Raw genomic sequence first — 56946 nt, 5'->3', positions numbered from 1 at the left:
GACGGTCGAAGCCGGGCTCAACGCGACCAGGCTGACGGTCAGTTGGCTGCCCTCGGGGCGGGCCGGGACGCCCCTCGGCGAGCTGACCCCGAAGTACACGGCGGCGCCGAAGGCGAGCAGGATGAGCAGCAGCAGGGCGAGTGCCTGGCGCGGGACGGAGCCCAGCGGGCCGAGCCGCACCCGCTGCCGGGTGGCCTTGCCGAAGGAGCCGGCCAGCCGCTCCCGGGCGGACAGCTCCTGGATCCGGGCAGCCCGGACGAACGATTCGTCGAAGACGACGGACCGGAATTCGTCCTCGTTGCCGGAACCGCCCTCGGGCGTACCCTCAGGAGGTTCTCGCGGGTCACCCATACCACCAAGGGTAGGCGGACACCCGCGCCGCCACGAGGGGCCCGGCGCAGATTCCCGGGGACGCTCGGTGAGCACCACCCGGGGCGTACGCCCGCGCGGCCTCCACACCGACATCCGTGCGGAAGCCCGGACGCAGGCCGTGGCCCGGAGGCGGGCCTCAGCCCGCCGGTGCGGCGGTGACCACCGGCAAGGGCTCGGCGGGCGCCGGGCGCGGGTCCACCCCGGCGCTACTGCTGCCGGACTCCGGCCTGCGGGGCGCGCTCGGGGAGCCGCCCACGCCCTGGTAGACCGCCGCGACCGCGACCGCCACCAGGCTCACGCCCATGATCACGGCGAGCACCCAGGCCACCGGCCGGTGCCAGCGCTGCTGGGCCACGTACCGGCCGCGGCCGCCCACCGGGTCGAAGCCGCGCCGCCACCGGCGCCGGCCCTGGCGCCCGGCCGAGCGGCCCGTTCCCGACCAGGGGTCGGGGTAGAGGTGGTCCGCGTCCAGTCCGCTCGGGTACGGGCGCAGCTCCAGCGGCAGCCCGTCCCCGGCCGGGACCTCATGGCCCCAGCCCGCGCCCGCAGCGTCCGACTCGAACCGGGCCTCGGCAGCGGCGAGTTGCCGCTCCTTGGCGGTCGGCTCGTGCACGGCGGCGGACCGGACGAAGGCCTCATCGAAGACCACGGTGGCGAACTCGTCGTCCGCACCACCGTGGTCGGCGCCGTCGGGGTACGGCAAGCCCCCCACATCCTCAGCCACGGATTCAGCGTATTACCGGCCGGGCGATTTGTCTGTGGCTCCCGGCAGTTGGTCCGTCACCCGTGTGACGGCCGGTTCCCGTCCCCCGGCTCAGCGGGCGTCCGAGCTCCCGCCGACGGTCTGCGTCGCCTCGCCCCGCACGTGCCCGTCACCGGTGACGATGTACTTGGTGCTGGTCAGCTCGGGCAGGCCCATCGGGCCGCGGGCGTGCAGCTTCTGGGTGGAGATGCCGATCTCCGCGCCGAAGCCGAACTCACCGCCGTCGGTGAAACGGGTGGAGGCGTTGACGGCGACCGTGGTCGAGTCGACCAACTGGGTGAAGCGGCGGGCGGCGGCCTGCGAGGTGGTGACGATCGCCTCGGTGTGGCCGGAGGACCAGCGGCGGATGTGGTCGACGGCGGCCTCCAGCGAGGGCACCACGGCCGCGGCCAGGTCCAGCGACAGGTACTCGGCGCCCCAGTCCTCGTCGGTCGCGGGCACCACGGTGGCCTGGCCGCCCTCGGCGGCCTTGAGCACCGCCTCGTCGCCGTGCACGGTCACCCCGGCCTCGGCGAGGGCGGCCAGGGCGAGCGGCAGGAAGGCGTCCGCGACGTCCTGGTGGACCAGCAGGGTCTCGGCCGCGTTGCAGACGCTGACCCGCTGCGCCTTGGAGTTCAGCAGGATGCCGACGGCCATCGCCAGGTCGGTGTCGGCGTCCACGTAGACGTGGCAGTTGCCGGTGCCGGTCTCGATCACCGGGACGGTCGAGCCCTCGACGACGGTCCGGATGAGCGAGGCGCCGCCGCGCGGGATCAGTACGTCGACGTAGCCGCGGGCGCGCATCAGCTCCTGCACCGAGTCGCGGCTCTCCCCGGGCACCAGCTGGATCGCGTCGGCGGGCAGCCCGGCCGCGGCGACGGCGTCCCGCAGGACGGCGACCAGCGCGGTGTTCGAGCGGTAGGCCGAGGCCGAGCCGCGCAGCAGCACCGCGTTGCCGGACTTGAGGCAGAGCGCGGCGGCGTCCGCGGTGACGTTCGGCCGGGCCTCGTAGATGATGCCGACCACGCCGAGCGGCACCCGGACCTGCCGCACGTCCAGGCCGTTCGGCAGCGTGTAGCCGCGCACCACCTCGCCGACCGGGTCGGGCAGGCCGGCCACGTCGCGCACGTCGGAGGCGATCGCGGCGATCCGCTCGTCGGTGAGCGTCAGCCGGTCGACCACCGACTCGGCCGTGCCGGCCTCCCGGGCCCGGGCCACGTCCTCGGCGTTGGCCGCGACGATCTCGGCGCTGCGGGCGACCAGCGCGTCCGCGATCGCCAGCAGCGCGGCGTCCTTCGCCCTGCGCGGCAGCGGGGCGAGCGCGGCGGCGGCCTCCCGGGCTCGGCGCGCTACGGCGAGGACGGGGCTGTCGGCGGTGGCGAGGTCGCTGGTCATGCCGCCAAGGGTAGCGACTGCGCGCGCCGCCCCGGCCGGTATTTCGCCCGGTGAGACACCCGGCGGGACGCCGCTGGGACGCCGACCGGGACCACCGGGCGAACCGGCCCGCCGACCCCGCCGCGACGGGCCCGGTACGGCTCAGTACGGGTGCACCCCGCCCAGGTGCGGCGGCGGATCGCCGAAGCCCTCGGCCACCCGCTTGTGGTAGGTCGTCCGGTCGACGACCTCAAGACCGACGATCTCCCACGGCGGCAGCTTCGCGGTGACCTTGTGCTCGCCCCACAGCCGCAGCGCCATCGCCGCCGCGTCGTGCAGGTCCCGGGCCTGTTCCCAGTAGCGGATCTCGGCGTGATCGGCCGCGTAGCGGGCGGTCAGGAAGAACGAGTGGTCGTGCGCCAGTTGCTCAAGCGAGGCGCGCAGCGAGGACAGTGGGGTGACCTGACCGGCCACGCTCAGCACCACGTGCCACAGCCGTGCCTGCTCGGGCACGGTGGGCGGTTGTGCCGCGTCCGTGCGCTGCGGCCTGCGCGCTCCCCCGGGCCTCTGGTGTGGCGGACCGGCCGGCTCGGCGGGGCCGTCCCCGCGTCCGCCGTCGATGCTGGTCAGCCGCCGGCCCGCCGTCCCTCCGGTCAGCGCTGCCTCGCGCCTGCGTTCCACCGGCGGCCTCCTGTTCGGCGATGTCCTGTCGTCCCCACCGTCCCCCACCCGTCCCCGTCGGCTCCGGGCCGACGGGTGCGGCTGCGCCCCTCCTCGCCCGTGGCCGGACCGCTCCCGTTCGCAGCGGCCCGCCGTCCACACTGTGCCGATCGGCCGGTGCCGGCCCCCGGGGCCGGTCAGCCGCGCAGAACGACCAGGTCGTCGCGGTGGACGACCTCGCGCTCGTAGGCGGCGCCCAACTCCTGGGCCAGGTCGCGGGTGGACCGGCCGAGCAGGCGGGGCAACTCCCTCGCATCAAAGTTGACCAGTCCGCGGGCGACGATGTGGCCGTTTTCGGCAAGAAGGTCCACCGGATCACCCGCGGCGAACTCCCCGTCGACCTTGGTGACCCCGGCCGGGAGCAGCGAGGCACCGCCGGAGACGACCGCCTCGACGGCCCCCGCGTCCAGGTGCAGGGCGCCGCGCGGGCTGCTCGCGTGGGCCAGCCAGAGCATCCGGTCGGAGGTGCGGGCGCCGGTGCGCAGGAAGAGGGTGCCGGTGGAGCGGCCGGCGAGGGCGTCGGCGGCCTGGCTGGCGGCGGTGAGCACGACGGGGATGCCCGCGCCGGTGGCGATCCGGGCCGCCTCGACCTTGGTGACCATGCCGCCGGTGCCGACGCCGGCCTTGCCCGCGCTGCCGATCTCGATGCCGTCGAGGTCGTGCGGGCCGCTGACCCGGGCGATCCGGCTGGTGCCGGGGCGGGACGGGTCGCCGTCGTAGAGGCCGTCCACGTCGGAGAGCAGGACCAGCAGGTCGGCCCGGACGAGGTGGGCGACGAGCGCGGCGAGCCGGTCGTTGTCGCCGAACTTGATTTCGGCGGTGGCGACGGTGTCGTTCTCGTTGACGATCGGCATCGCGCCCATGGCCAGCAGCTGGTCCAGGGTGCGGTAGGCGTTGCGGTAGTGGGCACGCCGGCTGGCGTCCTCGGCGGTGAGCAGCACCTGGCCGACCCGGATGCCGTACCGGGCGAAGGAGGCGGTGTAGCGGGCGACGAGCAGTCCCTGGCCGACGCTGGCGGCGGCCTGCTGGCGGGCCAGGTCCTTGGGGCGCTTCTCCAGGCCGAGCGGGGCGAGTCCGGCGGCGATGGCGCCGGAGGAGACGAGCACGACCTCGGGTGCGTCGGGGCGGCTGCGCACTTTGGCGAGCGCGTCCACCAGGGCGTCGACGCGGTCGGCGTCCAGGCCGCCGGCCGCCGTGGTGAGTGAGGAGGAGCCGACCTTGACGACGATCCGTCGTGCGGTCAGCACCTCCTCCCGCAGAAAGTCCTCGCTCATCTGGCTGTACGCCCTTCCGGTGTGGTGCGGGTACGGCGGGCCCGGCCTGCCGTCACCCCCGAAATCTACGCGATTCGCGCAGGTCTCCCGAAGGCCGTTTCACCGGCTGGACCCGGCCTGGTCACGGGCTTGCCACAGACCGGTCGACAATCCGGATGGCTGGTATGGTCCCTGACCGAAAGCCAGATCGGGGGACGGCTTCTTGCCCGCTGGACCCATTTCGTCTTCGACCCTTCCTGTCACGAGAGGGCGGCGCCGCACTGGGCATGCCGGCAACGGTTCGCGGCTGCGCGCCCGGGAGAAAAGCGCATCATGCGTTCGTACACCACCAAGCTGACCGTCGCCGCCCTGGCGGCGGCCACCGCGCTGTCGCTCGCGGCCTGCGGTCCGGACAACTCGGACCCGTCGACCGGTACCGGCGGTGCGACCGGTGCCGCTCCGGCGCCGACCGGCGGGGCCACCACCGGCGGGGCCTCCGGGGGTGCCGCCACCGGCGGTGCGGCCGGCGGTTCGACCGCCGCCCCCTCGGGCGCGGCCACGGGCGGGGCCACCGGTGCGGCCACGGGCGGCGCGGCCACCGGCGGCGCCGGGACGGCCGGGGCCGCGGGCGGCGGGGCCGGCGGCGGCAAGCTGCCGCAGGCCGGCACCGCGGTGAAGTTCGGCCAGCCGGCCACCGTGGACTTCACCGACAAGACCTCGAACATCAACGCCAAGCTGGAGTTCACCGTCACCGGCGTGGCCCCGGGCTCGCTCAAGGACTTCCAGGACGCCAAGGCCAACACGGCCGGTCTGGACGGCCGCGCGCTCTACTACGTCAGCTGGACGATGAAGAACCTCGGGGACACCAAGCTGACCTTCAGCGCCCCCGATTCCAAGCTCAAGGTCTACGACGCCTCGGGCAACACCGCGAGCTTCGCCAACCCGGTCGGCTCGACCCCGATCGCCAAGTGCACCACCCCGAGCTTCTCGGGCGCCACCAAGGGCGTGGAGTTCAAGGGCTGCGACATCGTGAGCTTCCCGGCCGGCGGTTCGCCGGTGATGATCGGCTACGGCGACTCGACCGACATCACCAAGGTCCAGGCCGCCTGGACGAAGTGACGATCCGTCACCACTGCCACCGGGCAGGCGAACGGCCCCCGTCGACCGGAAGGTCGGCGGGGGCCGTTCGGCGTCAGCGGCTGCGCGCGGGATCAGTCCTCGTCTTCGTCGTCGCCCTCGATGGCGGCCTGGCGGCCGCTGGAGAGCGCCTCGAAGGCGAGGAACTCGGCCTCGGCCGCGTCCCGGCCCCGCTGCTTCTCCCGGCGGCGGTCGACCGCCGGGCGCTGGGTCTCCATGCGGTGGTCCTCACCGCGGCGGCCGAGCATCTCCGCGCCGGCGGCCATGGTCGGCTCCCAGTCGAAGACGACGGCGTTCTCGTCCGGGCCGATGATGACGGTGTCGCCCTCCTGCGCCCCGACCTTCCACAGCTTCTCCTCGACGCCGAGGCGGGCCAGCCGGTCGGCGAGGTAGCCGACGGCCTCGTCGTTGCTGAAGTCGGTCTGGCGGACCCAGCGCTCCGGCTTGACGCCGCGGATGCGGTAGGCGCCGTCCTCCTCGGTGATGGTGAAGCCCGCGTCGTCGACGGCGGCGGGCCGCAGCACGATCCGGGTGGACTCCTCGACCGGCTTGGCGGCGCGCGCCTCGGCGACGATCTTGGCCACCGCGAAGCTCAGCTCGCGCAGGCCCTTGCGGGAGGCGGCGGAGACCTCGAACACCTGGTAGCCGCGCTCCTCCAGGGAGGCGCGGGTCAGGTCGGCGATGTCCTGGCCGTCCGGCACGTCCACCTTGTTGAGCGCGACCAGGCGCGGGCGGTCCTCCAGACCGCCGTACTCGGCGAGCTCGGCCTCGATGGTCTCCAGGTCGCTCAGCGGGTCGCGGCCGGGCTCCAGGGTGGCGCAGTCCAGCACGTGCACCAGCACCGAGCAGCGCTCGACGTGGCGCAGGAACTCCAGGCCCAGGCCGCGTCCCTGGCTGGCGCCCGGGATCAGGCCGGGCACGTCGGCGATGGTGTAGACGGTGTCGCCGGCGGTGACCACGCCGAGGTTGGGGATCAGGGTGGTGAACGGGTAGTCCGCGATCTTCGGCTTGGCGGCGGAGAGCACCGAGATCAGCGAGGACTTGCCGGCGCTCGGGTAGCCCACCAGGGCCACGTCGGCGACGGACTTGAGCTCCATGACGATGTCACGGGCCTCGCCGGGCTCGCCGAGCAGCGCGAAGCCGGGCGCCTTGCGGCGGGCCGAGGCCAGCGCGGCGTTGCCGAGGCCGCCGCGGCCGCCCTGGGCGGCGACGAAGCTGGTGCCGTGGCCGACGAGGTCGGCCAGCACGTTGCCCTTGCGGTCGAGCACCACGGTGCCGTCCGGCACCAGCAGGACGAGGTCCTCGCCGTCGGCGCCGGTGCGGTTGCCGCCCGCGCCCGGCTTGCCGTTGGTGGCCTTGCGCTTGGGCGAGTGGTGGTACTCCAGCAGGGTGGTGACCTGCGAGTCCACGGTGAGGATGACGCTGCCGCCCTCCCCGCCGTTGCCGCCGTCCGGGCCGCCGAGCGGCTTGAACTTCTCGCGGTGCACGGAGGCGCAGCCGTGGCCCCCGTTACCCGCGGCGACGTGAAGTTCGACGCGGTCCACGAAGGTGGTCATGGGTGTGCCTCCAGTGCGCGAGAGTCTGCTTCTACCTGCGTAAAGCGCGAAGGGTGGACCGGAGAATTCCGGCCCACCCTTCACTGTGAGTCGTTATGTGACTCGGGAGTCCGCGGGGACTCAGGCCTCGACGGCCACGATGTTGACGACCTTGCGGCCGCGGCGGTTGCCGAACTGCACGGCACCGGCGGTCAGCGCGAACAGGGTGTCGTCGCCACCGCGACCGACGCCCGCACCCGGGTGGAAGTGGGTGCCGCGCTGGCGGACGAGGATCTCGCCGGCCGAGACGACCTGGCCGCCGAAGCGCTTCACGCCGAGGCGCTGGGCGTTCGAGTCACGGCCGTTACGGGTAGAGCTTGCGCCCTTCTTGTGTGCCATATCTCGCTAACCCCTTACTTGCTGACCGAGTCGATGCTGGTGATGCGCACCGCGGTGTGCTGCTGACGGTGACCCTGACGGCGGCGGTAGCCGGTCTTGTTCTTGTAGCGCAGGATGACGATCTTGTCACCCTTGGTCTGGTCGACCACCTCGGCGTGAGCCTTCACGCCGGCCAGGACCCACGGGTCGGAGGTGACAGCGTCACCGTCGACGACGAGGATGGTCGAGAGCTCGACCGAGTCACCCGGCTTGGCCTCGATACGGTCGATCTCCAGCACGTCGCCCACGGCGACCTTGTGCTGGCGGCCGCCTGCGCGAACGATCGCGTACATGCGGTACCTGCTTTCCTTGCTCGGTCTGAACCCCCGACGCCAGCCACCTGGGTACGGACACAGGAGCCTCTTCCCTCCGTACCGCGCGGACGCGGTGCTTCGGGAAGGTGATGTGCTCGGGAGCATGGCGTAGACACGCCGATGGTCAAGAATACGGACCGGCCGCCCAGGGGGCAAACCGGCCCGTACGGCCCGGGGCGGGAACGACTCCCGCCCCGGGCGTGGGCACTACTCGGCCGCCGTATCACCCTCGGCGGCCGCGGCCTTCTTGGCCGCCGCGCTCGTCCGCTTGGTGGCGGTCTTGCGGGCGGTGGTCTTCTTGGCCGCCGTGGTCGTCTTCTTGGCGGCCGTCTTCTTCGCGGCGGTCTTGCGGGCAGCCCGCTTCTTCGGCGCCGGCGCCTCCTCGGCCGCGGCCTCCTCGGTCGCCGCCTCGGCGGCGGGGGCCTCGGCGGGCTCCTCGGCCGGGGTCTCGGCGACCGCGGCCTCCGCGACGACGACCGGCTCGCCCGGCGCCTCGACGGCGGCCTCGGCAGCGGTCTCGGCGACGGCCGGGGTCGCGGCCTCCAGGGCCGCCTCCAGCGCCGCCTCGGCCTTCGCCTGCAGCACCACGATCTCGGCGGTGCCCGGCGAACCGGCCGAAGCGGTCGCCTTGCGCACCGCACGGCGACGCGGGCGGCCCGCCGGAGCGGCCGGGGCCTGCTCGGCGACCGGCGCCTCGACGACCACGGCCTCGGCGGCCTCCACGACGGGGGCCTCGGCAGCGGCCTCGACGCCCGGGACCTCCAGGGCCAGCTGGCCCTCGATCTCCTCGCGCACCGGCTCGGCCGACGCCTCGACGGCCTCGACGGCCTCCGCGCCGACCCGCGCCACGGCCTCGGCCGCGGCGGCCTCGACGGTCTGCAGCTCCTCGTGGGCCGCGCCGCCCTTGCCCCGGCGACGGCGCTTGCCACCCGAGGCGGCCTCGCCCGCCGCGGCGGCCGGGGCGTGGACGTGGACGCTCGGCTGCTCCATGTGGACGATCACACCGCGGCCGTTGCAGTGCACGCAGGCCTCGGAGAAGGACTCCAGCAGGCCCTGGCCGACCCGCTTGCGGGTCATCTGGACCAGGCCCAGCGAGGTGACCTCGGCCACCTGGTGCTTGGTCCGGTCCCGGCCCAGGCACTCCAGCAGGCGGCGCAGCACCAGGTCGCGGTTGGACTCCAGGACCATGTCGATGAAGTCGATCACGATGATGCCGCCGAGGTCGCGCAGCCGCAGCTGGCGCACGATCTCCTCGGCCGCCTCGATGTTGTTGCGGGTGACCGTCTCCTCCAGGTTGCCGCCCTGGCCGACGAACTTCCCGGTGTTGACGTCGATGACGACCATCGCCTCGGTGCGGTCGATCACCAGCGAACCGCCGCTGGGCAGCCAGACCTTGCGGTCCAGCGCCTTCATCAGCTGCTCGTCGATCCGGTAGGTGGCGAACACGTCCACCTCGGAGGTCCACCGCTGGAGCCGCTCGGCGAGGTCCGGGGCCACGTTGGAGACGTACTCGTGGATGGTCTTCCACGCCTCGTCACCGGAGACGATGACCTTGGTGAAGTCCTCGTTGAAGATGTCGCGGACGACCCGGACGGTCATGTCCGGCTCGCCGTACAGCAGCGCCGGGGCGTTGCCGGTCGTGGCCTTCTTCTGGATGTCCTCCCACTGCTGCTGCAGCCGCTGGACGTCGCGGGTCAGCTCCTCCTCGGAGGCGCCCTCGGCGGCGGTGCGCACGATCACGCCCGCGTCGTCCGGGACGATCTTCTTGAGGATCTGCTTCAGGCGGGCGCGCTCGTTCTCGGGCAGCTTGCGCGAGATGCCGGTCATCGAGCCCTCGGGCACGTAGACCAGGTAGCGGCCGGGCAGCGAGATCTGGCTGGTCAGGCGGGCGCCCTTGTGGCCGATCGGGTCCTTGGAGACCTGCACCAGCACGGACTGGCCGGACTTCAGCACCGACTCGATCCGGCGCGGGCCGCCGTGGCCGCCCAGCGCACCGAAGTTGACCTCGCCGGCGTACAGCACCGCGTTGCGGCCCTTGCCGATGTCGACGAAGGCGGCCTCCATCGACGGCAGCACGTTCTGGACCTTGCCCAGGTACACGTTGCCGACGTACGAGGTGGCCTGCTCCTTGTTGACGTAGTGCTCGACCAGCACGCCGTCCTCAAGGACGCCGATCTGGGTGCGCTGACCGTTCTGGCGCACCACCATGACGCGCTCGACCGACTCCCGGCGGGCCAGGAACTCGGCCTCGGTGATGATCGGCACCCGGCGGCGGCCCAGCTCGCGGCCCTCGCGGCGGCGCTGCTTCTTCGCCTCCAGACGGGTCGAGCCCTTGATGGACTGCACCTCGTCCGGGTCGAAGGACGGCTCGGTGGAACGGCGGCGCGGCTCGCGCACCTTCACCACCGTGCGGACGCCATCCTCGGTGGTCTCGGCGGTCTCGACGGCGCCGGCCTCACCGCTGCGGCGGCGACGGCGGCGACGACGACGGGACGAGGACAGGCCGGCGGCCAGGTCGTCGTCCTCCTCCTCGTCCTCCTCCTCGGCGACGGCCCGGGCCGGCTCCTCGGCGGCGGGCTGCTCGGTCTCGACGGCCTCGGCGGCCTCGAACTCCTCGGCCTCGCCACGACGGCGGCGGCGACCGCCCCGGCGGCGACGGCGCGACGGACGGCCGTCCTCCTCCCAGTCGCCCTCGGCCTCCGGACCGGCGGCGGCCCGTGCCTCCACGGCGGGTGCCTCGGCGGCCGGAGCCTCGACGGCGGGGGCCTGGACGACCGGGGCCTTGGCCGCCGGGGCCTCGGCACGCGCCGCGGCGGCCGGCTTGCGACGGCCCGACTCGACCCGGGCACGGACCCGGCGGCGGCGGCCGACGCCGCTGTACTCGTACTCCTCGTCCTCGGCGCCCTCGACGGCGGCCGGGGCCTCGACCGGCGCCGGGGCGGCGGCGGGCTGCTGCGCCGCGGCCGGCCCGGAGGGCGCGGCAGGCGCGGCCGGCGCGACGTAGGGGGCGGGCTCCTGGAACACCGGGGCCTGGAAGACCGCGGTGGCCGGGCGGACGGCGCGGCGGCGCACCCGGTGGTGCGGCTCGGCCTCGACGGCCGGGGCGGGGGCGGCAGCCGGGGCGGTCTCGGCCACCGGCTCGACGGCCTCCTCCTCGGCCTCCTCCGAGACGACCGGCTCCTCGGCGGCGGGCTCCTCGGCGGCGGGCTCCTCGACCGGCGCCTCGACCACCGGCGCGGCCTCGACCACCCGGCGACGGCGCGGACGGCGGGCCGGAGCGGCCGGAGCCTCCTCGGCCACCGGCTCGGCGGCGGGGGCGGGCGTCTCGACGACCGGCGCCTCGACGGCGGCGGGGGCCTCGGCTGCGGGCGCACCGGCGGGCGCCTCGGCACGCTTGCGGGTACGACGGGCCCGGACCGGCTTCTCCGCCGTCTCGGCCTTCTCGGCCTTGCCGGCCTTCGCCGCCGGCTGCTCCTCGACCGGCGTCACGGCGGCATCCGCCGCGGTGACCACGATCGCGGAGGCCTCCGGCGCCCCGGCCGGGGCCTCGGCACGCTTGCGGGTCCGGCGGGCCCGGACCGGCTTCTCGGCCACCGGCTCGGCGGCCGCAGCCGCGGCGGTCTCGACCGCCGGTGCCTCGGCCGGCAGGACCGTCTCGGCCGCCTCGGCGGCCGCCCCCTGCGGGGTGCCCGCCGGGCGGGACACCGCGCGGCGACGGCGACGCGGGGGCGCGGCGGACGCGCCCTCGCCGCCGGCCGCGGCGGCTTCGTTCTGTTCCGTGGCCGCAGTCTGCTGCGGATCGGTGTTATCGAGCATGCGGGTGGATCTCCCGTCAGGCCCCCGGGCTCCGCATCCGGGCACGGCACGGCACCGGTGGGCGGCCGGCATCGCGACGATGCTCGGGCCGGACCCTTCCTTGGTGCCGCCGCGCGGACGCGAGGCCGCACAGGGGCTCGTAGTCTCGCTCGGCGCCCCGCGCTCGGCGGGGTGTCGAAAGTCTTCTGGTCTGACCAGTCTTCTGAGGTTTTCCCAAGCTGCGCCCTCCCCCAACCCCGGGTGGCTCCCGGACGGGGCCCCGGGCCCACCGGCCTTCCTGGCCGGCAGGCCCCGGGTGGCAGGCCTGTGCTGCGACGACGCTCGCTCCCCTGGGGAGCCGCGGGAACCCTGGAGGACCGTCGGGCCCAGTGAGTCACTGGACCCGGCCTCCGCCCGCTAGGCGGACGCGGTAGCGCGCGGCCCGGCAGCCGTTTCTCAGCCGGCCGGGGCCGCGGCGCGGTCGAGCGCCAGCGGGTCGGTCACCGTGCCGGTCCCCTCGTCGAGCGGCCCCTGCGCCAGCCTGGTCACCTCTGCGGGGACCGGCGGCGCCAGGTCGGCCGTCGCACGGAGACCGGACAATACGTCGTCGGGTCGTACGGCGGGTGTGGCGTGTCGTACTACCAGGCGCAGTATCGCACAGGGACGGGCCGTCCGAACATCGTGGTCGGTTCCCGTCTCCGTGTCCGCACCGGCGTCGACCTGGGCCGGGACGACGTCGAGCGCCGCCACCGCGCCGCGCGCGTCGAAGACCCGCACGCCGTTCTTGGTGAGGCGTTCGACCTCGACCCGCTCCTCGGCGAGGAAACGCGCCGCCGCACGGGCCGCCTCGTCCGGCTCGACACCGTCCAGCCGGACCAGCCACTCGGAGGCCTCCAGGCGCTCCACGAAGTTCGGCGTGCGCACCTCGACGGCGTCGATCACGTCCAGGCCCGTCGGCAGCGACTCGTCCAGCTGCGCCCGCAGTTGCTCGGGGTCGCGCAGGGCGGCCAGGCCGATCTCCAGGTACTCCGCCTCGCTCGCCACCCCGGTCGGGGCCGCGTTGGCGTAGGAGACCTTCGGGTGCGGGGTGAAGCCGGCCGAGTAGGCCATCGGAACGGCGGACCGGCGCAGGGCGCGCTCGAAGGCGCGCTGGAAGTCGCGGTGGCTGGTGAAGCGGAGCCGGCCGCGCTTGGTGTAGCGGAGACGAATCCGCTGCACCGTCGGCGCGGGCGGCGGACCGTCGGGCGTACGGCGTGCCAGGGTCGCTCAGTCCTTAGTCAGTTGTCCCAGTCCGGCACGGCGTCTTCCCGCCACTGCCCGGACTCTGTCACCCCAAAGGGTACGCGCCCCGCCACCCCCCTCGCTCCGCCCCTGGTCAGCCACGCACGGGCGACCCCCGGCCGGAACGTTCCGACCGGGGGTCCGGGATGTGGCGACCGTCACTCGCCGACGGCTACTTGTTGACGACCGTCAGCGGGAGCAGCTTCTTGCCGGTGGGGCCGATTTGTATGGCCGTGTCCATCTGCGGGCAGACGCCGCAGTCGAAGCACGGGGTCCAGCGGCAGTCGTCGACCTCGACCTCTTCGAGGGCGTCCTGCCAGTCCTCCCAGAGCCAGTCCTTGTCGAGGCCGCTGTCCAGGTGGTCCCAGGGCAGCACCTCCTCGTAGGTGCGCTCGCGGGTGGTGTACCAGTCGACGTCGACGCCGGTGCCGGCCAGGCCCTTCTCGGCGCAGGCCATCCAGCGGTCGTACGAGAAGTACTCGCGCCAGCCGTCGAAGCGGCCGCCGTCCTCGTAGACGGCGCGGATGATCGCGCCGACCCGGCGGTCGCCGCGGGAGAGCAGGCCCTCGACGATGCCCGGCTTGCCGTCGTGGTAGCGGTAGCCGATGTTCTTGCCGTACTTGCGGTCGCCGCGGATGGAGTCGCGCAGCTTGGCCAGGCGGGCGTCGGTGGCCTCGGCGGACAGCTGCGGGGCCCACTGGAACGGGGTGTGCGGCTTGGGCACGAACCCGCCGATGGAGACGGTGCAGCGGATGTCGTTCTGGCCGGTGACCTCGCGGCCCTTCTGGATGACGTTCTTCGCCATCTCGCCGATCTGGAGCACGTCCTCGTCGGTCTCGGTCGGCAGGCCGCACATGAAGTACAGCTTCACCTGGCGCCAGCCGTTGCCGTAGGCGGTGGCGACGGTGCGGATCAGGTCCTCCTCCGACACCATCTTGTTGATCACCTTGCGCATGCGCTCGCTGCCGCCCTCGGGGGCGAAGGTGAGACCGGAGCGGCGCCCGTTGCGGGACAGCTCGTTGGCGAGGTCGATGTTGAAGGCGTCGACCCGGGTGGACGGCAGCGACAGGCCGATCTTGTCCTCGCTGTAGCGGTCCGCGAGGCCCTTGGCGATGTCGCCGATCTCGGTGTGGTCGGCGCTGGACAGCGACAGCAGGCCGACCTCCTCGAAGCCGGTCGCCTTCAGCCCGCGCTCGACCATCTCGCCGATACCGGTGATGCTTCGCTCCCGCACGGGGCGCGTGATCATGCCGGCCTGGCAGAAGCGGCAGCCGCGGGTGCAGCCGCGGAAGATCTCCACGGACATCCGCTCGTGCACCGTCTCCGCGAGCGGGACCAGCGGCTGCTTCGGGTACGGCCACTCGTCCAGGTCCATCACGGTGTGCTTGGACACCCGCCACGGCACGCCGGGGGCGTTCGGCACGACGCGGGCGATCCGGCCGTCGGCCAGGTACTCCACGTCGTAGAACTTCGGCACGTAGAACCCGCCGGTGCGGGCCAGGCGCAGCAGCACCTCGTCGCGCCCGCCGGGGCGGCCCTCGGCCTTCCAGGCGCGGATGATCTCGGTCATGTCGAGAACGGCCTGCTCACCGTCGCCGACGACCGCCGCGTCCAGGAAGTCCGCGATCGGCTCCGGGTTGAACGCCGCGTGGCCGCCCGCGAGGACGATCGGGTCCTCGTCGGTGCGGTCCTTGGCCTCCAGCGGGATGCCGGCCAGGTCGAGCGCGGTCAGCATGTTGGTGTAGCCGAGCTCGGTGGAGAACGACAGGCCGAACACGTCGAAGGCCTTCACCGGGCGGTGGGCGTCGACGGTGAACTGCGGGACGCCGTGCTCGCGCATCAGCGCTTCGAGGTCCGGCCAGACGCTGTAGGTGCGCTCGGCGAGCACGCCCTCGCGCTCGTTCAGCACCTCGTAGAGGATCATGACGCCCTGGTTGGGCAGCCCGACCTCGTAGGCGTCGGGGTACATCAGCGCCCAACGGACGTCGCAGGCGTCCCAGTCCTTGACGGTCGAGTTGAGCTCGCCGCCGACGTACTGGATCGGCTTCTGGACGTGCGGGAGGAGGGCCTCCAGGCGTGGGAAGACCGATTCGACAGTCATGTACTAGGAACCCTTACGACGTGATTCGGTGCCGCGAGCAGCACGGGAGGGGTGACCCTCAAGGGTAGCCCAATCCGGGGAACGGGCCGTCTGCCGCGGATCACGGCCTCCGCGGTCGGGCGCGCCCCGGGCGTCCGGCACGCGCGGTGCGCCCGTGTTCGCCCGGCGCCGTCCGCCGTTGACACGCCCGGAGGGCCCGTGCGGTACTGACAGGGCTCCGCCAAGAATCGTGCACACATTCTGCACCCCTTCCGGACAAGGAAGTTGGGTCGTACGCTCGGCCCTCATCGGAGTTCCCCCGGCGCTGCCCCCTCCCGCCGCGCCCCGGCGGCCGCACGACCGGCGCAAGGAGAACCATGACCGACACCGGCCGGCGGATCCGCCCCCTCCGGACCCTCGACGCCCGGCCGGCCCGCTACCCCACGCAGGCGCAGGCCGAGGCCGCCGCCCGACGGCTCGCCCTGCGCCACCCGGACCGCTGCCGGCTGCGCGAGGTGGGCCGCTCCCGGGCCGGGCGCCCGCTGCTGCTGCTCTCCGTCGACCGCGGCCCGCGCGCCGTGCTGGTGGTCGGCGGCCCGCACCCCAACGAGCCGATCGGCACCGCCGGAGCCGTCCGACTGGCCGAGGTGCTGCTGGAACGCCCCGCCCGCCCCGGCCTCTCCTGGCACCTGCTGCTCTGCCTCGACCCGGACGGCGCCGCGCTCAACGCCGGCTGGCTCGACGGCCCGCTCACGATGCGCCGCCACTACGAGCACTTCTTCCGCCCCGCCTTCGAGGAGCAGCCCGAACTGCTGCCCGCTCCCGACTCCGGCCGCGCGCCGATGCCGGAGAGCCGGGCGCTGACAGGTCTGATCGACGAGCTGCGCCCGTTCCTGCAGTGCTCGCTGCACGGGGTGGACTTCGGCGGGGCCTTCGTCCAGCTCACCGGCCCCGTCCCCGGCCTCGCCGAGCGCTTCGCCCGCTCCGCCGAACGGGCCGGGCTGCCGCTCGACGTGGACTCCTACGACGCGATCGGCTGGGCCAGCCCCTCCCCCGGCACCTACCTGATGCCGGCTCCCGGCAGCACCGAGGTCTCCCGGGCACTGCCGGACGAGCCCGGGCTCTCCACCTGGGCCCACGCCGCCCGGTACGGCGCGGTCACCGCCGTCCTGGAGGTCCCGATGTGGGCCGTCGACGCGGTCGGCGACGCCCGCCCCCACCCCGCCGCGGCACGGGCCCTCGGCGCCGCCGCGCGGGACCTCACCGCCCGCGCCGAGGAGCTGACCGCGCTGCTCGCCCACGTGCCGGCGCACGGGGGCGGCGCGGGCGGGGCGTACGGGCCGCTGCTGCGCACCGCCGAGTTCAGCCTGGCGGTGGCCCCGCGGGTGGCCGAGGAGTGGCTGGAGCGCTGGTCCGACCAGCCGCTCACCGCCTCCCGGGTGACCACCCTCGGCCTGGTCGCCGCCCGCGTGCCGCTGCGGGTCGCCTCGATCCTGCTGCGGCTGCTCGCCGACGCCCGCGGCCCGGCCGCCGACACCGCCCGCGACCGGGCCCGCGCCGTCGTCTCCGACAGCCTCGACCGCCTGCGCCACCGCTTCGGCGCCCGCTGGGTGCCCGTCCAGGAACAGCTCGCCCACCAGACCCGTGCGGTCCTCACCACCGCCGACTGCCTCCTCTGACCCGGGCCGCGGGTGTCGCCGGGCCTGCCGGAATCACCGTGCGGGGCAAGGGTGTTGGGGCGGGGGACGGGCGCGGGCCGGGCGGCGGAGGGTGGGGCGATGGCGGGGAACTCGGGTGAGGCCGGGGGGCGGTCGGTGGCCGGGCGGGTGTTCGCGGTGCTGGAGGCCTTCGACGGGGAGCGGGAGTCGCTGCGGCTGGCCGAGATCGCCCGGCACGCGGACCTGCCGGCGCCCACCGCGCTGCGGATGGTGCGCGAGCTGGTCGCCTGGGGTGCGCTGGAGCGGCAGCGGGACGGCGGGTACCGGCTGGGGCGGCGGCTGTGGTCGCTGGGGGCGCTGGCGCCGTGCCTGCGGCGGATCCGTGAGCTGGCGCAGCCGGCCCTGCAGGAGCTGCACGAGCGGACCGGGCAGACGGCGCTGGTGGCGGCACTGGACGGCCGTTCGGCGCTGCTGCTGGACCGGCTGCCGGGCGCGGCGGTGCAGTCCTCGCCGTTCCAGGTGCGGGTGGGCGGGCGGATGGACCTGCACGCCACCGCGGTGGGCCGGGTGCTGCTGGCCTTCGCGCCGGAGGCGCTGGTGCGGGAGGTGACGGCGGGTCTGGCCGCGGCGGGGGCGCGGCACACCCGGTACACCGTGGTGGCGCCGGGCCGGCTGGCCCGGGAGCTGGCGGCGGTGCGGCGCGGGGGTGTCGGGTACGCGCGGCGGGAGATGCAGCCGGCGTACGGGGCGGCGGCCGTGCCGGTGTTCCACCCGGACGGTTCGCTGCTGGCCGCGTTGGGGCTGGTGGTGCCGGCCCCGGTGGACCCGGCCCGGTACGAGGGGCGGCTGCGCGAGGCCGGGCGGCTGATGGCGGCCGAGGTGGCGCGCTCGGTGGTGGCGGAGCAGGCGGCGGGGAACGCGGTGGGAAACGCGGCGGGGAACACGGCTTCCACTGGGTGAAACGCCGCGGTGGCCAGGAACCGCCACCGACGGGCACCCTGGTGCGCGAAACGGGCGGACGGCTCAGGCATCGGAGAACGCAGTGCACAGCAGCGGTGGCAGGACCCTGGCCGCGCGGGGCGTCGCCTCGCCGGCGGTCCGGTGCCCCGCCCGCGGCCGATGTCGCGTCCTCGACCGCGCCGGGGTCTGAACCGGCGCCCACGCCGGGCCTGACACCGGCCCGGCACCCGCACCGGCACCGCGCCCGACCCCAGGCCCCCGGCCCAATGCCCCCGCCCCCAAGGCCCCAGGCCCCAGGCCCCAGGCCCCAGGCCCCAGGCCCGACCTTCGTCGACGGTCCGAGCCGAACCGCTTCCCCTCCCCACCCCGCCGTGCGCCGCCCCCGCGCGCCCGGCGGCGGTCCCGTACGCCCTCCACCGGCACCACCAAGGAGCCCCGCATGCCCAGCAGACCCGTGCCCGCCGCCCAGCGCTCCCCCCGACGCTCCCCCCGCCCGTTCGCCGTCCCCCCGGCCGTGCCCGCCGCCGGCCTGGCGGCCGTGCTGCTCGCGGGCTGCTCCTCCGGCGGCCCGACCGGGACGGGCGCGGGCCCGGCCGCGGCACCGGTGCGCGGCGGCACCCTGAAGTACGCGGTGGCGGTGGGCACGTCCTGCCTGGACCCGCACGTCAGCCCCGGCGACGTGACGGCCGTGATCCAGCGCAACGTCTTCGACTCGCTGGTGTACCTGGACGACAAGGGCGGCTTCCACCCGTGGCTGGCGAAGTCCTGGCAGGTCTCGCCGGACGCGCGGACGTACACCTTCCGGCTGCGCGACGGCGTCGCCTTCCACGACGGCACGGTGTTCGACGCCGCCGCCGTGAAGGCCAACCTGGACCACATCAAGGACCCGAGGACCAAGTCGCTGTACGCGGCCAGCCTGCTCGGCCCGTACACCGGCGCGGAGGTGGTCGACCCGCATACCGTCCGGGTGTCCTTCTCGGAGCCGTACGTCCCGTTCCTGCAGGCCGCCGCCACCCCGTACCTGGGGATCGCCTCGCCCAAGTCGCTGGCGGAGAAGGCCGACCAGCTGTGCGCGGGCGGCGCGAACTCGGTGGGCACCGGGCCGTTCAAGGAGACCGAGTACGTCAAGAACGACCACGTCGAGTTCAGGCGCAACGACGCCTACGCGTGGGCCCCGGAGGGCGCCGCGAACCAGGGCGCGCCGTACCTGGACGGCCTGACGATCCGCTTCCTGCCCGAGGACTCCGTCCGCAGCGGCGCCCTGACCAGCCGCCAGGTGGACGCGGCGGCCCTGCCGGTGACGGCGGTGCGCACCGTGCGGGCCGCCAACGGCATCGAGGTGAGCCGGACGCAGAACCCGGGCGTGGTCTACTCGCTGTTCCTGAACACGACCCGCGGGGCGCTGCAGGACGAGCGGGTGCGCAGGGCCGTCCAGCGGGCGGTGGACGTGGACGCGCTGGTCAGGAGCATCTACTTCGGTGAGTACGAGCGCGCCTGGAGCCCGCTCAGCCCGACGACCCCGGCGGCGTACGAGGCCGGGCTGAAGGACTCGTTCCCGCACGACGCCGCGGCGGCCGGCCGGCTGCTGGACGAGGCCGGCTGGAGCGCCCGGGACGCGGACGGCTACCGGGTGAAGGACGGCAAGCGGCTGACCCTGCACTGGCCGTACATCGCCTCGCTGGTGCGCGACCAGCGCGACACCCTGGCGGCGGGCATCCAGGCCGACCTGAAGAAGGCCGGGATCGAGCTGGTACGTGACTCGATCGACAACGGCACCTACTTCACGATCTACGCGAGCGGCGACTACGACCTGTGGGACAACTCCTGGGTGCGGGCCGACCCGGCCGTCCTGGCCGGCTTCTACCTCTCCACCAACACCCCGGCGGCAGGCGGCCAGAACGTCTCGCTCAGCAAGGACCCGGAGCTGGACGGCTGGCTGAGGGCGGGCGCGGCGACCACCGACCCGGCGGCCCGCAAGGGGAACTACACCAAGGCCGAGCGGTGGGCGGTCGAGCACGCCACCGTGCTGCCGCTGTACGTGACCACCAACCTGGTCGGGCGGGCGCAGGGCGTCCAGGGCCTGGTGTTCGACGCGAACGCCTGGCCGCAGTTCGCCGGCGTCTGGAAGACCAGGTGAGCGGGCACCGAGGCCTGACCCGGACCGCGGCCCGCACGGTGCTGCACCGGGCGGGCGGCGCGGTCCTGGTGCTGTGGGGCGCCGCGACCCTCGGCTTCCTCGCGCTGCACCTGGTGCCCGGCGATCCGGTCGCGACCCTGCTCGGCGGCTCGGTGACCACCGGTTCGGACACCGTCCGGGCCGAGATCACCCGGGAGTTCGGGCTGGACCGGCCGCTGTGGGAGCAGTACGCGACCTTCCTCGGCCGGCTGTCGGGCGGCGACCTCGGCCGCTCCTACCAGCAGCAGCAGCCGGTGAGCCGGATCATCGGCGAGCAGCTCGGCCCGACCGCGGCGCTGGCGCTGACGGCCTTCGGGCTGATCCTGGTGCTGGCGCTGGTCTCCGCCGTGACGACGGCCGGGCGGCGGCGGGCGGTGCGCGGCGCGGCGTCCGGGGCGGAGCTGCTGGCGATCTCCACCCCGCCGTTCTGGCTGGGCGTCCTGCTGCTCACGCTGTTCTCCTTCCACCTGCGGCTGTTCCCGGTCGCGGGGGCGGACGGCTGGCAGTCGCTGGTGCTGCCGGCGGTGACGCTGGCGGTGCCGTTCGGCTCGCTGCTCTCCCAGGTGCTGCGGGAGGGGCTGGAGTCGGCCTTGCACGAGCCGTTCGCCCTGACCGCCCGTTCGCGCGGGATCGGCCCGCTGGCGCTGCGGGGGCGGCACGCGCTGCGGCACGCGCTGGTCCCGGCGGTGACGCTGGGCGGCTGGCTGGTGGGCGGGCTGCTGGGCGGGACGGTCCTGGTGGAGACGGTGTTCGCCCGGCCGGGCCTGGGCCGGGTGGCGCTGGACGCGGTCACCGGGCACGACCTGCCGGTGGTGATCGGGCTGATCCTGCTGTCCGCGGCGGTCTACCTGGTGGTGAACACCGTGGTGGACGCGCTCTACCTGCTGATCGACCCCCGGCTGCGCGGCGGCGGGGCGGCGGCGGTTCGGGAGGTGGCGGCATGACCCGGCCCGTCACCGGAACGGCCGCCGCCCCCGCCCCGGCCCGGGCGGTCCGTTCGGCCGGGCGGCGGACCGCCCGGCTACGCCCCGGCGCGCTGCCGGCCGCGCTCGTCCTGGCTGCGGCGCTGCTCGCCTGCGCCTGGCCCGGCCTGCTCGCGCACGCCGACCCGACCGCGGCCGACCCGATCGCCGCACTCGCCCCGCCCGGCTCCGAACACTGGCTGGGCACCGACCAGTTGGGCCGGGACGTGTACGCCAGGGTGGTGTACGGCGCCCGCTACTCGCTGCTGATCGGGCTCGGCGCGACCGCGCTGTCCGTGCTCGCGGGCCTGCTGGTCGGCCTGTCCGCCGCACTGACCGGCCGGGTCGGCGACCAGGTCGCGATGCGCGCGGTCGACGTCCTGCTGGCCCTGCCGGAACTCCTGCTCGCCCTGCTGGTGATCGCGGTGGTGGGCCCGGGCACGGGCAACTCGCTGCTGGCCATCGCGATCGCCGCCACCCCCGGCTTCGCCCGGCTGGTGCGGGGGCAGGCGATGGTGGTGCGCGGCTCGGAGTACGTGCGCGCCGCGACCGCGCTCGGGGTGCCCCGGAGGGCGGTGGTGCTGCGGCACGTCCTGCCGAACACCCTGGGGCCGCTGACGGTGCCCGCGACCCTGGCCGTCGGCACCGCCGTGGTCTCGGGCTCGGCGCTCAGCTTCCTGGGGCTCGGGCCCAAGGCGCCCGCCCCGAGTGGGGGGCGATGCTCTCCCAGGGCCGCGACTTCCTCTCCACCGCCTGGTGGATCGCGGTGTTCCCGGGGGCCGCCATCACCGCCGTGGTGGTGGCGATCACCGTGCTCGGCCGACTGCTGCACCGCCGCCTGGAAGGACGGACACCATGACCCCGATCATCGAACTGGAGGGCCTGAGCGTCGAGTTCGGCCACGGGCGGCAGCGGACCACGGCGGTGGCCGGGGTGTCGCTGGCGCTGGCGGCGGGCGAGTGCCTGGCGCTGGTCGGCGAGTCCGGTTCGGGCAAGAGCGTCACGGCCCGGACGCTGGTCGGGCTGACCGCGCCCGGTGCCGCCGTACGGGCGGAGCGGTTCCTGGTGGAGGGCCGGGACGCCGCCGGCTTCGGCGAGCGGGAGTGGCGCCGGGTGCGGGGGCGCACGGTCGGGCTGGTTCTGCAGGACGCGCTGTCCGCCCTGGATCCGCTGCGCCGGGTGGGCGCCGAGGTGGGCGAGCCGCTGCGCGCCCACCGCGTCCTGCCGAAGGCCGAAGTGCCCGGACGGGTCGAGGAGTTGCTGAGCGCCGTCGGGGTGCCCGAGCCGGCCGGGCGGGCCCGGCAGTACCCGCACCAGCTGTCCGGCGGGCTGCGTCAGCGGGCGCTGATCGCCTCGGCGCTGGCGGCCGGGCCGCGGGTGCTGATCGCGGACGAGCCGACCACCGCGCTGGACGTCACCGTACAGGCCCAAGTACTGGACCTGCTCGGCGAGTTGAAGAACCAGGGGACGGCCTTGCTGCTGATCAGCCACGATCTGGCGGTGGTGGCCCGGCTGGCGGACCGGATCGCGGTGATGAAGGACGGCAGGATCGTGGAGACCGGCCCGGCCGCGCAGGTCCTGGGCGCGCCCGAACACCCGTACACCCGGATGCTGTTGGCCGCCGCCCCCGATCCGGACCGTCCGGGGCCGGCCACCGCCGGCGCTGCCGGGACCGTCTCCGAACCCGCCGGAGCCGACCCCGCCCCGACCCCGCCCCCGAAACCGCCCCCGACCAGGCCCGACTCCTCACCGCCCGCCACCTGGTGAAGCGCTACCGCACCCCCAACGGCGGCCTGCGCGAGGCCGTCGCCGACGTGTCGTTCACCCTCGCCCCCGGCGAGACCCTGGGCATCGTCGGCGAGTCCGGCTCCGGCAAGAGCACCACCGCCCAGCTGGTGATGGGCATGCTGGCCCCGGACGGCGGCGAGGTGCTGCTGGACGGCCGGCCGTGGAGCGCGCTGCGCGAGCGCGAGCGCCGTCCGGCCCGGCCCGCGGTCCAGCTGGTCCACCAGGACCCGCTGGCCTCCTTCGACCCGCGCTTCACCGTCCGGCGGATCCTGGCCGAGGCGCTGGCGGTCGCCGGGGTGGCCCGCGGCGCGGCCCGGCGGGAGCGGGCGGTCGAGCTGCTGACGCAGGTGGGCCTCGGCGAGGAGCACCTGGAACGGCGGCCGCGGGCGCTGTCCGGCGGGCAGCGCCAGCGGGTGGCGATCGCCCGGGCGCTCGCCACCGGGCCGCGGCTGCTGGTGTGCGACGAGCCGGTGTCGGCGCTGGACGTCTCGGTGCAGGCGCAGGTGCTGGAGCTGCTGGCCCGGCTGCGGTCCGAACTGGGCCTGGCGATGCTGTTCATCTCGCACGACCTCGCGGTGGTGCGGCAGGTGAGCGACCGGGTGCTGGTGATGAAGGACGGCCGGGCGGTCGAGTACGGTCCGGCCGAGCGGGTGTTCCGCGCGCCCCAGCACCCGTACACCCGGCAGCTGCTGGCGGCGGTGCCCCGACTGCCCGAGCGGGCCACGGCGGCCTGACGCGACGGTGCCCCGGCGGGAGTCTCCCGCCGGGGCACCCGACACCACCGTGACCGCCCGTCAGCCGAGCGGGATCCCCTTGAGGATCGGCGCGGCGCGGTCGGCGAGGTCGTGCTCGCCGTCCGGGGTGGGGTGCAGCCCGTCCGCGTACACCCGGTCGGCGTCCGCGATCGGCAGGACGTCCCGGCCGTCGACCAGGTGCAGCCGCCGGTCGCCGAGCTGCTGCAGCACCCGGACCGCCTCGCCGGTCAGCTCGCGGATGCCCTCCAGGGTGAGTCCGGCGGCGTTGACCACCTTCTCCCGTTCCACCGAGGGCAGCGCGGCGATGACCGCGATCGGGGTGTCCGGGTGCCCGTCGCGGATGGTCTCGACGAAGCCGCACACCGCCGAGCCCCAGCTGCGCGCGGTGAACACGTTGCGGATGTAGGCGTTGGTGCCGATCTCCAGGGTGATCAGCTCCGCCGGGGTGTCCCGGATGATCCGGGCGACCAGCGGGTCCAGGTACGCCTCCCCGGCGAAGCCGAGGTTGCGCAGCCGCCAGCCGTGCCGGACGGCGACCAGGGAGACCCAGCTCTCGGACGGGCCGTGCGGGAACATCGCGTGGGTGAGCGAGCTGCCGTAGGCGACCCAGCGCGGGCCGGTGCGCTCGACGGGCTCCAGCACGCGGTGGCCCCGGACGGAGAGCCGGCCGAGCCAGGTGCGGCTCAGGTGCGGCAGCCAGACCTCGACCTCGGCCGGGCCGCCGGTGTCGGCGTCGGTCCCGGTTCCGGTTCCGGCTCCGGTGCCGCTGGGCAGCGGCAGGGTCAGCCGGTGACGGCCGGGCACGGGGTGCCAGCGGTGGGCGACGACGCCGTCCACCACCACGTCCAGCGGGGCGCTGCCGGGCTCGGCGTCCAGTTCCAGCGTCAGTTCGACGGCGTCGGTGCGGAAACCGAAGCGGGCGCCGACCGGGAGTTCGGCGAGCCGGGCGAAGTTGCCGGACAGCGTGGTGGCCACCCGGCCCAGGGGCAGGCGCAGCGGGATCCAGCGGTCGTCGCGGCGGGCCAGTCCGTTGATGCCGTCCCAGGAGAGCCGGGGGTCCTCCGGGGTGAGCCATTCGACGGCGGTGGTGGTAGCCGCAGGGCCGGACGTCACAGCAGCGGGTCGGGTCGCGGTCACGCCGGGTCCTTCTGGAGGTCGGCCACGGTCGCCGGCGCCCCGTCGCCGCCCGCGTCCGCCGTTTCGCCGGCTTCGGCCTTGGGCGCGCCCAGGCCGAGGGCGGCGGCGACCAGTCCGACGGCCGAGAAGATCGCGGCCACCAGGAAGGCCCAGTGGTAGGCGGAGAGCGAGGGCGAGGCGCCGCCGACTCCGGTGAGCACGGCCGCGCCGACCGCGACGCCGATGCCGCCGCCGAGCTGGAGGGCGGCGGTGACCAGTGCGGTGGCCAGGCCCTGGTCCTCGTTCTTCACGCCGCTGACGGCGGCGATGTTGAAGGCGAGGAAGCTGGTGCCGTTGCCGAGGCCGTGCACGATCAGGGCGGGCAGCAGGACGCTCGGGTAGTTGCTGTCGGTGCCGGTGCGCAGGAAGAGCAGGATGCCGCCGCCCTGGAGCAGCAGGCCGAGGACGGCGGCGGGGCGCAGCCCGGAGCGGTTGATGAGCTTGGGTGCGAGGTTGACGGCCAGCAGGATGGCGGCGGCCATCGGGACGATCGCCAGGCCCGCCTGGAGGGCGCTGTAGCCGAGCACCTGCTGGAGGTAGAGCAGGGCGATGAACTGCCAGCCGATGGTGGCGCCGGCCCAGACCAGGCCGACGGTGTTGGCGGTGGAGAGGGTGCGCGAGCGGAAGATCCGCAGCGGGAGCAGCGGGTCGGTGCGCCGCTGTTGGATGACCACGAAGACGACCAGCAGGACGACGGCGGCGATCAGCGAGCCGAGGGTGGCGGTGGAGCCCCAGCCGACCTCGGGGGCGCGGACGAGTCCGAGGACGAGCAGCAGGACGCCGGCGGTGGCGGTGAGGGCGCCGGCCGCGTCGAAGCCGGGTCGTTCGCCGGTGCGCGGCCGGTCGGGGGCGACGGCGTAGTTGGTGACGGCGAGGACGAGCGAGGCGACGACGAAGGGGACGAAGAAGATGAGCCGCCAGTGGAGTTCGGTGAGCACGCCGGAGAAGACCAGGCCGGCCGCGTAGCCGCTGGCGCCGGTGAGGGAGAAGATGCCCATCGCGCGGGTGCGCTCGGGGCCTTCCTTGAACGTCGTGGTGATGATCGACATCGCGGCGGGGGCGATGAAGGCGGCGGCGATGCCCTTGATGACGCGGCTGACGACCAGCAGGGTGCCGTCGGAGACGAGCCCGCCGCCGAGGCTGACCAGCGCGAACACGGCGGTGGCCCAGAAGAAGAGCCGGCGGCGGCCGAAGAGGTCGGCGGCGCGTCCGCCGAGCAGCAGGAAGCCTCCGTAGGCGACGGCGTAGCCGGAGATGATCCACTGCAGCGTCTCGGGTCCGAGGCCGAGGTCCTGCTTGATCTCCGGCAGCGCCACGCCCATCAGGGAGACGTCCATCGAGTCGAGGAAGAGCTGGGCGCAGAGCACCAGGAGTGCCAACCCCTTGTGTGCGCCGAGGGTGCGGGGCGCCGTGTCCGGCATCGGCCCTCTCCCTATCCATCTGGCAGACAATCGTCTGCGTCTCAATCAAGTGGACCGAACGTAGCAGCCAAATCATCTAGCGTCAAACAATCTCGGCCCCACATGAAACCCAACACCTCTTGCGCAGAGCCGAGTTGACTTCATATTGTTTGATAATTCCCGAACCTTAGAAATACCGTCCCTACGCACGGGGGAGTGCCCGCCCATGCCCGGAACCACCCACAGACGTCCCGAGCTGCCCTCGCTCACCGGCATCAGGTTCCTGCTCGCGATCCCGGTCTTCGCCTTCCACGTGGACATGGAGAAGCCGTTCGGGGACCACGGGGTCGCCGACGCCTACGCCTGGACCGTCAGCAACGGCGGCTGGACCGCGATCAGCCTCTTCTTCGTCCTCAGCGGCTTCGTGATCACCTGGGGCTCCCGCCCCGAACACCGGGCGGGCCGCTTCTGGCGCGGCCGGGCCGCCAAGATCTACCCGCTGCACGTGCTCACCTGGGCCGCCGCGCTGATCCTGCTCGCCGTGGCCGGCACGGCCGCCACCGCCCGCCAGGCCGTCCCCAACCTGTTCCTGGTGCACACCTGGAACCCGGACCGCGCGGTCTTCTCCAGCCTCAACGACGTCAGCTGGTCGATCTCCTGCGAGGTCTTCTTCTACGCCGCCTTCCCGCTGCTGGTGCGCTGGATCCGGCGGATCCGGCCCGAGCGGCTCTGGTACTGGGCCGCCGCGGTGATCGCCGCGATCCTGCTCGTCCCGGCCGCCTCCGCGCTGCTGCCCGACCGCCCGCCGCTGCCCTTCGGCTCCGGCTCCGTCCGGCAGTTCTGGTTCGTCTACGTGTTCCCGCCGGTGCGCCTGCTGGAGTTCGTCCTGGGCATCCTGCTCGCCCGGATCGTCCGCACCGGCCGTCGGCTGCCGCTCGGCGCAGCGGCCGCCGCACTGCTCTTCGTCCCCGCCCAACTCCTCGCCAAGCAGCTGCCGTTCCTCTGGGGCCTGACCACCCCCTCGATCATCCCGATCGCCCTGCTGCTGCCCGCGCTCGCCGCCCGCGACCTGGCCGGCCGCACCTCCCTCCTCACCTCACGGCCGCTGGTCACCCTCGGCAACTGGACCTTCGCGTTCTACCTGGTCCACCGGCTGATCCTGGACCACGGCCACCGCGCCCTGGGCGGAGGACAGTTCAGCACCCCGGTCGCCACCGCCCTGCTGCTCGGCGCCTTCGCCGCCGCCTGGCTGCTCGCCGGGGCGCTGCACCGCTACGTCGAACTCCCGGCCGTACGGCTGCTCACCGGCTCCCGCACACGCCCGGGCGGCCCCACCCGGCAGGGGTCCTCCGGGGACCCGGCCCCCGCCCCCGACCTCGCCACCACCACCTGACCGCGAGCCGCCCCACCCGAGCCGATCCGAGCCGATCCCATCCGACCCGAAAGGCCGCCCGATGACCGATCAGGACCTCACCGCCTACCCCCTCCCGCTCTCTCCCTACGGCGAGCCGCCCGCCGAGTTCTCCGACCTGCGGGCCAAGTGCCCGGTCAGCAGGGTCCGGCTGCCCAGCGGCGACCAGGCCTGGCTGGTCACCGGCTACGACGAGGTGGTCTCCGCGCTCTCCGACCAGCGGCTGTCCCGGGCCGCCCTGCGCGAACCGGGCGCCGTCCGCACCGTCTCCGGCGAGGACTTCTCCGACAACCCGTACAACCTGCTCAACCAGGAGGGCCCCGACCACGCCCGGCTGCGCCGGCTGATCTCCCCCGCCTTCACCCCGCGCAAGGCCGAGCGCTGGCGCGCCCGGGTGGTCGAGATCGCCGAGGAGCTGATCGACCGGCTGGTCGCCGGACCCCGCCCGGCCGACCTGCACCACGACTTCGCCGCGGTGCTGCCGGTCTGGGTGATCTGCGAGATGGTCGGCGCCCCGGTCGAGGACCGCCCGCTGCTCCAGGAGTGGACCGATCGGCTGGTCTCCATCACCGCCCACACCCCCGAGGAACGGCTCGCCGCCCGCCAGGAGTCCGCGGCGTACGTTGCCAAGCTCGTCGCCGAACGCCGCGCCGACCCGGGCGAGGACCTGCTCTCCACCCTCATCTCCGCCCGGGACGACGACGACCGCCTCGACGAGCGCGAACTCGTCTGGCTCGGCATCAACCTGCTGGTGGCCGGACACGACACCACGGTCAGCGCCGTCTCCCGGGCGCTCTACCAGCTGCTGCGCCACCCCGACCAGTGGCGGCTGCTCACCGAGCGCCCCGACCTGCTGGAGAACGCCACCGAGGAACTGCTGCGCTACGCCCCGCCGTCCGAGATCGGCTTCATGCGGATCGCCACCGAGGAACTGGAGCTGGCCGGCACCACGGTCGCCAAGGGCGAGGGCGTCATCCCGGTGATGCACGCCGCCGGCCGCGACATCCGCCGGGTGGACGATCCCGAACGGCTCGACCTCACCCGCACCGACCCCCGGCACGTCGCCTTCGGCCACGGCGCCCACTACTGCCCCGGCGCGGGCGTGGCCCGGATGGAACTGCAGGTCGCCTTCGGCACCCTGGCCCGCCGGCTGCCCTCACTGCGGCTCGCGGTGCCCGCCGAGGAGGTCGAATGGCTCGGCGGCCTGCTGACGCTGCGTCCGAAGGCGCTGCCCGTCGAGTGGTGACCGCCCGACCGCCCACGCCCCAGCCGCCCGCACCCAGCCGCCCGCACCCCGAGTCCTCCTAGGGCCAATGCCAGTGACTTAGGTTGTGTCCGCTCTGGTGATCGTGATGGTTGCGGGGGTTGGTGGTGGCCAGTCGTGCTGTTGGGCGCGTTTGAGGGGCCAGTTGGACATCTTGCGTTTGATGACGCGGGGGCAGGTCCGTTGACGGCGCGGGGGTAGGAGGCGTTCGGTGATCTCAGCCAGGGTGCGGTTCAGCGCCCTGGTGAGTCTGCCGGGGGGAAAGCGCCGCCTGGGCGGGGACCTGGCGGCGCACGACCCGCAGACTGCGGGTGAAGGACAAGCGGTCGGGGTCCACGCCCTCATGCAGGGCGGCTTGGTGCATGAGTTGTCGGATGGCGTGGTGGACGAGCAGGAGGCCGTAGACCTCCTGCTCGACGCCCCACGGGTACTTCGAGCGCAGGACGAGTTTGGGTCCGCGCTGGTGGGTCTTGATCTCGTCCAGGGTGGTCTCGATCTCCCAGCGCTGGACGTAGAGCGCGGCCAACTCGGCGGCCGGTGCCTCCTCGGGGTCGAGGAGAGTGGTGATCAGGCGGTAGACGGTGCCATCACCGGTGGAGGCGAGGGTGTATTCGACGACCCGGACGGTCACCGGGTTGCGGCGACTCCTTCTGTCCGGTTCGGCGTGCACCGTGCTGAGGTACGAGCCGTCGCTGAGCACGCGCACGACGGGCAGGTTCGCGCTCTTGCGCACGCGCCACAGCAGGTCCGCGCCGGTGGCCCGTGCGTGCTGCCACAGCTCGAAGCCGTAGAAGCCCCGGTCGGCCAGCAGCAGCATCCCCTCGCGAAGCCGGTCGAACAGCTGCCGGGACAGGGACTGCTCGCTCGCCGACAGCGGACCGGTGACGGCGGCGAACACCGCGTGGGTGCCGCACTCGGCCAGCCCCACCACCCTGGCCTGCGGGAACGCGCTCGCTCCGCGTCCCGACACATGGCGGCCGAAGAAGGCGTCGTTGGCCTCGGTGTCCGCCAGGTCCAGCGTGGTGCCGTCCACCGCGACCAGGCGCCAGCGCCGGTACCAGGCCCCCGCTGTCCCGGGCACCGCCATCGGCCGACACACCCGCGCGAACAGCAACCGCAACGGCTCTGGACCCAGCCGCCGACGGGCCCGGCCGATCGCGGCGGTCGTGGGCACCCGCCACGACCGCCGCCCGTCCCCGAGCCCCTCGCCCAGCACCCGGGCGACCTCTTCATAGCCCTGCCCGAAGAACAGGCACATCGCCAGCACGAAGTACACGACCACCCGCGCCGGCAACAACCGGCTGCGTTTCTCGCCCCGCCCGGTCTCCGCGATCACCTCATCCACCAGACCCGGCGGAAACGCCCGGGTCAACACCCCGATCGCGATCCGGTCCGACAACCGCTCACCCGCAGGCGACTTGACCTGTCCCACCCTCGCCACACCACAACCAACGAGACAGGGACACCAAAGTCACTGGCATTGCTCCTAGGGCCTGTCCGGCGGATCTTGTCGGATCAGCGCGCGGCGTCGGGCGCCCGTCTGGGCGTGCGCCCGAATCGCCCTCGTACTGGGTGTACTTGGACGATTCGGGCGTGCGTCCAGGCGGGATGATCCGGCGTCGTGCGCCCGGCAAGATCCGCCGGACAGGCCCTAACGCCCCGGCCCTCGCCCGCCCACGACGCCCGGTCCGACGGCCCGTCCGTTGGACCGGGCCCCCGGCCGCCGCCCGTCCGTTGGGACGGGATCCGGTCCGTACCGACGCCCGAAGACGGAACACCCGTCCGATCCCGAGACTTGGGGCCAGCCGGTACACGGACCACCGACGACCGGACCGCACGCTCCGCCCAGGAACGAGGACCCATGCCGCCGACACCGACACCCACCGCAACCCCCCTGCCGCTGACCGGTCACCACCTGACCCTCCCCGCCATCGTGGCCGTCGCCCGGGCCCGCCCCGGCGCCCCCAGGCCGGTCCTCGCCCCGGCCGCCGTCGAGCGGATGGCCGCCTCGGTCGCCCTCAAGGAGGACTGGCTGGCCCGCGGCATCCCGCTGTACGGCATCACCACCGGCTTCGGCGACTCCGTCTCCCGCCAGATCTCCGCCGACCGGGCCGCCGCGCTCCAGCGGAACCTGGTCACCTACCACCTGAACGGCACCGGCCCGACCGCCGCGCCCGAGGTCGCCCGCGCCGTCCAGCTGATCCGCGCCAACTGCCTGGGCCGCGGCCCCTCCGCGATCCGCCCCGTCGTCATCGAGACCCTGCTGCGCCACCTGGACGCCGACATCCTGCCGCTCATCCCCGAACGGGGCTCGCTCGGCGCCAGCGGCGACCTCGTCCCGCTCTGCTACCTGGCGTACGCGCTGCTCGGCGAGGGCGAGGTGCTGCACCGCGGCCGGGTCCGGCCCGCCGCCGAGGCACTGGCCGAGGAAGGCATCGATCCGGTCGTCCTGACCGCCAAGGAGGGCCTGGCGCTGATCAACGGCACCGCCTTCACCTCCGCCTTCGCCGTCCTCGCCGCCCACGACGCGGCCGAACTCGCCGCCGCCGCCGACATCGCCACCGCCTTCGCCGTGGAGGCCCTGCGGGGCAACGTCTCGCACTACCACCCGTTCCTGCACCGGCAGAAGCCCCACAGCGGCCAAATCACCTCCGCCGCCACCATCCGCGCCCTGCTCGACGGCTCGGACCTCGCCACCGACTACGAGGGCATCCTCGGCCGCCAGGAACTCCTCGGCGAACGCGGCTTCCTCACCCACGAGCACCGCATCCAGGACCCGTACTCGCTGCGCTGCGCCCCGCACGTCAACGGCGTGCTGCGGGACACCCTGGACTGGGTGCGGCCCTGGCTGGAGACGGAGGTCAACTCCTCCACCGACAACCCGCTGTTCGACACCGGCGAGGGCCTGCTGCACCACGGCGGCAACTTCTACGCCGGCCACGTCGGCCAGGCCATGGACGGCCTCAAGACCGCCGTCGCCAACCTCGCCGACCTGCTCGACCGCCAGCTCGCCCTGGTCGTCGACCCCAAGTTCAACCGCGGCCTGCCGCCCAACCTGATCGCCCCCACCGCCGACACCGACCACCAGGCCGGACTGCACCACGGCTTCAAGGGCATGCAGATCGCCGCCTCCGCGATCACCGCCGAGGCGCTGAAGACCGCCACCCCCGCCTCGCTGTTCTCCCGCTCCACCGAGGCGCACAACCAGGACAAGGTCAGCATGGGCACCATCGCCGCCCGCGACGCCCGGACGGTCGTCGAGCTCGCCCGTGAGGTCACCGCGATCCACCTGCTCGCCCTCGCCCAGGCGGTCGAACTGCGCGGCCTGCGCCAGGCCGCGCCCACCCTGCAGAAGGTGCACGGCCTGATCCGCGAGCACGCCCCCTTCACCGACCGCGACCGGCGGATGGACGGCGACATCGCCGCCGTGGCCGGCCTGGTCCGGGACGGCTCACTGCGCCGCGCCGCCGGCCTCCCCGAACCCTTCGCCACCGACTGAGCCCGAACGACACCCGAGCCCGAACGACGACCGCACCGCGGCCCCCACCGCCCCTCCCCCGCACCGGCACCGTCCCGCCCGAGACTCCCCACAGCCCGAGGAGCAATCAGAGATGCTGCTACTGCGCGATCCCGTACTGCGCCAGGACGCCGCCGAGCGCCTGGACTCCCACACCGCCCTGATCCACCGCACCTGGCAGGGCCAGGCCCCGGCCGACCGCTACGGCGCCAAGCTCGCCGACACCCTGACCGCCGCCGTACGGTCCCCGATGTACGCCGAGACCCTGACCGGCGCCCTCGCCGACCGGCTGCGCTCCGACACCCCGCTGACCCCGGCCGAAGCCCTCGACGCCTTCGCCGCCCTGCCCTTCCTCGGCAAGAAGGAGCTCGGCGGCCACGGCGCCGGCGCCTTCACCCGCCCGCTGTCGGAGTTCCTGCACTACTACGAGTCCTCCGGCACCACCGGCGACCCGGCCCCCGCCCCCAAGGCCGTCGACGACCTGCTGATCAACACCCTCAACATCGGCGAGATGTGGGGCCGGCTGCTGCAGCCCTCCGACGTCGCGCTGATCCTCATCAACGCGCCCTTCGCCCCCGCCGCCTACCAGTTCGAGAAGGTGCTGGAGTACCTGGGGGTGATGTCCTTCCGCCCCTGGGTGGACAACATCACCGGCGACTACACCCGGGTGCTGCGCCTGGTCTCCGAGCTGAACGCCAACGTCTACGTCGGGCCGCCCTCCCGGCTGCTGGAGATGGCCCAGTTCTCCCAGCGCAACGGCCTGCCGCTGCCCCGCTTCGGCCGGCTCCTGCTGATGGCCGAGCAGACCGGCCCCAGCTTCGTGCGCCACCTCGAACGCCTCACCGGCGGCACCGCCTACGTCGGCTCGTACGGCTCCTCGGAGACCGGCACCCTCGCCGTCACCTGCGAACACCGCCGGCTGCACCTGCAACTCCAGAGCTACCTGCTGGAGATCGACGACGGCGAGCGCACCACCGTACTGGGCCCGGACAACGAGCCCGTGCAGGGCGAACTGGTCGTCACCACCCTCGACATCCCCTCCCGACCACTGCTGCGCTACCGCACCGGCGACCTCGTCCGGATCGAGACCGACCCGTGCGACTGCGGCATCCGACTACCCGTGCTGCGCACCCTCGGGCGCGCCCAGGACGTCCTGCTGCTCGCCGAGAACAACATCCGCCAGGACGACCTGGAGGAGGCGCTGTGGGCCGAAGCCCTGCCCGGCGCCTCGGTGTTCAACTACATGCTGGTGCTGCGCGGGCGGACGCTGGTCTGCCTGGTCACCACCGACGGCACCCCGGACGGCTCCTGGGCCCGGGTGCTGGAGCAGCGCCTCGCCCCGCTGTTCGAGGAGTACACGGTGACCGTCCACCCGGTGGAGAAGCTGCCCCCGCTGGCCTCGCTCGGCCAGTACCTCGGCTGGAAGCTCTCCCGGGTCCTCGACCTCAACGAGGAAGCCAACTGGGGCCGGCTGCCCGCCCCGCTCACCTCCCTGGTGCGCGAGTCGCTGGAGCAGGTCGCGAAGACCACCGGAGTACGGGCATGAGCGCTCTTGCAGGGCTGGTGTCGCGCAGCGGGGATGTGCGCGAACAGGCCGATCTCGTAAGGGAGTTCACCGACACCCTGACCCACCGCGGCCCGCGCCGCGGCGGCACCTGGCTCGCCCGGCACGCCGCCCTCGGCCACCGCCAGTTCCACACCGGGCCCCGCAACGACGTGCCGCAGCCCTGGTTCCCGCCCGAGCTGGACCCGGCCCCGGCCGTCATCGCGTTCTCCGGCGAACTCCTCAACCCCGGCCCGCTGCACACCGCGCTGACCGCCCGCGGCCACCGCGTCCGCAACGGCTCGGACGCCGAACTCACCCTGCGCGCCTACCTGGAGTGGGGCGAGGCAGCCGCCGAGCGGCTGATCGGCGGCTACGCGGTCGCGATCTGGGACACCCGCACCGAGGAGCTGGTGCTGATCCGCGACCGGCTCGGCGTCGAACCGCTCTACTGGGCCGAACTGCCCGACGGCTCCCTCGCCTTCGGCTCGGAGCCGAAGGCCCTGCTGGCCGCCGGCCTGCCCGCCGAGGTCGACGCCGACGGCCTGGTCGACGTCCTCACCGTCGCGCTCAAGCGCCCCGGCGACGCCGTCTACCGCGGCCTGCACGAGGTCCGCCCCGGCTGGGTGCTGATCGCCGGCCCCAACGGGGTGCGCCACCAGCGCTACTGGGCGCCGGAGGCCGCCGAACACCCCGACGACGAACCGACGACGGTGCGCCGGGTGCGCGCACTGCTCGGCGACACGGTGCGCCGGCAGGCCGCCGACACCGGCGTCAAGCCCGGCGCCCTGCTCTCCGGCGGCCTGGACTCCAGCGCCATCGTCGCCCTGGCCGCGGCCGGCGGCGACAGCGTCGCCACCTACTCGGTCGACTTCGCCGGCAGCGAGACCGACTTCAAGGCCGACGCCCTGCACGTCAGCCGGGACGCCCCGTACGTGCGCGCGGTGGTCGAGCACGTCGGCACCAAGCACACCGAGATCCTGCTGGACGCCCCCTCGCTGCTCGACCACCTCGGTGCCACCCTGCGCGCCCGCGACCTGCCCGGCGTCGGCGACCTCGACGTCTCGCTGCACCTGCTCTTCCGCGAGGTGCGCGGCCACGCCGAGGTGGTCCTCTCCGGCGAGGGCGCGGACGACGTCTTCGGCGGCTTCCCCTGGTTCGCCGCCGAGGCCGACCGCCCGACCGCCAACTTCCCGTGGTCGGCCGGGATCACCGACCGCAGCGGGATGCTCTCCGCCGAGCTGCGCCGCCACCTGGACGTGGACGCCGCGGTGGCCGCCCGCTACCGCGAGGCGATCGCCGAAGTCCCGCGTCTGGACGGCGAGTCCGGTCAGGACCACCGGCTGCGCGAGGCCTTCCACCTCCAGCTCACCCGCTTCCTGCCGTTCCTGCTGGACCGCAAGGACCGGATGAGCTTCGCGGCCGGCCTGCTGGTCCGGCTGCCGTTCACCGACCACCGGCTGGTCGAGTACGTGTGGAACGTTCCGTGGGCGCTCAAGCGGGCCGCCGGCCAGGAGAAGGGCCTGCTGCGCGAGGCGGTCGCCGACCTGCTGCCCACCGAGGTGGTGCGGCGGCAGAAGAGCGGTTTCCCGTTCGGGCAGAGCCCGGAGTACCTGGAGGCGGTCCGCGAGGCCGTCCGCGCGCTGCTCGCCGACAAGGACTCGCCCGCCCTGCCGCTGCTGAACGCCGAGGCGCTGCGCGCCCAGGTGGACGGCGGCGACTGGCACACCGGCACCTTCACCCCGCCGCCGTGGCTGCCGCGCGCCCTGCTGCTGGACGCCTGGCTGCGGACGTACGGCGTCCGCGTGGTGCTCTGACCCCGCGCCCCGCAACCCCCGCGCCCCGCAACCCCCGCACCCACGCGCCCCGCACCCACGACAGCGCCGCCCGTACCCCGTCCTCCGGGGGTACGGGCGGCGCCCCGTTCCGGCTCGGTTCAGGCCCGCGTCCCCCAGGCGGTGAACACGGCGAGCGACAGGTCCCGGAACTCCGGGTCGGCGAGCTCCCGGTACGCCGCCTCGAAGTCCTCGTCCGTGGCGAGCCCGGCGGCCACCACCGCCGGCCGGGTCTGCTCCAGGGTGAGCCGCCACCACTCGGCCTCGTCGTCCCCGCCGGTGACCAGCTGGAAGCGCGCGTCGTGGCCGAGGCCGGTCAGTCCCTTGCCCTCCAGCGGCACCGGCAGGCTGCGCGCCCACTCGGTGTCGGTGCCCACCGCGGTCTCCAGGTGGCGGCGGAAGGCCCGCAGCACGGTCCGGTAGCCGGGGTGCGGGGAGTCCTTGATCGGGAAGAACGCCGGCTCCTCCAGCACCAGCGTCCCGCCGGGCGCCAGCCAGCCGGCCAGCCGCTCGACGGCCTTCTCCGGGTCGGGCAGGTGGATCACCACGTACCGGGCGTGGATGAAGTCGAAGGAGGCGGGCGGGAAGTCGTCGGTGTAGACGTCGTGGCGCAGCACCCGCACGCCGTCGGCGGCGAGTTCGTCCAGGAAGGTGGTGTCGAGGTCGGTCACCGTCACCTCGGCGCCCTGCCCGGCCAGCCAGCGGGCGACGGAGCCGCCGCCCCCGCCGACCTCCAGCACCCGGTGCCCGGCGCGCAGGCCGAGCGCCCGGAAGCGGGCCCGGGTGTGCTCGTCCAGGACGGACTCCAGCAGGCGCAGCCGGTGCAGTTCGGTGCCGACGGCGTGGCTGAACACCCCGTCGCGGTAGCGCTCCTCGTTCCACTGCCAGCGTTCGCCGCTGGCCCCGGCGAAGACGGACTCCGAGCCGGTCTGTACGGTCATGGGTTTCTCCTGTGATCGCGGTCGGGCGTGCGGGTTGACGGGGTCGTGCGGGCTCCACGGGCCGTACGACGGGCGGCGGGGGCCTTCGGGAGTGGTTTCGGGGGTGGTTCAGACGAAGGCGAGGACGCGGACCGGGCCGCCGGTCCCGCCGAGGTGCTTGGGCGCGCCGACCACGGCGACGGCGCCGAGGTCGGGCACGGTGTCGAGCCCGGCGAGGCATTCGATGGCGTACTTGCCGGCGGGCAGCAGCACCCGGTGGGTGTCCGGGTCGGCGGGCCGGGTGCCGGGGTCGAGGCTGATCGAGTCGGTGCCGACGCCGACGACGGAGCGCTCGGTCACCAGGAACTGCGCGGCCTCCACCGAGATGCCGGGGAAGCGGTAGAGCCCTTCCGCGGGGTCGAGGTTGAGGAAGGCGCCGGGGGTGTGGATCCGGTGCGCCCAGTCGTTGTCGACCGCGAGCAGCGCGCCGTCGGGGATCCGCCCGTTGCGGCTCTCCCACCTCAGCAGGTCGTCGACGGTCAGCTCGGTGACGTTGTCCCGGGCGGCGCGCTCGCCGATCCGGACCACGGCCAGCGGGGCGACCAGGGTGTCGGCCGGGATCTGGTGGGTGGCGAGGCCGTTGTCGTCGAAGTGCGAGGGCGCGTCGAGGTGGGTGCCGATGTGCTCGTTGTAGGTGAGTTCGAAGGCGTTGTACTCGTGCTCGGCGAGGTTGGCGAGCCGCTTGATCTCCATCGGTTTGACGTACAGCTCGAACACCGGCCAGTCCGGTCCGACCACGTGGGTGAGGTCGCGGACGGCCCCGCCCGGCAGCGCGACGGGGGTTCTGGCCCGGATCGGCGCCGAGACCTCCACGGCCGGTTCTGCGGTGGCGAGGTGGGCGCTGTGCGCGGTGGCGCCGGCCACCGTCTCGGGTGAGCACATGGGATTCCCCTTCCTTGGAGAACATCTATCGGAAAACAATCTCCTGAACGCGTTATGCTGGTGGCCCCGCCCGCAGAAGGAGATCCGATGGCCACCGCCCCGCGGACGCCCCGCCTCGCCTCGCCGAGCCGGACGGAGGACGACGGCGAGCGCCGGAAGTACTTCGCGACGCTCACCCGGGAGCGCCCCGACATCGCGCTCTGCCGGGCCACCACGGTGGTCGCCCGGGCGATCGACGAGGAGCTGACCGACGCCCGGCTGACGGTGGCCCAGCACCTGGTGCTGAAGATGCTGGACGCGGTCGGCGCCTGCTCCCAGCAGGAATTGAGCGAACAGCTGCGGATCGACCGCAGCGTCATGGTCGGCTGCATCGACGGCCTGGAGAACTCCGGGCTGGTCGTCCGCGAGCGCCACCCGCGCGACCGCCGCGCCTACGCCGTCACCATGACGGAGGCCGGATCGAGGGCGCTGGCCGAGGCGGAGGCGGGCATCGCCCCGCTGATGGACCGGGTCTTCGCCGCGCTCACCCCGGAGGAGCGGGCGACGCTGACCCGGCTGACCCGCAAGATCCTCGCCGTCCAGCCCACCGGGTGAACCCGGGCCCGCGGCCGGCCCACCTGCGCGCCTCGGCCCCCCGGTGCCCGTCGGCGCACCGACGCCGGCCGGCCCCCCGCCGCCACCGCTGCCGGTTACCGTCGGTCCACCAGCGCCTGGTTGACCAACTGCCGCAGCCGCCCGTGCAGTTGATGGGCACTGGAGGGCATCAGCTGGGTCAGGAACAGCACCGTCAGCCGCTCCACCGGGTCCACCCAGAAGATGGTGGACGCGGCGCTGTGCCACCCGTACTCCCCCACGCTGGCCGGCACCCCGGCAGCGGCCGGGTCCTGCACCACCGCGAAGCCGAGCCCGAAGCCGACCCCGGCGGTGGGCATCTCGGCGAAGACGGGCCGCCCGACGCTCTTCAGGTCCCCGCCGCCGGGCAGGTGGTTGCGCAGCGCGTGGCGCACGGTGTGCCGTCCGAGCACCCGTACGCCCTGGTACTCGCCCTCGCCGAGCAGCATCTGGCTGAACCGGTGGTAGTCGGCGAGCGTGGTGACCAGCCCGGAGCTGCCGGAGAGGCAGACGGGCTCGTGCAGCACGTCGCCGCCGAAGGCGTCGTTGCGCACCGCCTTGCCGTTCGCGGGGTTGACGACGTAGAAGCCGGCCAGCCGGTCGGCCTTGTCCGCGGGGACGTGGAAGCCGGTGTCCGCCATGCCGAGCGGGCCGAGCACGCGCTCGGCCAGGAACTCGTCCAGCCGCCGGCCGGAGGCGACCTCGATCACCCGCCCGAGCACGTCGCTGGAGGCGCCGTAGTTCCAGGCGGTGCCCGGTTCGAAGAGCAGCGGGAAGGAGGCCCACTTCGCCACGCACTGGGCGAGGTCGAGCCCGGGGGCGGTGGTCCACTCGAAGCCGTTGGCGGTGTAGATCTCGTCCACCGGATGGGCCCGGTGGAAGCCGTACGTGAGCCCGGAGGTGTGGGTGAGCAGGTGGACGATCCGGATCGGCTCGGCGGCGGGCACGGTGACCGGCCGGGAGGCCGGTCCGCGCTGGTAGACCCGGACGTCGGCGAACTCCGGCAGGTAGCGGGAGACCGGGTCCTGCAGACCGATCGCGCCCTCCTCCAGCAGGACCAGCGCGGCCACCGAGGTGACCGGCTTGGTCATCGACCACGACCGGTAGATGGTGTCCGCGGTCTGCGGCAGGCCCTTCTCGACGTCGCGGTGCCCGTACGCGGCGAGGTGGGCGACCTTCCCGCCGCGGGTCACGGCGAGCTGCCAACCGGGCAGCCGGCCGTCGTCCACGAAGGCCCGGAGGTACTCGTCGATCCTGCGCAGCCGTTCGGGGTCCAGCCCGACCTCGGCCGGTTCGACTTCGACTTTGATCTGCGACATGGCGTCCTCTCGCGGTCGACCGCACTCGTCATGTTTCGAATGTTCGAAGTTGTTGGAAGCATAGGAAGAATCAACTCCGCACACAAGAGCGGGACTTGAGAAGCAGGCTCGCCACTTCGAATATTGCGCAAGTTTCGAACCATTACTAGGCTGGCCAGTCGAGTACGCATTCGCGGGCGATGGATCCGCACCCCGACCCGACCCGACCGGAGCTGGCGCCCATGTCTCCCCTCGCGCTTTCCATCGACGAACTCCTCACCACCACCCGGGCGGTGCGCAAGCGGCTGGACCTCACCCGCCCGGTGGAGCGCAAGCTGATCGAGGAGTGCCTGACCCTGGCCACCCAGGCCCCCACCGGGCGCAACCGCCAGCGCTGGGACTTCGTGATCGTCACCGACCCGGCCAAGCGCTCCGCCCTCGCCGACCTCTACCGGCTCGGCCTGGTCCGCCCGCGCCAGCAGACGGTCGGCACCGGCGTCGACCGCACCGTCGGCGACCAGCTGCGCCGGCTGCGCCTGGCCGAGAGCGCCCAGCACCTCTTCGACCACCTGCACGAGGTCCCCGTCCTGGTGATCCCGTGCGTCCGGATCGAGGGCCGGCACGAGGTCGACTCCTTCGTCGGCCAGGCCAACACCTGGGGCTCGATCATCCCGGCCACCTGGCAGTTCATGCTCGCCGCCCGCTCCCGCGGTCTCGGCACCGCCTGGACCACTCCGCACCTGCACTACGAGCGCGAGGCCGCACAGATCCTCGGCATCCCCTACGAGACCGTCCTGCAGGCCGCCCTGATCCCGCTGGCCCACACCATCGGCACCGACTTCCGCCCCGGCCCCCGGGTCGAGACCGACCGGATCGCCCACTGGGACACCTGGTAGGCGGTCCCGGAGGGCTCCGGACGGGCCCGAACATCCTTGACCACCGCTCGAACGGCTCCCTAGGATGGCCACCATGTTCCGGGAATGTCGAGTCAACGGCCTTGCCGCCGAGGCGACTTCCGACCGCGCGACCGGCCACGGCCGCTGTTGCCCCTGAACTCCCCCTCCGCGTCCGCACACTGACGTGACGCCGGAAAGAGATCTCCTCTCATCATCACGGTTCCACCCCGCGACGGTGCCCCCACGCACCCCGCCGGTGTCCTGACCGCGCTGCGCCCGGTGGCCGCCCGGGGCCCCGGAACCTCGACGGCAAGGAGAACGAACATGAGCCTGTCCCTCTACCGCCCCAACGGCCCCACCGACTTGGCCGGCCCGACCGTACGGGTGCTGATCTGTGCGGCCTCGCCGTTACTGCGCACCGGGCTGCGCACCATCCTGCAGCGCGCACCCGGGCTGCAGCCGCTCACCGAGCCGGCCGGCACCGCCAGGATCGCCCAGGTCTGCGCAGCCAAACGGCCGGACGTGGTCATCGTCGACGCCGACATGCCCGGCATGGAGAACGCCTGCGAGGTCAAGAAGCTCACCGACACCCGGGGCACCGGGCAGCCCGGCACGATCCTGCTGGTCCGCCCGGGCGACCCGGACCGCATGCTCGACTACCTCAGAGCCGGCGCCCGCGGCCTGATCCTGCGCGACGGCCCGGAGGCCGACATGGTGCACGCGGTACGGGCGGTCGCCGCCGGGAACGCGCTGATCTCCCCGTCCATCACGGCCGAGGTGGTCACCGCGATGGCCCGCCGGCTGCCCGGCCCGCCACTGCACACGCCCCCGCTGCTCCACCTGCTCACACCCCGCGAACAGGAGGTGCTCACCCTGATCGCGGGCGGCCTGTCCAACGCGGAAATGGCCGCCGAGCTCCACCTCAGCGAGAAGACCGTCAAGTTCCACGTGTCCAACGTGCTCGGCAAGTTGCGGGTGCGCAGCCGGGCCCAGGCGATGGTCTACGCCCGGTCGGGACACCGGGCGGCCGGCTGACCCACCGCCCGCCCGGTGCGGCGTCACGTCTGCGGGGCCAGGGCCCGCAGCGTGTCGCGCAACCCGTCCGGTCCGGCGCCGAAGTCCGGCACCGGGAGCACCGCCAGCAGCGGCGTGTCCACCCCCGCCGCCACGAACTCCGCCACCCGTTCCCGGCACTCCTGCGGGGAGCCGTGGATCAGCAGCGCGTCGACCAGGTGGTCGGGCACCGCCGCGAGCGCGCCGTGGAAGTCGCCCGCCGCCCACGCCGCGTGCGAGGCCGCCAGCTCCTCCCCGCGGCCCAGCCAGTCGTGGAAGCCTCCGTACGTCCGGGCGTTGAGGATCGGCCCGAGCAACTGCCGCCCCTGCCGGCGGGCGTGGTCGCGGTCCTTGGTGGGGCAGACGAACAGCCGGGCCACCACCTCCTTGTCCCGGCCGGGCCCGCCCATCGCGGCCCGCACCCGCGGGACGTCCTCCACCGCCAGGAAGTTGGTCACCAGGCCATCCGCCTCCCGCCCGGCCAGTCGCAGCATCTGCGGGCCGAGCGCGCCCATCATCACCGGCGGCACCGGGTCCGGCCGCAGCGCCGGGGTGTACTGCTCGATGGTGAAGGAGTCGAAGTCGCCCCGCACCGTCCGCCCGGCCAGCGCCTGCTTCAGGAAGCGCACGGTGTCGCGCACGTGCCGGTACGGATGCTCGAACGGGATCCCGTTGATCCGGGTAACGAACGGCGGGCCGGAGGAGCCGACGCCCACCACCACCCGGCCGGGCGCGGCCTCGGCCAGCGTGGCGACGGTCATCGCGAGCAGCGCCGGCCCTCGGGTCTGCACCGGGACGACGCCGGTGCCCAGTCGCAGCGCGGGCGCCCAGGCGGCCGCGAGCGCCAGCGGGGTGAACCCGTCGTAGCCCGCCGCCTCCCCGGTCCACACGTCGGTGTAGCCCAGGTCGGGCAGTTCCTCGACCAGTGCGCGGTGCCGGTCCAGGGGGACGCCGCGCAGCGGGAGCGTCACCCCGTGGCGGCCCATGCGCACCTCCCGGCGGTCCGCTCGCGGCGCTCGCTCATCCGGTGTCCTTCCGCGGGAACGGCGGTGCGGGCCGGCCCCATTGCCTAAGATTGGATAGTACGCCAAAGTTCGAACAATCGATCACGCGTCACAGGACGACAGAGGAGCCGCCATGCGCACCCCCAGCCACCCGGCCACCGAATCCATCCAGCTCGCCGGGATCTTCCACGCCCTCAGCGACCCGGCCCGCCTCTCCATCGTGACCGGCCTGGCCGAGGTCGACGAGCAGTGTTGCAGCGACCTGGACGTACCGCTGTCCAAGTCCACCCTCTCCCACCACCTCAAGGTGCTGCGCGAGGCCGGCGTCACCACCACCCGGGTCGAGGGCACCCGCCGGCTGATGTCGCTGCGCCGGGACGACCTCGAACTGCGCTTCCCCGGCCTGCTGGACGCCGTGCTCAGCGCCGCGACCCGTGAGCCGGCCGGCGCCCACTGATTCTCCCCGACACTCCCGGGGCGCCTCTTCGGCCGTGCGACCGGTCTCTGCCCCGGCCTTTGGACCTGAATCGGCGCCGCCCGGCCCCGCCGGGCGCACCGATGGCCCAGGCTGGCCAGGACCCTCCCGTCCGCACCCCGCCCTGGAGCCCGCCGTGTCCGCCGAACCCCGCGCCCACGAGGCCGCCGCCCGCGCCGCCCTCGACGCCTTCCTCGACGCCCTCAACAGCCGCGACCTGGCGGCCTGGGCCGAGACCCTGCACTATCCGCACGTCCGGGTGCACGAGGGCGCGGTCACGGTCTGGGAGGACGAGGCCGGCTACGTCGAGCGCTCCACCCCCGAGCTGGCCCAGCTGGTCGATTCCGGCTGGACCCGCAGCAGTTGGGAGAGCGTGGAGCTGAGCCAGTCCTCCCCCGACCAGGTGCACGCCCTGGTCCGCTTCGCCCGCCACGACGCGTCCGGCGCCCGCACCGGCTCCTTCGACTCGGTCTACGTCCTCACCCGCCGGGACGACCGCTGGGGCGTGCTCGCCCGGATCGGCTTCTCCGTCTGACCCCGCACACGCCGCGGGGCCGGCCCGGGAAGTCCCGGACCGGCCCCGTCGGAAGGGCCACGGCTCAGGCCGCTATCGGCCGCTGGCTCCGCACCGCCTGGAGCAGCCCGACCGCCATCCAGTTCGCGAACATCGAGGACCCGCCGTACGAGACGAACGGCAGCGGGATGCCCGCGACCGGCATGATGCCCAGGCACATCCCGATGTTCTCGAAGGCCTGGAAGGACAGCCAGGCGATGATCCCGGCCGCCACGATCGTGCCGTACAGGTCGGTGGCCTGACGGGCGATCCGGCAGGCCCGCCACAGCACCACGCCGACCAGCAGGATGATCGCCAGCGCCCCGACGAAGCCCAGCTCCTCACCGGCCACGGTGAACACGAAGTCGGTCTGCTGCTCCGGCACGAACTGCCCGGTGGTCTGCGTCCCGTGGAACAGCCCCTTGCCGGTCAGACCGCCCGAGCCGATGGCGATCCGGGCCTGCGCGGTGTTGTAGCCGACGCCGTTCGGGTCCAGCTGCGGGTTGGCGAACGCGGCGAAGCGGTCGATCTGGTACTTGCTCAGCAGCCCGAACTTCCAGATCGCCACGCACCCGGCGGCGCCCGCCACCAGCAGCCCGAGGACCCAGCGGTTGGCCGCGCCCGAGCCGAGCAGGATGCCCAGCACGATCGCGGCCATCACCATCACCGAGCCGGCGTCCGGCATCAGCAGCACTATGCACATCGGCAGCCCGGCCCAGACCAGGCCGCGGAACACCGCCCGGTGCGAGGGGAACTCCCGTTCCCCCGCGTCGACCTGGTCCGACAGCACGACCGCCATCGCCAGCACGATACCCAGCTTCGCGAACTCGGCCGGCTGGATCGAGAAGCCGCCGCCGAGCTGGATCCACGAGTGTGCGCCGTTGATGGTGGAGCCCAGCGGGCTGAGCGTCGCCAGCAGCAGCACGATCACGCCGACGTACACGAACGGCACCAGCGTGCGGAAGCGACGGCTCCCTATCGCTATCACCACCGCGCACAGCACCAGCCCGACCACGAAGTTGGTCAGGTGCCGGTACAGGAAGTACTGCGGGTCCCCGTGGGTCAGCGACTCGCGCCCGCGGGTGGCCGACCAGACCAGCAGCGAGCTGCCGGCCGACAGGGCCAGCGCGGCCAGCAGCAGTATCCAGTCCAGCCGCCAGAGCGGGGAGTCCTTGGCCAGGGCCTTGGAGACGCCGCGGCGCTGCGGGGCCAGCCGCAGCTGCCGGTAGGAGCCGTAGGAGGTCATGCCCGTCCCCTTCCCGGGCCGCGTCCGGGTTCGAGCGCGGCGTCGGCCGCGGTGTACGACGCCGGCCGGTCGGCCGGCGGCGCCTGGTCGAGGAAGGCCGGCGCCGGGACCGCCTGCGCGGAGCCCGCGTCGAGCAGCGCCGCCGCCGGCACGAGCGCCGGGGCCGGGGCCGGGGAGCCCGCCGCCGGGCCGGCCGGGGCCGGGGCGGCGGTGTAGGAGGCCGGCTTGATGATCGCGGTGCCGTCCGGGTTGAACTTCGGCAGCTCGCCCTGCGGGGTCGGCAGCAGCGCCTTGCCGTTGTCGACGTTGCCCTTGTCGTCCACGCCGTACAGCGCCTGGTAGATCCGGCGCACGGCGTCGCCGGAGCCGCCGGAGCCGGTGCCACCCTGGCTTATCGTCATGATGATCGCGTAGTCCTTGCTGTACGTGGCCAGCCAGGAGGTGGTCTGCTTGCCCTCGACTTCGGCGGTGCCGGTCTTGGCGTGCAGTGCGATCTTGTCCTGCGGCCAGCCGGCCTGCGTGAACTTCCAGGCGGCGGTACCGCTCTTGACGACGCCCTCGGTGGCCTGGTTGATGTAGCTCAGCAGCTTCTGGTCGCCGGGGAACTTGGCGTCCTCGTGCGGGGCGATCTCGCGGACGAGGTCCCCGCCCGGGCTTATCACCGCCTTGGCGATGGTCGGCCGGTAGAAGGTGCCGCCGTTGGCCAGCGCCGAGTAGATCCGGGCCATCTGGACCGGGGTGACCAGGGTGTCGCCCTGCCCGATCGCGAAGTTGACGGCGTCACCGGCGCGCATCTGGTAGCCGTCGACGCAGTTCTCCCGGGCGATCTGGTCGGAGAAGCTGTTGCCGCCCTTCTGCGCCTGCGCGCACCAGGCGTCCTTGTTGTTGTCGTAGAAGGACTGCTTCCACTGCCGGTCCGGCACCCGGCCGGTCACCTCGGCCGGCAGGTCGATGCCGGTCTTGGCGCCGAGGCCGAACTCGTGGGCGGTCTTGAAGAACCAGTCGGCCGGCTCCTTCTTCGGCTTGATGCCGCCGTCCTTCATCCACTGGTCGTTCGCCAGCCCGTAGAAGACGGTGTCGCAGGAGACCTCCAGCGCCTTCTCCAGCGAGATGGAGCCGAAGCTCTCGCTCTCGAAGTTCTTGAACTCGCGGCCGCCGATGGTCATGCTCTTCGGGCACGGGTAGGTGCCGTCCAGCGGGTAGCCGGCCTGCACGGCGGCGGTGGTGGAGATGACCTTGAAGGTCGAGCCGGGGGCGGACTGACCCTGTATGGCCCGGTTCAGCAGCGGGAAGTTGGACTCCTTGCTGGTCAGCGACTGGTAGTCCTTGCCGCTGATGCCGCCCACCCAGAGGTTCGGGTCGTAGGTCGGCGCGCTGGCCATCGCGACGATCCGCCCGGTGTGCACGTCCATCACGACGGCGGCGCCGGAGTCGGCCTCGTAGTTGCGGTTGGTGACCTTGTCGAAGGTGTTCCGGGCGTCGTTCATGGCCTGCGCCAGGTTGTCCTCGACGACCTTCTGCACCCGGGCGTCGATGCTGGTGACCAGGTTGTCGCCGGTCTGCGGGGCGACGGCGCCGGCGGTGCCGATCACCCGGCCGAGGTTGTCCACCTCCAGCTTGGTGATGCCGGCGGTGCCGCGCAGGTCGCGGTCGTACACCGACTCCAGCCCGGCCCGGCCGATCTGGTCGGCCGGCAGGTAGCGGTCCAGGCCGCTCTTGGCGGCGGTCTTGCTGACCTCCTCGTCGGTGACCGGCGAGAGGTAGCCGAGCACCTGGGCCAGGTTGGCGCCCTCGGCGCCGGTGTAGCGGCGTACGGCGGTGGGCTGCGCGGTGACCCCGGGGAAGTCCTCGCGGCGCTCCATTATCTGCATCGCCTGCTGGGTGGTCGCCTCCTTGGTGACCGGGATCGGCTGGTACGGCGAACCGTTCCAGCAGGGCTGCGGGGTCTTGGCGTCGCAGAGCCGGACCTTCTCCTGGACGTCCTTGGCGGGCATCCCGAGCACGTCTGCCAGCCGGGCCAGCACGGCCTTGCCGCCGTCCTTCATCTGCAGCAGCGAGGTGCGGCTGACGGAGACCACCAGCCGGGTCTCGTTGCCGGCCAGGACCCGTCCGGAGGCGTCCAGGATCTCGCCGCGGACGGCCGGTTCGACCACCTCGCGGATGTGGTTGCCGGTCGCCTTGGCGGTGTACTCCTTGGCGTTGCGGATCTGCAGGTACCACAGCCGCCCGCCGAGGGTGGCGAGCAGCGACAGCACCAGGATCTGCAGCACCACCAGACGGATCGTCACCCTCCGGGTGCGGCCGGTCTCGGGGATGTTGCTCACGTCTCGTGCGCTCCAGGATGCGGGGAGGGTCGGGAGGTCGGGGCCGGACCGGTTACGGGCGGCGGGCGAAGCCGGGCACGCGCCGCTTCTTGTACCTCGGGCCGGAGGAGGCCTCGCGGGTGGTGCGGTACCGGGCCAGCGTGCCCAGGCCCGGGCCGCCCTGGTCGTCGTCGGCGGCGGCCAGCGGATCGCGCCCGAAGCGGCGCCCGAGCAGCATCACCAGCGGCACCACGAAGGGCGCCAGCAGCAGGTCGTACAGCAGGGCGCTGATCACCAGGCCGCCGAGGCCGACGTGCCGGGCCGCGGTGTCGCCGACCAGGGCGCCGACCATCGCGTACAGCAGCGTGGAGGCGACCGCCGCGGCGCCGACCACCAGCAGCGCGCTGGCGACGGAGCGCTGGCGGCCGTGGTCGGGGCGCAGCAGCCCGGCGGCGTAGCCCATCAGGCAGAGCACCAGCGCGTAGCGGCCGATCGCGTGGTCGGAGGGCGGTGCGACGTCGGCCAGCAGGCCGGCCGAGAAGCCGACCAGGCAGCCGCCGGTGGGCCCGTAGACCATGGCCAGGCCGACGACGACGAGCAGCAGTATGTCCGGGGTGGCTCCCGGGAGCTGGAGCCGGCCGAAGACGCTGACCTGGAGGATCAGGCCGAACAGGATCAGGCCGGCGGAGACGGGGATGCGGGCGAGGCGCATGGCTCAGTTCCCCCCATTGGGCTTGGCGGGCGGGGCGGCCGGTGTGGAGGCCGGGGCCTGGCCCGGGGCGGGCGCGGCGGGGGCCTGGCCCTGGCCGGCGGCGGGGGCGGGCGGCAGGACGGCGTCGCGCGGGTCGGCGCGCGGCGGCACGACCACCACGCCGACCAGGTCCAGCCGGGTGAACTGGACGAAGGGCTCGACCAGGACGGTCTTGGTCAGCTGGCCCGCGTTGGCCTGGACCTCGACGACCTTGCCGACCGGGACGCCGGGCACGAACGGGCGGCCGCTCTGCGAGCCGAAGGTGACCAGCCGGTCGCCGGCCTTGACCTGGGCCTTGCCGTTGAGCAGGGAGACCTTCATCGGGCTGTCGCCGCCGCCGGAGGCGAAGCCGATCTCGCCGGTGCCCTCCAGCCGGGTGCCGGCCGAGAAGCCGGGGTCGGAGGCGAGCAGCACGGTGGCGGTGGTCGGTCCGACGGTGGTGATCCGGCCGACCAGGCCCTGGCCGTTGATGACCGTCATGTCGCGGGTGAGGCCGTCGTCGCTGCCGGCGTCGAGGGTGATGGTCCAGGAGAAGCCCTGGGCCGGGCCGATCGCGATGACCTGGGCGGCCTTGACGGTGTAGCCGCCGGCGCCGGCGGTGCGCAGCAGGTCGTCCAGCTGCTTGGTGCGCCCGGAGGCCATGTCGGAGGAGGCGAGCTTCTGCCGAAGTTCGGTGTTCTCGCGGGCGAGCTGGTCGGTGCGTCCGCTGTTGGTGGCGGCGTCGCGGAAGGCCCGGACGGTGTCGGCGACGGGGTCGACGACGGTGGCGGCGCCGCGCTCGACCGGGCCGAGGACGCCGGCGGCGGCGCGGCGGGCGGGGCCGAGCGGGGAGTCCTCACCGCCCTTGATGTCCACGGTGATGAGCGCGAAGGCGACCGCCACCAGCAGGATGAGCAGCAGCCGGCTCTCTCGTGTGTCCCTCACGGTGCTGGTACTGCCCCTTCGTACCTGGCAGCCGCCCGGGGCTGTGGGGCCCGGGCGGCGGCCCGTTCAGTCGGTGTCGGTTGTCGTTCGTGGTGGCTAACGCCGCGGCTGGGCGTCGAGTACCTGCTGGAGCGCCTCGAACTCCTCGACGCACTTGCCGGAGCCGAGCGCCACGGAGTCGAGCGGGTTCTCGGCGATGTGGATCGGCATGCCGGTCTCGCGGCGCAGCCGCTCGTCCAGGCCGCGCAGCAGGGCACCGCCGCCGGTGAGCACGATGCCCCGGTCCATGACGTCGCCGGCCAGCTCGGGCGGGCACTGGTCGAGGGTGGTCTTGACCGCGTCGATGATCGAGTTGACCGGCTCGTCGATGGCCTCGCGGACCTCGGCGGCGGAGATGACGACGGTCTTGGGCAGGCCGCTGACCAGGTCGCGGCCGCGGATCTCGGCGTGCTCGTCCTTCTCGCCCTCCAGGCCGAAGGCGCTGCCGATGCTCATCTTGATCTGTTCGGCGCTGCGCTCGCCGAGGAGCAGCGAGTACTCCTTCTTGATGTGCTGGACGATCGCGTTGTCCAGCTCGTCGCCGGCGACCCGGATGGACTGGGCGGTGACGATGCCGCCGAGGGAGATCACGGCGACCTCGGTGGTGCCGCCGCCGATGTCGACCACCATGTTGCCGGTGGCCTCGTGGACGGGCAGCCCGGCGCCGATGGCGGCGGCCATCGGCTCCTCGATGATGTGCACCTGGCGGGCGCCGGCCTGCGAGGAGGCCTCGATGACGGCGCGGCGCTCGACGCCGGTGATGCCGGAGGGCACGCAGACGACGACGCGCGGGCGGGCGAGGTAGCGGCGGCGGTGGATCTTGAGGATGAAGTACCGCAGCATCCGCTCGGTGATCTCGAAGTCGGCGATCACGCCGTCCTTGAGCGGGCGGATGGCGACGATGTTGCCCGGGGTGCGGCCGATCATCTTCTTGGCCTCGGCGCCGACGGCGAGGATGCCGCCGGTGTTGGTGTTCACCGCGACCACGGACGGCTCGTTCAGGACGATGCCCTTGCCCCTGACGTACACCAGCGTGTTGGCAGTTCCGAGGTCGATCGCCAAGTCGCGGCCGATGAACGACAGGTTGCTCGCCATGGAGAGTAGGTGCCTTCCCGGGCTCGGAGTTCATGGGGGTGGTGGACGACTGCGCGCCCACGCTCGGGCGGAGACCAGCTGAGCTGCCTTACCGGGCCCTTGGGTCGCGTCCATCGTAGTCACGCGGCGCGGTACGGACGTCGACGCGGGGCATACCGTCCATTGTCCGGAGCGTGATCGCTTCTCCGAGGATTGGGACGCCGTGTCGGCAGCCCCAGTTCCCTATTTCACGATAAGAATGCCCCGGCCGGGCCAATGGTCCCGACCGGGGCAGGTCTTCGGTCCTGCGGGCTCGTCGCCCGGCTCGGATCAGGCGTGCGCCGGGAAGAAGATCTTGATCTCGCGCTCGGCGGACTCCGGGGAGTCCGAGGCGTGGATCAGGTTCTCGCGGGTGATCGTCGCGTAGTCGCCGCGGATGGTGCCGGCGCCGGCCTCCAGCGGGTTGGTGGCGCCGGCCAGCATGCGGATGCCGGGCACGACCTCCTCGCCCTCGACGATCAGCGCGATCGACGGGCCGGAGGTCATGAACTCCAGCAGCGGCTCGTAGAACGGGCGGCCGACGTGCTCCGCGTAGTGCAGTTCCAGCGTCGCCCGGTCGAAGGTGCGCAGCTCGACGGCGGCGAGCTTCCAGCCGGCCTTGCGCTCGATGCGGCTGATGATCTCGCCGGCCAGGCCGCGGCGGACGGCGTCGGGCTTGAGCAGGACGAGAGTGCGCTGGGACACGGTGCGTCTCCTGGGGATTCGGTTCGGCAGACAGTCGGGTCGACGCGTGGGGCCGACACGGCAGAGGTTACCTTGCGTACACGGCGTGTCGGCCCGTCGGTCCGGGCCTCAGGCCTGTACGGCGGCCGCCTCGACGGCGGCGGCCCGGGCGGCCTTGAACGCGTCGACCTTGCGGCCGTAGTGCACCGAGCACCACCACAGGCCGGCGAAGACCACGCCGAGGCCGAACATGGTCGGCAGGATGAAGCCGCTGGCGATCAGGCCGATCTGCAGTGCCCAGCCGATCTGCACCGCGCCGGGGCGGTTGATCATGCCGCAGAGCGCGATGCACAGCGCCATCGCGATGCCGCTGACCGTCCAGATCTCCCCGTCGGAGACGTCGGAGAGCCGCATCGCGACCAGTGCCGCGAACATGATCAGCAACGCCTCGCCGATCAGGGTCGAGGAGCAGAGCGTCCTCATGTCACTTCCTCCCGAGCAGCAGGCGGGCCTCGCCCACCGTGATGACCGAACCGGTGACCAGCACCCCGGCGCCGCCGAGGTCGCCCTCCTCCTCGGCGAGGGTGACGGCGGCGGCGATGGCGTCGTCGAGCCGGGGCTCGACCTGGACGCGGTCCTCGCCGAAGATCTCGACGGCCAGGGCGGCCAGCGCGTCGACGTCCATCGCGCGGTGGGTGGAGTTCTGGGTGATGACGACCTCGGCCAGGATCGGCTCGAAGGCCTCCAGGACCCCGGCCACGTCCTTGTCCCCGGAGGTGCCGATCACGCCGACGAGCCGGGTGAAGCCGAAGGACTCGGTGAGGGCGGCGACGGTCGCGCGGGCGCCGTGCGGGTTGTGCGCGGCGTCCAGGATGACGGTGGGGCTGCGGCGGACGACCTCCAGGCGGCCCGGCGAGGAGACGCCGGAGAAGCCCTGGCGGACCTTGTCCACGTCGAGCTGCCCGCCGCGGGCGCCGCCGACGCCGAAGAAGGCCTCGACCGCGGCCAGCGCGAGCGCCGCGTTGTGCGCCTGGTGCTCGCCGTGCAGCGGGATGAAGACGTCCTCGTACTCCTCGCCGCCGAGTCCGCGCAGCGTCACCAGCTGGCCGCCGATGGCGAGTTCGCGCCGGATCACGCCGAACTCCATGCCCTCGCGGGCGACCGTGGCGTCCACCTCGACGGCGCGGCGAAGGATGACCTGGGCGGCGTCGAGCTGCTGCTGGGCGACGACGGCGACGGCGCCGGACTTGATGATCCCGGACTTCTCGACGGCGATCTCGCCGGTGGTCTCGCCGAGCTTGTCGGTGTGGTCCAGCCCGATCGGGGTGATCACGGCGACGGCGGCGTCGATGACGTTGGTGGCGTCCCAGGAGCCGCCCATGCCGACCTCGACCACGGCGACGTCCACCGGGGCGTCGGCGAAGGCGGCGTAGGCCATGCCGGTCAGCACCTCGAAGAAGGACATCGGCACCGGCTGCGCCGCGTCGACCATCTGCACGTAGGGCTCGATGTCGCGGTAGACCTCGACGAAGCGCTCGGGGGTGATCGGGGCGCCGTCCAGGCTGATCCGCTCGGTGACGGACTCCACGTGCGGGCTGGTGTAGCGGCCGGTGCGCAGCTCGAAGGTGTTGAGCAGCTGCTCGATCATCCGGGCGGTGGAGGTCTTGCCGTTGGTGCCGGTGATGTGGATGGAGGGGAAGGACCGCTGGGGCTGGCCCAGGATGTCCATCAGCGCCTCGATCCGGTCGAGCGAGGGCTCCAGCTTGTTCTCCGGCCAGCGCTTGGAGAGTTCCACTTCGACGTCGCGCAGGGCGTCGCCGGTGCCGCCGTCGGCGGGGCGGATGGTGTACGGGTTCGGGTCGGCCTTGTCGCTCACGACCACAGTCTACGGAGCGGCGGCAGGCGCTCCTCACGGGGTGAGAACGACCACTTTGCCCTGACTTTCCAGTTTGCCACCTTTACTATCGATTTAGCGATTTGAACCGCAACGAAGCATCGACTCGCGCCCCGCAGGAGCCCCGTCACCTTCGATCGCAAGGAGAACCGCGCCATGCCCGACGCCCTGCACGACTGGATCGTGCTTCGCCAGGACGCCGTCGTCTGGGTCGCCGGACTGATCTCCCTGGCCCTCGTCGGCTACATGGTGCTCGTCTTCGGGCGCTTCCTCGTGTACTGGGCCGGCTCCCGCCACGCCTTCCGGCACAACCGCCCCGCCGCGCCCGGCGACCCGGCCGCCTTCCGGTGGCACCTGGTGATCCCCTGCCGCGACGAGGAGGCCGTGGTCACCCAGACGCTCGCCGGCCTGCGGGCGAGCGCCCCCGAGGCCCACCTGTGGGTGATCGACGACGACAGCGAGGACGCCACCCGCGAACTCGTGCTCGCCGCCGCGGCCCACGACCCGCGCGTCCACCTCGTCCAGCGCCGCCGCCCGCACGCCCGGATCGGCAAGGGCGCCGCCCTCAACGCCGCCTACCGGGAGATCTCCGCCTGGCTCCCCGAGTCCACCGACCGCTCCCGCGTGGTGATCGGCGTGGTCGACGCCGACGGCCGGCTCGACCCGGGCACCCTCGCCCAGGTCTGCAACGAGAAGGCGCTCGGGCGCCCCGACACCGGCGCCGTCCAGATCGGCGTCCGGATGCGCAACGCCGACGAGGAGCTGCCGCTGCCCGGCCGCGGCCGGGCCGCCAACGCCCTGGCCCGCGCCCTGGTCCGGATGCAGGACGTCGAGTTCCAGGCCAACAACGCCGGCATGCAGCTGCTGCGCCGCCGCACCGGCAGCGTCGGCCTCGGCGGCAACGGCCAGTTCGTCCGGCTCACCGCCCTCGACTCGCTGACCGCCGAGGAGGGCCGGGCCGGCCGCCCCTGGCCCGAGCGCGCCCTGCTGGAGGACTACGAGTCCGGCCTGGACCTGCGCCTCGCCGGCTGGCGGCTCACCCACGTCACCGAGACCCAGGTCTCCCAGGAGGGCCTGATCTCGCTGCGCCGCTTCCTCACCCAGCGCACCCGCTGGGCCCAGGGCAACATGCAGTGCCTGCGCTACACCGGCCGGGTGCTGCGCTCACCGCACTACACCTGGTCCGGCAAGGCCGAGGTGATGTACACCTTCCTGCAGCCCGTGGTCTGCGTGCTGCTGGTGCTGCTCGTCCCGCTCTCGCTCGGGATCACCGCCGCCGGGCTGGTGCTCTTCCCCGCCGAGACCGCCGACTTCCAGCTCCGGTACGGGCCGTGGATGCTGCTCGCCTTCGTGCTCGCCACCCTGCCGATGGTGTTCTGGGGCCTCGCCTACCGCCGGCTCGTCCACCCCGACCGCAGCAGGCTGACCGGATTTCTCTGGGGGTCCTGGTCTGGCTCTACGCGTACCACCTCTTCGTGGTCGCCGCCCGGGCCGCCGTCCGGATGCTGCTCGGACGCAACGGCTGGGCCAAGACCCGCCGCAACGCCGAGAAGGTCACCGTCGGCGCCCCCACCGCACTCGAATCCTGAGCCACCCGCTCCCCCTCCCCCGCGCCTCCTCCCCACGCCTCCACGGAGCCCCCGCATGAGCATGTGCCTGCCCCCGTCCAGCGTCGCCGTCGTCCTCGGCACCCGCCCCGAACTGGTCAAGCTCGCCCCGCTGATCCACGAGCTCGGCGACGCCACCCGGCTGGTGCACACCGGCCAGCACTGGGACGAGGCGATGTCCGGCCGCTTCCTGCGGGACCTCGACCTGCCCCGGCCCGAGCTGCTCACCGGTGTCGGCGGCCGCCCCCGGGCCGGCCAGATCGCCCAGTCGCTGGGCCAGTTGGACGCCGCCTTCGCCGAGGACCGCCCGCTCGCCGTGGTCGTCCAGGGCGACACCAACGCCACCCTCGCCGGCGCGCTGGCCGCCAACGCCCGGGAGATCCCGCTGGTCCACGTCGAGGCCGGGCTGCGCAGCTTCGACCGGGCGATGCCCGAGGAGCACAACCGGGTGATGGTCGACCACGTCTCCGACCTGCTCTGCGCCGCCACCCCGGACAACGTCGCCAACCTGCGCGCCGAGTCGCTGGCCGAGGAGCGGATCGCGCTCACCGGCAACACCGTCGTCGAGGTGGTCCGCCGTCAGCTGCCGGACGCCGCCACCCGCGCCGCGCTGCTCGCCGCGCACGGTCTGCGCCCGGACGGGTACGTGCTGGCCACCGTGCACCGTCCGGAGAACACCGACACCGCGGAGGCGCTCGGCGCGGTACTCGCCGAGCTGGACCGGATCGCCCGGGCCGGCACCCCGGTGCTGTTCCCGATGCACCCGCGCACCCGGGCCGCCGTCGGGCGCTTCGGCCTGGACGGCCTGCTGGAGCGCCTGGCCGTCACCGGGCCGGTCGGCTACGCCGACTTCCTGGGCCTGGCGGGCCACGCGGCCCTGCTGGTCTCCGACTCCGGCGGCGTGCAGGAGGAGTGCACCGTGCTCGGCCGTCCGCTGCTGGTGGTGCGCCGCTCCACCGAGCGCCCGGAGGCGGTGGCGGCCGGCTTCGCCGCGCTGGTGCAGCCCGGCGAGGAGCTGGGCGAGCTCGCCCGCGCCTGGCTCTGCGACACCCCCGAGCGCCTCGCCCGGCTCGCGGCCACCCCGAGCCCGTACGGCGACGGCCTGGCCTCGACCCGGATCGCCGCCCTGACCGCCTCGCTCGCCGAGATCACCGGATCCGCCACCGTGGAAGCCGTACCGCTGGCCGCGTAGGAGCTCTTCACGGCCGCCGGGGCGTCAGACCCCGGCCCGGGCCTCCGGCACGTGCACGGTCGCGCCGTGCCGGCGGCGCAACTCGGCGGTGATCTCGGCCAGTTCGCCCTCGGGCAACAGCGGCAGCATCATCGCGACGCCCTGCAGCAGCCCGCCGAGCAGGTAGGTGGTGTCGGCCGTCGCGGCGACCAGGCCGCGCACCTCGGCCACCTCGCCGGCCGCCACCGCCTCGATCAGCCGGGCGGCGTCGGCGGACTCCTCGTCCACCGCGACCGCCCCGCTGTCGGCCGGGGCGCGCCGGGCCATCGCCCGCAGCACCCGGTCGCCGACCTCGGGGGCGTACGCCTTGCGGACGGCCTCGGCGGCGATCCAGGTCAGCAGGGTGGTCACCTCGCGCTCGGCGTGCTCGGCGAACAGCAGCTCCAGCTCGTGATCGAACGCGAGCTGGTTCCCGTGCCGGAAAGCGAGCAGCAGCGTCGCCGCCCTGGCCTTGGCTTCCTCGACCGCCTCGGCAGGCAGTTCGTCGGCCAACTCCTCGGTCACCACCATGCCGTGCCCTCCCGTCCGTCGCTCAGCAGGAACGCTCAGCGGAAACGTCCATTGGGAAACTCCGTGCACACCGTACACATCCGACCTGAAAACTTCGGCGAACGCGCGCGGGCAAGACAGGAATCAATTCGCTCGGAATTGGACCTCACCCGGTCCGGGATGAATATTCGCCGGAAGGGAGCAATGGTGCTGGGCTATTCGGTGTAAGGCGGGCCGGGGCCGGAAAAGGCCCAGGGGCCGCACTCCGCGAAAACGGAGTGCGGCCCCTGGCCGGTTCTGCCGGGCTCAGCCCTGCGGCAGCGCCGCGAGCTGGGCGGTGATCCGGGCGATGTCGGCCTCGGCGGCCTCCTGGCGCGCCTTGATCTTGGCGACCACCTCGTCCGGCGCCTTGGCCAGGAAGGCCTCGTTGCCGAGCTTGGCGGTGGTCTGGGCCTTCTCCTTCTCGGCGGCCGCGAGGTCCTTGGCGAGGCGCTTGCGCTCCGCCGCGACGTCGATGGTGCCGGAGAGGTCCAGCGCGACGGTGGCGCCCGCGACCGGCAGCGAGGCGGTGGCCGCGAAGCCCTCCTCGGGGACGGTCAGCCGCAGCAGCGAGCGGATCGCGTCCTCGTGGGCGGCCAGCGCGGTGCCGTCCAGCTCCAGGGTGGCCGGCACCCGCTGGCCCGGCTTCAGGCCCTGGTCCGTACGGAACCGGCGGACCTCGGTGACGACCTGCTGCAGCGTGGCGATCTCGGCCTCGGCCGCGGCGTCGCGGTAGCCGCTGTCCTTCGGCCAGTCGGCGATGACCACGGACTCCGCGCCGGTCAGCGTGGTCCACAGGGTCTCGGTGACGAAGGGCACGATCGGGTGCAGCAGGCGCAGCGTGACGTCCAGGACCTCGCCGAGGACCCGGCGCGCGGCGTCGGCCTGCGGGCCGCCCTTGGCCAGGGTGGTCTTGGAGAGCTCGACGTACCAGTCGAAGACCTCGTCCCAGGCGAAGTGGTACAGCGCCTCGGAGAGCTTGGAGAACTGGTAGTCCTCGTACAGCCCGTCCACCTCGGCGACGGTGCTGTTGAGGCGGGACAGGATCCAGCGGTCGCTCGCGGTCAGCTCCTCCGGCGCGGGCAGCGGGCCCTCGACGGTGGCGCCGTTCATCAGCGCGAAGCGGGTGGCGTTCCAGATCTTGTTGGCGAAGTTGCGGGCCGCCTGAACCCAGTCCTCGCCGATCGGCACGTCGACGCCCGGGTTGGCGCCGCGCGCCAGCGTGAAGCGCAGCGCGTCGGAACCGTACTTGTCCATCCAGTCCAGCGGGTTGACCACGTTGCCGAAGGACTTCGACATCTTCTTGCCGTTCTGGTCACGGACCATGCCGTGCAGCGCGATGGTGTGGAACGGCGGGGTGCCGTCCATCGCGTAGAGGCCGAACATC

Annotated in this window: 47 protein-coding genes and 1 pseudogene (2 of these 48 only partly in view); 20 read left to right on the top strand and 28 right to left on the bottom strand. The window is 73.5% G+C overall.

Annotation, left to right across the window (positions count from 1 at the left end):
• From CRP52_RS40580 to proB, 5 genes are all read right to left on the bottom strand, one after another.
• Positions 1-351 carry the 5' end (the start) of an SCO2583 family membrane protein gene (locus CRP52_RS40580; protein WP_097237944.1) on the bottom strand. Its footprint begins 711 nt before the window's first position, so only the first 351 of its 1062 coding nucleotides appear in the window; the start codon lies at positions 349-351; the stop codon falls past the left edge of the window.
• A 157-nt stretch (positions 352-508) separates the two neighbouring features.
• Positions 509-1084 carry an SCO2584 family spore wall biosynthesis protein gene (locus CRP52_RS21980; RefSeq protein WP_257033108.1) on the bottom strand — a complete coding sequence of 192 codons (576 nt, stop codon included), beginning with the start codon at positions 1082-1084 and terminating at the stop codon, positions 509-511.
• Positions 1085-1186: 102 nt separating this feature from the next.
• Positions 1187-2509: a glutamate-5-semialdehyde dehydrogenase gene (locus tag CRP52_RS21975; protein WP_097237942.1), complete on the bottom strand. Its 1323-nt coding sequence runs from the start codon at positions 2507-2509 to the stop codon at positions 1187-1189.
• Between the two features lie 141 nt (positions 2510-2650).
• Entirely contained in the window at positions 2651-3169 is a 519-nt protein-coding gene (locus CRP52_RS21970; RefSeq protein ID WP_097237941.1) for a hypothetical protein, read from the bottom strand.
• A gap of 176 nt (positions 3170-3345) precedes the next feature.
• Complete coding sequence (gene proB, locus CRP52_RS21965) at positions 3346-4482, bottom strand: glutamate 5-kinase (protein ID WP_097237940.1); 1137 nt, start codon at positions 4480-4482, stop codon at positions 3346-3348.
• 312 nt (positions 4483-4794) lie between these two features.
• On the opposite strand from proB, the gene CRP52_RS38390 reads away from it, so the two are divergent.
• Entirely contained in the window at positions 4795-5580 is a 786-nt protein-coding gene (locus CRP52_RS38390) for a hypothetical protein (RefSeq protein WP_179852879.1), read from the top strand.
• A gap of 92 nt (positions 5581-5672) precedes the next feature.
• Here CRP52_RS38390 and obgE read toward each other — a convergent pair whose 3' ends face one another.
• The 6 genes from obgE to CRP52_RS21925 all read right to left on the bottom strand — a co-directional run bounded on the left by obgE (position 5673) and on the right by CRP52_RS21925 (position 15062).
• The gene (gene obgE / locus CRP52_RS21950; RefSeq protein WP_097237938.1) at positions 5673-7154 is read right to left on the bottom strand and encodes a GTPase ObgE; all 1482 of its coding nucleotides are present in this window, start codon (positions 7152-7154) and stop codon (positions 5673-5675) included.
• A 120-nt stretch (positions 7155-7274) separates the two neighbouring features.
• Complete coding sequence (gene rpmA, locus CRP52_RS21945) at positions 7275-7532, bottom strand: 50S ribosomal protein L27 (RefSeq protein ID WP_030058248.1); 258 nt, start codon at positions 7530-7532, stop codon at positions 7275-7277.
• 14 nt (positions 7533-7546) lie between these two features.
• Positions 7547-7864 (bottom strand): 50S ribosomal protein L21, encoded by a 318-nt coding sequence (rplU, locus tag CRP52_RS21940; protein WP_045696828.1) that lies wholly within the window; start codon positions 7862-7864, stop codon positions 7547-7549.
• Between the two features lie 228 nt (positions 7865-8092).
• A complete protein-coding gene (locus CRP52_RS21935) occupies positions 8093-11701 on the bottom strand; it encodes an Rne/Rng family ribonuclease (RefSeq protein ID WP_097237937.1) in 3609 nt (1202 codons plus the stop codon).
• A gap of 435 nt (positions 11702-12136) precedes the next feature.
• Positions 12137-12898 carry a TIGR03936 family radical SAM-associated protein gene (locus CRP52_RS21930; protein WP_097237936.1) on the bottom strand — a complete coding sequence of 254 codons (762 nt, stop codon included), beginning with the start codon at positions 12896-12898 and terminating at the stop codon, positions 12137-12139.
• A gap of 235 nt (positions 12899-13133) precedes the next feature.
• On the bottom strand, positions 13134-15062 hold the full coding sequence (locus CRP52_RS21925; RefSeq protein WP_097237935.1) for a TIGR03960 family B12-binding radical SAM protein: 1929 nt from the start codon (positions 15060-15062) through the stop codon (positions 13134-13136).
• A gap of 356 nt (positions 15063-15418) precedes the next feature.
• Between CRP52_RS21925 and CRP52_RS21920 the strand changes: the two genes are divergently transcribed.
• The 8 genes and pseudogenes from CRP52_RS21920 to CRP52_RS39750 all read left to right on the top strand — a co-directional run bounded on the left by CRP52_RS21920 (position 15419) and on the right by CRP52_RS39750 (position 23319).
• Positions 15419-16720 carry a M14 family zinc carboxypeptidase gene (locus CRP52_RS21920; protein WP_097237934.1) on the top strand — a complete coding sequence of 434 codons (1302 nt, stop codon included), beginning with the start codon at positions 15419-15421 and terminating at the stop codon, positions 16718-16720.
• A 99-nt stretch (positions 16721-16819) separates the two neighbouring features.
• Complete coding sequence (locus CRP52_RS21915; RefSeq protein ID WP_097237933.1) at positions 16820-17659, top strand: IclR family transcriptional regulator; 840 nt, start codon at positions 16820-16822, stop codon at positions 17657-17659.
• A gap of 439 nt (positions 17660-18098) precedes the next feature.
• Positions 18099-19796, top strand: coding sequence for an ABC transporter substrate-binding protein (locus tag CRP52_RS21910; RefSeq protein ID WP_097237932.1), 1698 nt, complete (start codon positions 18099-18101; stop codon positions 19794-19796).
• Entirely contained in the window at positions 19793-20779 is a 987-nt protein-coding gene (locus CRP52_RS21905; protein WP_257032798.1) for an ABC transporter permease, read from the top strand. The genes CRP52_RS21910 and CRP52_RS21905 overlap by 4 nt, the downstream gene beginning before the upstream one ends.
• Positions 20776-21426: pseudogene (locus CRP52_RS40575) on the top strand (ABC transporter permease); the annotation flags it as partial. The gene CRP52_RS21905 and the pseudogene CRP52_RS40575, both read left to right, overlap by 4 nt.
• 89 nt (positions 21427-21515) lie before the next feature.
• Positions 21516-21656, top strand: coding sequence for a hypothetical protein (locus tag CRP52_RS39760; RefSeq protein WP_257032797.1), 141 nt, complete (start codon positions 21516-21518; stop codon positions 21654-21656).
• The gene (locus CRP52_RS39755; RefSeq protein WP_257032796.1) at positions 21653-22564 is read left to right on the top strand and encodes an ABC transporter ATP-binding protein; all 912 of its coding nucleotides are present in this window, start codon (positions 21653-21655) and stop codon (positions 22562-22564) included. Before CRP52_RS39760 ends, CRP52_RS39755 begins: the two co-directional genes overlap by 4 nt.
• A complete protein-coding gene (locus CRP52_RS39750; protein WP_257033107.1) occupies positions 22561-23319 on the top strand; it encodes an ABC transporter ATP-binding protein in 759 nt (252 codons plus the stop codon). Before CRP52_RS39755 ends, CRP52_RS39750 begins: the two co-directional genes overlap by 4 nt.
• Positions 23320-23379: 60 nt before the next feature.
• Here CRP52_RS39750 and CRP52_RS21890 read toward each other — a convergent pair whose 3' ends face one another.
• Together CRP52_RS21890 and CRP52_RS21885 are read right to left on the bottom strand one after the other, a co-directional pair.
• Complete coding sequence (locus CRP52_RS21890; RefSeq protein WP_257032795.1) at positions 23380-24477, bottom strand: SGNH/GDSL hydrolase family protein; 1098 nt, start codon at positions 24475-24477, stop codon at positions 23380-23382.
• Positions 24474-25937, bottom strand: coding sequence for an MFS transporter (locus CRP52_RS21885; RefSeq protein ID WP_097237930.1), 1464 nt, complete (start codon positions 25935-25937; stop codon positions 24474-24476). Before CRP52_RS21885 ends, CRP52_RS21890 begins: the two co-directional genes overlap by 4 nt.
• Positions 25938-26142: 205 nt before the next feature.
• Here CRP52_RS21885 and CRP52_RS21880 point away from each other — a divergent pair, with 205 nt between their 5' ends.
• Positions 26143-27309, top strand: coding sequence for an acyltransferase family protein (locus CRP52_RS21880; RefSeq protein ID WP_097237929.1), 1167 nt, complete (start codon positions 26143-26145; stop codon positions 27307-27309).
• Between the two features lie 61 nt (positions 27310-27370).
• The gene (locus tag CRP52_RS21875; RefSeq protein WP_097237928.1) at positions 27371-28573 is read left to right on the top strand and encodes a cytochrome P450; all 1203 of its coding nucleotides are present in this window, start codon (positions 27371-27373) and stop codon (positions 28571-28573) included.
• A 235-nt stretch (positions 28574-28808) separates the two neighbouring features.
• Here the strand turns inward: CRP52_RS21875 and CRP52_RS21870 are convergent, their stop codons facing one another.
• Positions 28809-30032 (bottom strand): IS4 family transposase, encoded by a 1224-nt coding sequence (locus tag CRP52_RS21870; protein WP_097234600.1) that lies wholly within the window; start codon positions 30030-30032, stop codon positions 28809-28811.
• A gap of 420 nt (positions 30033-30452) precedes the next feature.
• Here CRP52_RS21870 and CRP52_RS21865 point away from each other — a divergent pair, with 420 nt between their 5' ends.
• The 3 genes from CRP52_RS21865 (at position 30453) to asnB (ending at position 35468) form a co-directional block, all read left to right on the top strand.
• A complete protein-coding gene (locus CRP52_RS21865) occupies positions 30453-32090 on the top strand; it encodes an aromatic amino acid ammonia-lyase (RefSeq protein WP_097237927.1) in 1638 nt (545 codons plus the stop codon).
• Positions 32091-32202: 112 nt separating this feature from the next.
• Complete coding sequence (locus tag CRP52_RS21860) at positions 32203-33654, top strand: phenylacetate--CoA ligase family protein (protein WP_097237926.1); 1452 nt, start codon at positions 32203-32205, stop codon at positions 33652-33654.
• Positions 33651-35468 (top strand): asparagine synthase (glutamine-hydrolyzing), encoded by a 1818-nt coding sequence (gene asnB, locus CRP52_RS21855; protein ID WP_097237925.1) that lies wholly within the window; start codon positions 33651-33653, stop codon positions 35466-35468. The genes CRP52_RS21860 and asnB overlap by 4 nt, the downstream gene beginning before the upstream one ends.
• A gap of 119 nt (positions 35469-35587) precedes the next feature.
• Here asnB and CRP52_RS21850 read toward each other — a convergent pair whose 3' ends face one another.
• Positions 35588-36427 (bottom strand): class I SAM-dependent methyltransferase, encoded by an 840-nt coding sequence (locus CRP52_RS21850; RefSeq protein ID WP_097237924.1) that lies wholly within the window; start codon positions 36425-36427, stop codon positions 35588-35590.
• A 108-nt stretch (positions 36428-36535) separates the two neighbouring features.
• Positions 36536-37348, bottom strand: a complete 813-nt coding sequence (locus tag CRP52_RS21845) for a cyclase family protein (RefSeq protein WP_097237923.1) — start codon at positions 37346-37348, stop codon at positions 36536-36538.
• Between the two features lie 87 nt (positions 37349-37435).
• On the opposite strand from CRP52_RS21845, the gene CRP52_RS21840 reads away from it, so the two are divergent.
• Positions 37436-37942, top strand: coding sequence for a MarR family winged helix-turn-helix transcriptional regulator (locus CRP52_RS21840; protein ID WP_097237922.1), 507 nt, complete (start codon positions 37436-37438; stop codon positions 37940-37942).
• Positions 37943-38037: 95 nt separating this feature from the next.
• On the opposite strand, the gene CRP52_RS21835 is transcribed toward CRP52_RS21840, so the two are convergent.
• Positions 38038-39279 carry a serine hydrolase domain-containing protein gene (locus CRP52_RS21835; RefSeq protein ID WP_097237921.1) on the bottom strand — a complete coding sequence of 414 codons (1242 nt, stop codon included), beginning with the start codon at positions 39277-39279 and terminating at the stop codon, positions 38038-38040.
• A gap of 221 nt (positions 39280-39500) precedes the next feature.
• Between CRP52_RS21835 and CRP52_RS21830 the strand changes: the two genes are divergently transcribed.
• Both CRP52_RS21830 and CRP52_RS21825 read left to right on the top strand, forming a co-directional pair.
• Positions 39501-40154, top strand: a complete 654-nt coding sequence (locus CRP52_RS21830; RefSeq protein ID WP_097237920.1) for a nitroreductase family protein — start codon at positions 39501-39503, stop codon at positions 40152-40154.
• A gap of 324 nt (positions 40155-40478) precedes the next feature.
• Positions 40479-41189 (top strand): LuxR C-terminal-related transcriptional regulator, encoded by a 711-nt coding sequence (locus tag CRP52_RS21825; protein ID WP_097237919.1) that lies wholly within the window; start codon positions 40479-40481, stop codon positions 41187-41189.
• A gap of 23 nt (positions 41190-41212) precedes the next feature.
• Here the strand turns inward: CRP52_RS21825 and CRP52_RS21820 are convergent, their stop codons facing one another.
• Complete coding sequence (locus tag CRP52_RS21820; RefSeq protein ID WP_097237918.1) at positions 41213-42193, bottom strand: LLM class F420-dependent oxidoreductase; 981 nt, start codon at positions 42191-42193, stop codon at positions 41213-41215.
• Between the two features lie 151 nt (positions 42194-42344).
• On the opposite strand from CRP52_RS21820, the gene CRP52_RS21815 reads away from it, so the two are divergent.
• Together CRP52_RS21815 and CRP52_RS21810 are read left to right on the top strand one after the other, a co-directional pair.
• Positions 42345-42668, top strand: a complete 324-nt coding sequence (locus CRP52_RS21815) for an ArsR/SmtB family transcription factor (RefSeq protein ID WP_097237917.1) — start codon at positions 42345-42347, stop codon at positions 42666-42668.
• Positions 42669-42822: 154 nt separating this feature from the next.
• Positions 42823-43221: a hypothetical protein gene (locus CRP52_RS21810; RefSeq protein WP_097237916.1), complete on the top strand. Its 399-nt coding sequence runs from the start codon at positions 42823-42825 to the stop codon at positions 43219-43221.
• Between the two features lie 64 nt (positions 43222-43285).
• Here CRP52_RS21810 and rodA read toward each other — a convergent pair whose 3' ends face one another.
• The 8 genes from rodA to folC all read right to left on the bottom strand — a co-directional run bounded on the left by rodA (position 43286) and on the right by folC (position 52175).
• Positions 43286-44485 carry a rod shape-determining protein RodA gene (gene rodA / locus CRP52_RS21805; protein WP_097237915.1) on the bottom strand — a complete coding sequence of 400 codons (1200 nt, stop codon included), beginning with the start codon at positions 44483-44485 and terminating at the stop codon, positions 43286-43288.
• Positions 44482-46809, bottom strand: a complete 2328-nt coding sequence (gene mrdA, locus CRP52_RS21800; RefSeq protein ID WP_097237914.1) for a penicillin-binding protein 2 — start codon at positions 46807-46809, stop codon at positions 44482-44484. Before mrdA ends, rodA begins: the two co-directional genes overlap by 4 nt.
• A 52-nt stretch (positions 46810-46861) precedes the next feature.
• On the bottom strand, positions 46862-47500 hold the full coding sequence (mreD, locus tag CRP52_RS21795) for a rod shape-determining protein MreD (protein WP_097237913.1): 639 nt from the start codon (positions 47498-47500) through the stop codon (positions 46862-46864).
• A 3-nt stretch (positions 47501-47503) separates the two neighbouring features.
• The gene (gene mreC / locus CRP52_RS21790) at positions 47504-48463 is read right to left on the bottom strand and encodes a rod shape-determining protein MreC (protein ID WP_097237912.1); all 960 of its coding nucleotides are present in this window, start codon (positions 48461-48463) and stop codon (positions 47504-47506) included.
• A 96-nt stretch (positions 48464-48559) separates the two neighbouring features.
• Positions 48560-49585 carry a rod shape-determining protein gene (locus CRP52_RS21785; protein ID WP_030256393.1) on the bottom strand — a complete coding sequence of 342 codons (1026 nt, stop codon included), beginning with the start codon at positions 49583-49585 and terminating at the stop codon, positions 48560-48562.
• A gap of 321 nt (positions 49586-49906) precedes the next feature.
• Entirely contained in the window at positions 49907-50320 is a 414-nt protein-coding gene (ndk, locus tag CRP52_RS21780) for a nucleoside-diphosphate kinase (RefSeq protein ID WP_030058261.1), read from the bottom strand.
• Positions 50321-50428: 108 nt separating this feature from the next.
• A complete protein-coding gene (locus tag CRP52_RS21775; protein WP_097237911.1) occupies positions 50429-50782 on the bottom strand; it encodes a DUF4233 domain-containing protein in 354 nt (117 codons plus the stop codon).
• Position 50783: 1 nt separating this feature from the next.
• On the bottom strand, positions 50784-52175 hold the full coding sequence (gene folC, locus CRP52_RS21770) for a bifunctional tetrahydrofolate synthase/dihydrofolate synthase (RefSeq protein ID WP_097240260.1): 1392 nt from the start codon (positions 52173-52175) through the stop codon (positions 50784-50786).
• 174 nt (positions 52176-52349) lie between these two features.
• Between folC and wecB the strand changes: the two genes are divergently transcribed.
• Positions 52350-54992 (top strand): non-hydrolyzing UDP-N-acetylglucosamine 2-epimerase, encoded by a 2643-nt coding sequence (gene wecB, locus CRP52_RS40570; protein ID WP_306458879.1) that lies wholly within the window; start codon positions 52350-52352, stop codon positions 54990-54992.
• Positions 54993-55016: 24 nt separating this feature from the next.
• Here wecB and CRP52_RS21755 read toward each other — a convergent pair whose 3' ends face one another.
• The gene (locus CRP52_RS21755; RefSeq protein WP_097237910.1) at positions 55017-55541 is read right to left on the bottom strand and encodes a hypothetical protein; all 525 of its coding nucleotides are present in this window, start codon (positions 55539-55541) and stop codon (positions 55017-55019) included.
• A gap of 285 nt (positions 55542-55826) precedes the next feature.
• Positions 55827-56946 carry the 3' end of a valine--tRNA ligase gene (locus CRP52_RS21750; protein WP_097237909.1) on the bottom strand. Its footprint extends 1517 nt past the window's final position, so 1120 of the gene's 2637 nt are visible here — the last part of the coding sequence; its start codon lies off the right edge, out of view; it ends in the stop codon at positions 55827-55829.

This window comes from Streptomyces sp. 1331.2, assembly GCF_900199205.1.
Taxonomy (GTDB): Bacteria; Actinomycetota; Actinomycetes; order Streptomycetales; family Streptomycetaceae; genus Kitasatospora.
The sequence above is the reverse complement of the archived record's forward strand: the minus strand, read 5'-3'. Positions and strand labels throughout refer to the sequence as shown.

What these genes read in the sequence shown, in the direction of transcription:
- CRP52_RS21975 (WP_097237942.1), bottom strand. Translation starts at nt 2,509, where the DNA reads ATGACCAGCGACCTCGCCACCGCCGACAGCCCCGTCCTCGCCGTAGCG.
- proB (WP_097237940.1), bottom strand. Translation starts at nt 4,482, where the DNA reads ATGAGCGAGGACTTTCTGCGGGAGGAGGTGCTGACCGCACGACGGATC.
- CRP52_RS38390 (WP_179852879.1), top strand. Translation starts at nt 4,795, where the DNA reads ATGCGTTCGTACACCACCAAGCTGACCGTCGCCGCCCTGGCGGCGGCC.
- obgE (WP_097237938.1), bottom strand. Translation starts at nt 7,154, where the DNA reads ATGACCACCTTCGTGGACCGCGTCGAACTTCACGTCGCCGCGGGTAAC.
- rpmA (WP_030058248.1), bottom strand. Translation starts at nt 7,532, where the DNA reads ATGGCACACAAGAAGGGCGCAAGCTCTACCCGTAACGGCCGTGACTCG.
- rplU (WP_045696828.1), bottom strand. Translation starts at nt 7,864, where the DNA reads ATGTACGCGATCGTTCGCGCAGGCGGCCGCCAGCACAAGGTCGCCGTG.
- CRP52_RS21935 (WP_097237937.1), bottom strand. Translation starts at nt 11,701, where the DNA reads ATGCTCGATAACACCGATCCGCAGCAGACTGCGGCCACGGAACAGAAC.
- CRP52_RS21925 (WP_097237935.1), bottom strand. Translation starts at nt 15,062, where the DNA reads ATGACTGTCGAATCGGTCTTCCCACGCCTGGAGGCCCTCCTCCCGCAC.
- CRP52_RS21920 (WP_097237934.1), top strand. Translation starts at nt 15,419, where the DNA reads ATGACCGACACCGGCCGGCGGATCCGCCCCCTCCGGACCCTCGACGCC.
- CRP52_RS21915 (WP_097237933.1), top strand. Translation starts at nt 16,820, where the DNA reads ATGGCGGGGAACTCGGGTGAGGCCGGGGGGCGGTCGGTGGCCGGGCGG.
- CRP52_RS21910 (WP_097237932.1), top strand. Translation starts at nt 18,099, where the DNA reads ATGCCCAGCAGACCCGTGCCCGCCGCCCAGCGCTCCCCCCGACGCTCC.
- CRP52_RS39760 (WP_257032797.1), top strand. Translation starts at nt 21,516, where the DNA reads ATGCTCTCCCAGGGCCGCGACTTCCTCTCCACCGCCTGGTGGATCGCG.
- CRP52_RS39755 (WP_257032796.1), top strand. Translation starts at nt 21,653, where the DNA reads ATGACCCCGATCATCGAACTGGAGGGCCTGAGCGTCGAGTTCGGCCAC.
- CRP52_RS21885 (WP_097237930.1), bottom strand. Translation starts at nt 25,937, where the DNA reads ATGCCGGACACGGCGCCCCGCACCCTCGGCGCACACAAGGGGTTGGCA.
- CRP52_RS21880 (WP_097237929.1), top strand. Translation starts at nt 26,143, where the DNA reads ATGCCCGGAACCACCCACAGACGTCCCGAGCTGCCCTCGCTCACCGGC.
- CRP52_RS21875 (WP_097237928.1), top strand. Translation starts at nt 27,371, where the DNA reads ATGACCGATCAGGACCTCACCGCCTACCCCCTCCCGCTCTCTCCCTAC.
- CRP52_RS21865 (WP_097237927.1), top strand. Translation starts at nt 30,453, where the DNA reads ATGCCGCCGACACCGACACCCACCGCAACCCCCCTGCCGCTGACCGGT.
- CRP52_RS21860 (WP_097237926.1), top strand. Translation starts at nt 32,203, where the DNA reads ATGCTGCTACTGCGCGATCCCGTACTGCGCCAGGACGCCGCCGAGCGC.
- asnB (WP_097237925.1), top strand. Translation starts at nt 33,651, where the DNA reads ATGAGCGCTCTTGCAGGGCTGGTGTCGCGCAGCGGGGATGTGCGCGAA.
- CRP52_RS21850 (WP_097237924.1), bottom strand. Translation starts at nt 36,427, where the DNA reads ATGACCGTACAGACCGGCTCGGAGTCCGTCTTCGCCGGGGCCAGCGGC.
- CRP52_RS21845 (WP_097237923.1), bottom strand. Translation starts at nt 37,348, where the DNA reads ATGTGCTCACCCGAGACGGTGGCCGGCGCCACCGCGCACAGCGCCCAC.
- CRP52_RS21840 (WP_097237922.1), top strand. Translation starts at nt 37,436, where the DNA reads ATGGCCACCGCCCCGCGGACGCCCCGCCTCGCCTCGCCGAGCCGGACG.
- CRP52_RS21835 (WP_097237921.1), bottom strand. Translation starts at nt 39,279, where the DNA reads ATGTCGCAGATCAAAGTCGAAGTCGAACCGGCCGAGGTCGGGCTGGAC.
- CRP52_RS21830 (WP_097237920.1), top strand. Translation starts at nt 39,501, where the DNA reads ATGTCTCCCCTCGCGCTTTCCATCGACGAACTCCTCACCACCACCCGG.
- CRP52_RS21825 (WP_097237919.1), top strand. Translation starts at nt 40,479, where the DNA reads ATGAGCCTGTCCCTCTACCGCCCCAACGGCCCCACCGACTTGGCCGGC.
- CRP52_RS21820 (WP_097237918.1), bottom strand. Translation starts at nt 42,193, where the DNA reads ATGGGCCGCCACGGGGTGACGCTCCCGCTGCGCGGCGTCCCCCTGGAC.
- CRP52_RS21815 (WP_097237917.1), top strand. Translation starts at nt 42,345, where the DNA reads ATGCGCACCCCCAGCCACCCGGCCACCGAATCCATCCAGCTCGCCGGG.
- rodA (WP_097237915.1), bottom strand. Translation starts at nt 44,485, where the DNA reads ATGACCTCCTACGGCTCCTACCGGCAGCTGCGGCTGGCCCCGCAGCGC.
- mreD (WP_097237913.1), bottom strand. Translation starts at nt 47,500, where the DNA reads ATGCGCCTCGCCCGCATCCCCGTCTCCGCCGGCCTGATCCTGTTCGGC.
- CRP52_RS21775 (WP_097237911.1), bottom strand. Translation starts at nt 50,782, where the DNA reads ATGAGGACGCTCTGCTCCTCGACCCTGATCGGCGAGGCGTTGCTGATC.
- wecB (WP_306458879.1), top strand. Translation starts at nt 52,350, where the DNA reads ATGCCCGACGCCCTGCACGACTGGATCGTGCTTCGCCAGGACGCCGTC.
- CRP52_RS21755 (WP_097237910.1), bottom strand. Translation starts at nt 55,541, where the DNA reads ATGGTGGTGACCGAGGAGTTGGCCGACGAACTGCCTGCCGAGGCGGTC.